The following is a 57,671-nucleotide window of genomic DNA, read 5'->3' as shown; positions in this document are numbered from 1 at the left end:
CACGCGAGCAGATTTTACGACTTGCGGCAAAAACATCTTACCAGCACCAAATAGATCACCGACGATATTCATACCGTCCATGAGTGGCCCTTCGATGACTTCGAGTGGTTTGGGATATTTCTCCCACGCTTCTTTGGTATCCGCTTCGATAAAAGTTGTTACGCCTTTGACGAGTGCGTGGGCGATACGCTCTTCTACCGTACCCTCACGCCAGCTCATATCGACCGTGCTGTCTTTTTTCTTACCGCCATCTTGGTAGTTTTCAGCGACCGTCATCAGGCGTTCAGTCGCATCCTGACCAGTTTCACCTTGATTGCGGTTGAGCATGACGTCTTCGATAGCGTCACGCGCTTCCTTTGGAATATCATCATACAGCTCAAGCATGGCTGGGTTGACAATACCCATGGTTAGGCCGTTTTTGATTGCATGGTAGAGGAATACAGAGTTAATCGCTTCACGGATGGGGTTACCACGGAAACTAAACGAGACGTTTGATACACCACCTGAGACCATGGCATTTGGCAGGTTTTCAGTGATCCAGCGTGTGGCATTGATAAAGTCCGCGCCGTAGTTGTTGTGCTCAGTGATGCCCGTGGCGACGGCAAAGATATTCGGGTCAAAGATAATGTCTTCTGATGGGAAGCCCACTTCATTGACCAATACGTCATAGCTGCGTTTAGATATTTCAATCTTGCGCTCGTAGGTATCGGCCTGACCGTCTTCATCAAATGCCATGACGATAACGGCTGCCCCATAACGCATGCATAACTTGGCACGCTCAACGAACTCAGCATGCCCTTCTTTTAGGGAGATGGAGTTAACAACAGATTTACCCTGCGTACGTTTGAGGCCTTCTTCGATGATGTCCCATTTAGATGAGTCAATCATGAGTGGCACACGGCTGATGTCTGGCTCGCCTGATACGAGGTTGACGAAGTGAATCATGGCTTGCTTGGAGTCGAGCATGCCTTCGTCCATATTAATATCAACGATTTGTGCGCCGCCTTCGACCTGATCGCGAGCGACATCAAGTGCTTCGGTATAGGCTTCGGTCTTAATCAGCCTTAGGAATTTTTTGGAGCCTGTGACGTTGGTACGCTCACCGACATTGACAAACAAGCTGTCAGCATTGATCGTAAATGGCTCTAGACCTGATAAGCGGCAGGCAGGTGCGATTTCAGGAATCACGCGTGGCGCATAGTTTGCCACCATTTTAGAGATTTGACGGATATGCTCAGGCGTTGTACCACAGCAGCCGCCAACGATATTTAAGATACCCGCTTTGGCAAAACCTTCGAGTAGGGCAGCAGTTTCTTCAGCCGTTTCGTCATATTCACCAAATTCATTGGGTAGGCCAGCGTTTGGATGCGCTGACACATAGGTATCAGCGATGTTCGATAGCGTTTGGATATGCGGACGTAGCGCATCAGCACCAAGCGCACAGTTAAAACCAACGGATAGTGGCTTGGCATGACGAATCGAGTTGTAGAACGCTTCCGCCGTTTGACCAGATAGTGTACGACCTGACGCATCAGTGATCGTACCAGAAATCATAATAGGCAGCTCAAAGCCGATATCTTCAAACACACCCGTGATGGCAAATATTGCCGCTTTGGCATTTAGCGTATCAAAAATCGTCTCAATCAAAATAAGATCGACACCGCCTTCTATCAGGCATAAGGTCGCTTCACGGTAGTTTAGGACCAACTCATCAAAGGTAATATTACGAAACGCAGGATCATTGACATCAGGTGAGAGTGAGCAGGTGCGTGAGGTCGGCCCTACGACACCCGCAACGAATCGTGGTTTATCAGGCGTTTTTGCCGTAAATTCATCAGCGGCGTCGCGCGCAATCTTGGCCGCTGTCTTATTCAGCTCAGGCACCAAATACTGCATGTCATAGTCAGCCATCGACAGACGCGTACCATTAAAGGTATTGGTCTCGATGATATCCGCACCAGCCAATAGATGATCGTGATGAATGTCCTTAATCATATGCGGCTGTGTCAGTACCAGCAGATCATTATTGCCGCGCACATCTTGATCGATATCAGAAAAACGCTCACCACGATAATCTGCTTCTTCCAGTTTATAGGTCTGGATCTGCGTACCCATCGCACCATCTAACATCAAAATTCGTGACGTCATCTGCTCGGTGATACGGGCACGCGCGGTCAGCTGCTGCTCTTTATAAGGAAATACAGAAGGTGGCGTCAAAATAAAGTCATCAGCGGATGACGAGCTAGAAGTAATATCAGAGTGAGAAGAGGTCGGTGAGGTCATCGTTTGAGTCATAGGTGCGCTGCTTATATCGTCAATATTATAAAAGGAAGGAGTAACAAACCAATAGAGTACAAAGTCTTATAAAGGAAATCGTCAAATTTGAATTATTCTAGCATGAAAAATATAGCACACATGGATACTGCCCATTCTACTTTTACCATAGACAAGTAGATACTGATTCACTGAACTGCTGAGCATAGCATTAAATTCTATTTCATAAAGAATATGTGCACAAATGAATATCATTCCGTTTAAAGATTACATAAAGCTTTGTTTCTAGAAATGAAAGCCAACGATTGTGCTTAAAAGTCAGACAGAGTTTACACCGGTACTACAAAAAGTTGCGTAAAGGAGAATTGATAGAGCTTTGTTATATGTTAATTTAATTTCAGAAGGATTAATGTTTCGTAAGCAATACTTACTAGTAAGTGCTAATGATTTTATTCAATAATACCTAGCATTCATTACGATCATTAAAACAAGTATTTGCCATAAGGAAAGACGGTCTAATCTGCAAGACAGTTATAGAATAGTCAATAAATACTCAATCATTAAGGATAATGTTATGAAACTTACTAAAATTGCTACCATTGGTACATTAGCACTCTCAATCGCTGGTTTAAGCGCTTGTAACAATATGATGCCAACCAAAAGCGCCACAATGAAAGCACCCATGCACGGTCAGTCTATGGCGAAAATGAATGTGGTACAAATTGCCCAAAGTAATCCTGACTTCTCGTTGCTGGTCGAAGCAGTGGTAGCGGCAGATCTAGCGGGTGCGCTATCTAACCCTAATGCTCACTATACGGTGTTTGCGCCAACCAATGCCGCCTTTGTACAAGTGCTGCAAGAAACTGGCATGAGCAAAGCGCAATTGTTTGCCAACAAGCCACTATTGACTAAGATTTTAGGCTACCACGTGATTAACGGTGCTGCGCCAGTATATGCGAAAGACGTTAAACCAGGCAATATTACTATGCTCAGTAAAGATACCTTGATGGTCACCGATCAAGGAAAATTGATGGATGAGAATGGTCGTACTATTGATATTATAAAAACGGATATTGTTGCTAATAACGGCGTAGTACATGTTATCGATAGAGTCTTGCTACCCAAATAAGCTGCATCTAAAAATATTAGTTAAAGAATTATATTCCTATTACTTTGTATGATGAAGCTGGTCTGAGTATTAGCTGTCGTCTTTGATGACACGATTATTGAATACGCGATATTTTAACTACCAGTTGTTTAAGATGAATCTGTTGGTATTTAGAGTTTTTACGTATTTTTTAAATGTGTCATCATTATTGTTTAACAATACGACAATAAACGACAGTCATCTTTGTTTTTTGTTTAAAGCGTTAATTAATTATTTAATAGCTTCAAGCATTCAACGGATTCTACTGACAAAGTAGATGGTCCATCTGGACTCATACATAAGGATATAATCATGTTAAAAAGAACTCTACTATCGTTGGCGCTGGCCATGAGCGTTTTACCGTTAGCCGCTTGTAATGACGATGACGATGATCTTTCAGTTGTTGTAGAAGCACCAACGCAAAATATTGCAGAAATTGCTGCTGAGAATAAAGATCTAAGCATTCTTAACGCCGCGTTAAAGGCCACTGGTCTCGACGAAACATTGATGTCCTCAGGCAGTGAATTTACCGTCTTTGCACCCACTGATGAAGCATTTTCTGAATTATTGGAAGACCTTGGTGTGACGTCAGAAGAATTATTGGCTAACAAAGAGCTACTAACGATGGTCTTAACCTATCATGTCATTCCTAATATGACTCTCAACGCTGCTGATGTTCCTTATGGCGATAGTATTGAGACAGTCAACGGTCAAGCGTTGTCTATTAGTGATGCCAATGTCATCATGGATGCAAGTGGCGATACCTCTGAAATCATTAAGACGGATGTATTGGCTACTAATGGTGTCATTCACCTCATCGATGACGTACTGTTACCTACTGATAAATCCATAGTCGATTTAGCCGTTGCCACAGAAGATCTCAGTATTCTCAAAGAAGCGGTGGTAGCAGCAGGACTGGCTGACGTGCTCGCCGATGAAGCCGCTGATCTTACCGTCTTTGCACCCAACAATACCGCTTTTGCTAAGTTGCTAGCTGAACTTGACATAAGTAAAGAGCAGCTCTTACAGGATAAGATGTTATTGACGAAAGTGCTCACTTATCATGTGATTGAAGACGATCGCATCTTCGCCTCTGAAATTATGGCAGGCAGTCAAGAGATGCTTGAAGGCAGTAGCATCACGTTTAATGACAAAAAACAAATCATCGATGCAAGAGATCGTACTTCTAATATTTTGACGGCAAATATACAAGCGAACAATGGTGTTGTACACGTGATCGATACAGTGTTGCTACCTAAGTAAGCATCAATTCGAAATTAATCAGTTAAAATTATAGTTATTGGTATAGCAGCGGCAACACTATCACAACGGTTTGGTTGCTATCGTTTGCAACAGACAAGCTGTTCGCTGTTATATTCATTATTTGGGTTAAGTGATTTGTTGTACAAATAACTTAATAGATTATCATTCTATAAGGAAATAATTATGTTGAAGAAGAACTTACTATCTATCGCTGTCGTTACAGCTGCCATGTCATTAGCCGCTTGTAATGATAAAGAAGCAACTACTGATCCTGTTGAGCCTGAAGTCACTACTGAAGAAGTGGTTGTAGAACCAGTTGCTGAAGTTGAGCCTATGACTGAAGCTGATCCAATGACAGATACTGCTGCGACGCAATCTATTGCTGAAATAGCAGCTGGCAACGAAAATCTAACTATTCTAACCGCTGCATTACAAGCCGCTGGCCTAGATACAATGATGATGGATGCTGGAACTTATACTGTATTTGCACCAACTGATGATGCATTTGCTCCTGTGTTAGAAAAGCTAGGCGTTACTAAAGAAGAGCTATTAGCAGATACAGATCTACTGAAAAAAGTACTTCCGTATCACGTAGTACCTAAGGTTGTTATGGCAGCTGATATCCCTTATGGGACTGACATAGAAACAGCCAATGGCAAAACAATTTCTATCAGCGATGCGAACGTTATCACTGATGCGACTGGTAACACGGCCAATATTACTAGTACAGATATCATGGCAACGAATGGTGTGGTCCACACTATCGATGCAGTATTGATGCCTGAGTAAGTTATTTTTATAGTCGCTTCTCTATTTATGATTACTTAATTAGTTAAATAACGACATTGAAGAAGCCTAGCCATTGAGCTGGGCTTTTTTGCGTTTCGGGGCTACTCATATTTACCATACCATTGAAATAAGTCAGTCGCATGAAAACTGTTGAGTATGGTGGGGAGTGAGAAGAATAGACTCTCATTGGTTCGCATTAACGCAGCTTTAAAGATTAATATCGACTTATGCAAGACATTGACTGAAGGTTTATGAATGCAAAAATTCGAAATAAAAAAGCCCGAAACGATTGTTTCGGGCTTTTGCTTGAGAAGTTCAAATAATGGCTACGTTAAATAATGTTACTTATGCTCTTTACGTAGTGGATCTGCTGCCATTCTTTGTTGCTCTTTTAGATGACGCTCTTCCCAATAAGGGGCGTTTTTGATGCCGAATTTTGCAGGATCAAAACTGTAGCGCTCAACACCTGCTTTACGCTGTGCTTCATAGTCTTTCAGCATCGTAAGTGTTGGACGAGCCACAATGAAGATGACCAAAATACCAACGATGTTTAACCAAGCCATAAGCCCAACACCAATATCACCGATAGCCCAAATGTAGCCAGCTGAGTTTAGGCCACCGTAGGCAACCATCACCATGATTAAGATTTTGACTAAGAATAGACCAGTCTTGTTGGCACCGCGACCGACAAAGCGAGTTAGATAAGCAACGTTCACTTCAGCGATGTAGTAGTAAGCCAAGATAGTGGTAAAAGCAAAGAAGAAGACAGCAATCGCAATAAAGGTGTTACCAAAACCACCATAAACAGATTCCATTGCCATTTGCGTAAATGCTGGGGCGTTGATTTCAGTGGTAGCGGCTACATTCTGTACGATAAATTGACCGTCTGGTAATGTCCCTTGGATGTTATAAGTACCCATTGTTAGGATCATGAAGGCAGTAGCAGAACAAACTAGCAATGTATCAACATATACTGAGAATGCCTGAACGAGACCTTGCTGTGATGGATGCTCAACTTCGGCAGCAGCAGCAGCATGAGGACCTGTACCTTGACCTGCTTCATTTGAGTAAATACCACGTTTTACACCCCAACCAATCGCTGCACCAAAACCCGCTTGTGCTGTAAAGGCATCGCTAATGATGAGACCGAATACTTGTGGAATCATATCAAAGTTAGTGAACATGATGATCAGCGCTAAAGCGATATAGCCTAATGCCATAAAAGGAACGGCATATTCGGTAAACGTTGCGATACGCTTGATACCACCAAAAATGATAATACCTAATACCACAAGGATAATGGCTAAGGCTACTAGACGCATTGAGCCAACTTCTAAGGCGCCAATGTTTATGACAGACCCTTCGCCCATTACCTGTGCGAAAGCATTGATAACGCCGTTTGCCTGTACACCTGGTAAAAACATACCACAAGCGAGGATAGATGAGATTGCAAAGAGGATGCCATACCATTTTTGGCCAAGTGCGCGCTCAAAATAGTAAGCTGGACCACCGCGATATTCGCCAGTGACGACGTCTTTTTCTTTATAAATCTGTGCGAGTGTAGACTCAACATAAGCAGTAGATGCGCCTAAGAAGGCTACGACCCACATCCAAAATACGGCACCTGGGCCACCGAAGCCGATAGCCGCAGCTACCCCAGCGATGTTACCCATACCCACGCGTCCTGCGAGTGATACGGCAAGTGCCTGAAATGATGAAATACCTTGATCACTAGATTTACCAGTGAATAGTAACTTGATCATTTCACCGAACAGGCGCACTTGTACGAAGCGCGTCATAATGGAATAAAATAGGCCCGCGCCCAAACACAGGTAGATCAGTGCGGGGCTCCAGATAATTCCGTTTACTAAGTTAACTAAACCTTCCATATGTATATTCCTAGTACTGTCTCAAAGTGGCTCTGTATGCTAGGAGTAAGCTAACTGGTTAACTTACTTATTTAAGTTAAGCAGTTAAATTATCTACATTGACTCATGTATATCAGTTAAGTCTCATACGCGCTTAGCCACTAAGAATGGACTGTAGTTGTCTGTAATTATCCAACTGGCTTATCAGCATCGTTGCAAGGTTTTTGCTGTCTCAATTACTGCGGCATCCTATCATCACCTAATACATGAGATGAAGGTGCAGTAGACCAGTGGATAAAACAGGCGGTTATAATATTAAATACTTATCCTGCCGATAGCATTCAACTTGCTATGAGCAGTATCGATTCACTACACGGCTGGTGTGGCTGATTGAAATGATTGAGCAAGTATTTAATAATTGAATAATATTTTCACATAGAAATCAATGACTCGCTAATACTAATCAAACTATAAGTCCACTACCAAATGTATTCAAACCGTACGGCTACGTAACTGCAATTTGCCATATTTTTGTAGCAATTACTAGAATTTTCTTTGTACAGAAGCATATATATTCGTATTTAGTCAGGGAGATACAGCCATAAATAACGATAGAATATCGCATGTTTTGCCCTTTCTTAGATATCAAACCAATATATAAAGGCACATCGAATATGCACAAATAGAATGGTTATTCGTTGCTAATCTATCAGTACTCTATGCTGGATAAGCTATGCGCTAAAAGTAATACCAGTGGTGCGATGATATTTGCAATATGAATTTTGCTAATAGCAGGGGATAAAGGGGAGTAATGGTAATGGAATAGCAGTGTGGTTTTGCGGTTGTGTTTTGGTAACGGTCAATTGTAAAAACGTTGAGATAGCGCCATCATTGTCAAGATATCCTATTATCTGTGATACGAGATCATATAGCGGAAGACGATTGCTATCGTACTCATTAACTGCTGTTTTTATATTCGATGCCCATGTATTTCCATGTACATGTATATTGCTTCAATATAAACAGACATATATTTGCATGACCTCATATATCAGCTTCAAAATACAAGCATTCAAAAATTATTAAAAAAGTGTCACTGACTATTTGTTATTTACCATTATTAGGAGAAACAATGATGACGCGTCAATCAATTGTAAAACCCATATTGCTGGCAGCTGTGTTAGCGACTTCTACCGTTGGTCTAAGCGGTTGTGGTTACAATAACCTGCAAGCGCAAGATGAGCAGGTTACTGCATCGTGGTCAGAAGTGGTTAACCAATATCAACGCCGCGCTGATTTGGTGCCAAACTTAGTCAAAGTTGTGCAGCAGTATGCTGAGCAAGAACAAGAAGTGTTTACTCAAGTCGCCGAAGCGCGCTCTCGCGCTGGCAGCATTACTGTGACGCCAGAGGTACTCAATGATCCAGAAGCGATGGAGCGTTATGCGGCCGCACAGGAACAGATGACAGGTGCATTGTCACGTTTGATGGCTGTCTCTGAACGTTATCCTGAGCTAAAGTCAGATGCCTTGTTCCAAGATTTACAAGCCCAGCTCGAAGGCACTGAAAACCGTATTGCCGTCGCTCGTAACCGTTATATTCAAGAAGTGCAAAGCTATAATACGACGGTGCGCCAGTTCCCAACCAACATTACAGCAAAAGTATTTGGTATGGATGCCAAACCAAACTTTAGCGTGGCGAATGAAGAGGCTATTTCAACTGCACCAAGTGTTGATTTCGGTGATGATAAGTCAGCGGCAGCTGAGTAACGGTGATTGAATAGAGACAGAAACAGAGTGAGGTTTACCGCTCTGTTTGTTTAGATTTTTATCGTTTAGCTTAGTTAGCTACTGGTTTACTTAGCCATATTTTTAAAGGTATTGATGGATATGACTGCCTATAAACTTAATACCAAATCCAAAAAGTACGATTAGCTATGTCAAATTTGGTTTCTTTGCTATGCTAATTTTTGTGAATGGTATCACGTAGATTCACTCAGTACAGATGTCACTTGAGGTGGTATAGATTAGATGAACAATTCAAAAGCAATCTTATCAGTATTACTATTCACACTCAGCGTCAGTAGTGCGTCTGTGTTGTATGCTGCGCCCAATGAAGCAATTGATAGCACATCAGGCATGCAAAGTCGTAGTGTTGAGGATTTGGTAGCGATTGCCAAAGCGGGCGAGTCTAATGACGCAATCAATGATGCCGTATTGGGTAATGACGCAATCAATGATGCCATTTTAGGCAATGAGGCGATTAATCCTAATGCGGCTGATAATGAAGCCACAGTTGGGTCAACAGCAGAGAATCGCCCTCCTGTACAGTCAAATGCGACCAGTGTCGATGCCGATAAACTCATATTAAATAATCCTGTCGTTGATCAGGCCAATATTCTAAATCCGCAAGAGAAACAGCGTTTAGAGGCGCAGCTTAGAAGTATTTATCAGCAAGGTCTTGCCCAAGCAGCAGTGGTTATCGTTCCTACGACCAATGGCGTTCCTATATTTGACTATGCTCTACAAGTAGCTGAGAAGTGGCAGCTGGGTAATAAAGACATTGATGATGGCTTACTCATGGTAGTCGCCGTCAATGACCGTGATATGTACATTTTGACAGGTTATGGACTAGAGGGTGTGTTGCCAGATGCCGCGGTCAGTCGTATTATTCGTGAAGATATCACGCCGTTATTTAAGCAAAATAACTATGGTGCTGGAATAATAGCTGGCGTTGACGCACTCAAAACGAGGCTGACTGCTGATCCTGAGGTATTGGCTCGTGCTGATGCGCAAGCTGAGGAGCGTAGTGCGCAACAAGGTTCAGACGAGCTACCATCGCCCATATTTTTATTCATTATGGCAATGATATTTGGAAGCTTTATTACCAGTATTTTTGGTCGTGTATTTGGTTCTGTTATTACTGCTGGTGGCTTTTTTGCGGGATCTTTAGCTTTAGGCGGTGGTTTTTTTATGACCGTGATCATGGCTATATTCTTATGGCTATTTTTGATTTCACGCGGTGGCGGTGGTGGTAAAGGTGGCTCTGGCGGTGGTCGTAGAGGCGGCGGCATGATATTCCTGCCTGGTATGGGCGGTGGTGGTGGATCTGGCGGTGGTGGTTTCGGAGGTGGCGGCTTTGGTGGGGGCGGCGGCGGTTTTGGCGGTGGTGGTGCTGGTGGCTCGTGGTAGATGCTTGATGGATGCTTAAGTAAGAACGGATACTAAACGACCGTCAGCAATGACGTATTTGAGGAACTAGTAAAATGTCAGAAAACAACGCGTCAAATCCCAGTTTTGCCCGCTGGTGGCGTCAAGTCTTATTTATCCCTATATTGCATAGTAAGTGGTTAACAGCAGCAGCCAAAGCGCGTCTAACAGATGAGGTTACACGCGCAGAGCGAGGGCATCGCGGTGAGGTGTTTTTGATTGTAGAAAATCACTTGCCTATTCAAGACGCCTATTATACTGGCTGTCGCGAACGTGCAATTGAGCTGTTTAGCGAATATCGCGTGTGGGATACTGAAGAGAATACGGGCGTCTTGGTGTATGTCAATATTTGCGAGCATCAGTTAGAGATTGTAGCTGATCGTGGTATCAGTGCTCATGTCAGCCCCACCGTTTGGCGCGCTATGTGTGACAAGGCTGTGTCAGGTATTACCAATCAAAAAACCGAAGAAAGCCTTGCTGAATTGTTAGATGAAGTTGGGCAAGTGCTGCGTCAGTATTATCATCTGGAGCAGGATCCAGCGGGTAATGAGTTGTCTGATACTGTGGTGTTTTTGAAGTAACGTTGATCAGGGAACTTGATGGCTTGTTATTTTGCTCGCATCGTCGTGTTCTTTTATAGGGTTTTGGCATGAATTACAATATAATAGCGACTCTAGAAAGAGAGGGCGACCGATATATTGCTCAAGCATATATATAGGCTTTGCATTTATAAAGGCACTTCTCGAAAGCACTCTACTACAAAAAGCCGTCACTGGAACCCTATGATTGATTTAATAAAGAAACTACCAAAAGCTGAGCTGCACTTACATATTGAAGGCTCACTAGAACCTGAGCTGATGTTTAGATTGGCTAAAAAGAACCAGATAGAGATTCCCTATAAAGACATAGAAGATGTACGCAATGCCTACAACTTTACCAACCTGCAAACTTTTTTAGATATTTATTATGCAGGTGCAAATGTCCTTATCACAAAAGATGATTTCTATGATTTAACGTGGGAATACATACTTAAGTGTGTTGAAGACAACGTCATCCACACGGAGATATTTTTTGACCCGCAGACGCATACCGAACGAGGTGTACCTTTCGAAGCAGCAATCACAGGCATCAAAGAAGCGCTCGCAGATGCCAAAGAAAAGTATGGCATCACCTCTTGTATCATCATGTGTTTCTTAAGACATTTATCACAAGAAGCCGCGTTTGAGACTTTAGAGCAAGCACTGGCATTCAAAGATGACATCATCGGTGTTGGTCTTGATTCGTCAGAGCTAGGCAATCCACCATCGAAATTTAAAGAAGTTTTCAAAAAAGCTAAAGAAGCAGGGTTCAAGCTGGTCGCTCATGCTGGTGAAGAGGCTGATTTTTCGTATATTTATGAAGCATTGGACTTATTAAATATCCATAGAATTGATCATGGTGTGCAATCGATAACAAGCCCAGAGTTGATGCAACGACTTAAAGATGAGCAAATGCCGCTGACCGTTTGTCCAAACTCAAACATCGAACTAAAAGTCTTTGATAATTACAAAGAACACAATATCAAAGAGCTGCTAGATTATGGTCTAAATATCACCGTAAACTCTGATGATCCAGCCTATTTCAAAGGTTACATGAATCAGAACTTTATAAATATATGCGAAAACTTACCGTTAACAGCAGATGATGTTGTTACTTTGGTAAAAAACTCCTTTAATGCCTCATTTATTAGTGATGAGTTAAAAAAAGAGTATTTAGCAAAGGTGGATCTGGCTCTACAATAAGCAATGACCGAAAAGATTTTTATTCGTTAAGGCTTAACGGTTGATATCAATCGTTAAGCCTTTTCTCTTTTACACGGTATGCTTTTTAGGTTCAAGCGACTACAGCGCAGTGATTTTCTGGATTAATAACGGCATAATCACACCAGCTTTTTCCGCTAAGGTGATATCCACAATAGTATTGGGCGTTGGATTGGGGTTTATCTCAATGATTTTGGCACCATTTTGCTTCGCCAACTGTGCAAGTCCAGCGGCAGGATAGACGAGACTAGATGTACCAATACTGATAAACACCTCGCAATTCGCCGCCGCATCTTCTGCTGTTTGCCATGCGTGTACTGGTAATGCTTCGCCAAACCAAACGATATCTGGTCTGATATAACTGTCGCAATGTGGACAGGTGATCAGCGTGTCATCAAAATTAATTGTATCCTTACTATGATACGAACCTCTCGATTGATCTTGGTAGGCTGTCTTGCATTGACTACAGCGGTTGCGCCATAGATTACCATGCAGATGAGTCACCGTACTGCCTGCTTGCTCATGTAAATCATCGACATTTTGGGTGATCAGCGTCAATGATTGATGAGATGACTGAGTATGGTATTGCCACTGCGCTAAGGCAGTATGTGCAGGATTCGGTGTTTTATCTGCGACCAATTGCCTGCGCCATTGATACCATGACCATACTAGCTTTGGATCACGAGTGAAAGCCTCGGGTGTGGCCAAGTCTTCCACAGCATAGTTTTCCCACAAGCCCGTTTGCTTATCTCGGAAAGTCGGAATGCCGCTTTCTGCTGAAATCCCTGCACCCGTTAAGATGCAAATATGCTGTTTGGATGTCAATAATTTAGCAGCAAGTTCTACTTCTGCTATTAACGCTGGTGATAATTCTGCTAACATGAGCCAACCCTTGCTAATAATGGATATCTCTTCTAATGATAGATGGAATTTGGTGGCTTGTCATATTGTTTGCCGTTATTGCTGCCTTATGGTTGTTGGCAAAGTCACGCGGCGTAAAAGTGGGTGAGACAATTCATAATAAATCGTCTAAAAGCTCGAAAAAGCTTATTAATGACGACCTACAAAAAACCTCCGCGCTGATTAAACAGTATTTCCCTGGTTACCGAGTCACACGCAAGACGAATCATTTATTGCTCAGTAAACAAGACAAAAAAATTGCTATGATTACGATGGATAAGAAAATTGCCTCAGGTCAGCGCCTGTTGGGTAACGTGCCCGTGATTAATTATCATCGTGTACCTAGCCGTGCCCAGCTAGCGGCTAACTTGCAGGAAGCAGAGTAGGCGAGTGCTATAAGCAAAATATCTATCATATAAGAAAAGTGTCTATCAATAGACGAGCACGCATGGCGAAATCCACAAATATTGTTAAGCGCAGAGTTGATGGGTATTCAAGATTTAGGGTAATACTAGAAAAGGAATAAATACGATTATTGGTGCGCTCGGCGGGAATCGAACCCACGACCCTCGGCTTCGGAGACCGATACTCTATCCAACTGAGCTACGAGCGCATAACAACAACAGCGTACGGTATTATCAACATCATGCCTAAACGAGCGTTATGAGCAGTAAAGATGTCGAAAAATAAAGACCGCTTAGTCTAACAAATAAAAGTCATAAAGCCAATGAATGAAGGCAGTGATTGATGTTTTTTAAGAAAAAACAGGATAGTCATTAAACAGGCATGGCAATTTACCTGCCTTTTCCCTTATAATGTTAGGGAGAATTCATATTTATAATCACCGATTACAAGTGTGCTGGTACGCGGGATGGCTGTTTGCTATTGATAACTGTTTGGTTGTCAAAGGAGGACAAGCAGAATGTCTGAGCCGTATAAGCCTTTGTATATGTAATAAGAGAACGTGACGAATGAGAAAAGTAGTTATGTTATCGGCAGCTGCCATTCTAGGAATCGCTAGTATCGCGGTGAGCCAAGCTGAAAGTGTTGTAGACACTCCTGTAACTGTCTCTGATGTAGCAAAAGCGCAGAAAGTCGTAGCAAATGCGCCTGAGCAGTTGGGTAATGACACCCAAGCTGCTGCAGAAACTGCTGCTGCCGCACCTGCGGTTGATAAAGAGCCTATTCCGCAAGATACGCCGCAAGTGCAAAAGCTGATTGCTTTGTATCCTAACCTAATTGCTCGCATTCAGCCAGTTGGTAAAGTGTGCTTTGAAGACGATGAAGTTTGTGATGTGACGGCACGCGCCGCTGGCCCAGCAGCGGGTGATGGTCCTCGTGAGGGCAAGGCAGTATACAATGCTGTATGTCATACTTGTCATGCTGCAGGTCTACTTGGCTCACCGATCTTAGGGGACGCTGGTGCATGGGGCCCACGTATCTCTAAGGGTAAAGAAACGTTATATACTCATGCTATCAATGGTTTTAACGCCATGCCTGCTAAAGGTGGTGCTGATATCCCTGATGAAGAAGTTCAAAATGCTGTTGATTATATGGTTGGTGAAGCAAGCTAATTTATATTGAAAATCTGGCTAAGCCTTTCACGATATATATCAATGGAGCGCCTATTTCATTAAATGAGATAGGCGCTTTTTTAATGATGAGTATTATCAATACGGTACTTCTAAGGCATAGCAGTTGAAATTCACCGACACTAGCCTCACTTTATGACATTACACCATCTCTTCTGTCTATTCATATTCTAAAAACGTTTTTACATAAATTTATAACCAATAAAGAGGTTGTCATGTCTGAGGTACCAGCACTTGCTATCCAGAATTTATCCAAAACCTATAGCAATGGGTTTTCAGCACTCAAAGATGTCAGTTTAACTGTCCCGCAAGGGGGGTTTTTTGCGTTACTGGGGCCAAATGGTGCTGGTAAATCAACCATGATCGGTATTATTAGCTCGTTGTTTAAACCAACAACTGGCAGTGTAAAGATCTTTGGCACAGACTTACTAGAGAACCCGTCTGTCGCTAAACAGTATCTTGGTATCGTCCCACAAGAGTTTAATTTTAATATGTTCGAAAAAGTCGAAGATATTTTAATTACACAGGCAGGTTACTTTGGTATTCCTGCCAAAGAAGCACGCCCACGGGCAAAACGATTATTAATGGCGCTAGGTCTGTGGGACAAACGCAATAGCAAGTCACGTGAGCTATCAGGTGGTATGAAGCGCCGTTTAATGATCGCGCGAGCATTAATTCATAAGCCAAAGCTATTGATTCTCGATGAGCCAACCGCTGGTGTCGATATTGAGTTACGCCGCTCTATGTGGGAGTTTATGCAGCAGATTAATATCGAAGAAAACACTACGATTATTCTGACCACGCACTATTTGGAAGAAGCGGAGCAGCTGTGTAAACGCATTGCGATTTTGGATCATGGTGAGATTCGTATTAATACCGAGATGAAGGACTTGCTAGCGCAGCTATCGGTTGAGACCTTTGTTTTTGATTTGGAGACACCGTTTAAGCGTCAACTGGTTTTGGCAGGAGTGACAGACACATCACAACCTGATGATCAGACGCTAGAAGTCACGCTGACTGAAGGTGAGTCATTGAATGGTGTTTTTGATCAGTTATCGGAACAAGGTATCACGGTAGCTAGTATGCGTAATAAAGCCAATCGACTAGAAGAGCTGTTTATGCGCTTAGTAGACAAAAATATCCAAAGTACAGACAGCATGAAGGAGGCGGGATTGTGAGTCAAGAAATGATAGATCCTAATAAAACAATGTCATGGAATAAAAAGTGGATCGCTTTTCGCACCATTTTGTTAAAAGAAGTTCGCCGAATTTTGCGTATTTGGCCACAGACCTTGCTGCCACCAGTCATTACGATGAGTCTTTATTTTGTCATCTTTGGTAAGATGATTGGCTCGCGTGTGGGTGAAATGGGCGGCGTGCCATATATGCAGTTTATCGTGCCTGGCCTCATTATGATGTCGATTATTACCAACAGTTACTCCAATGTGGTATCGAGCTTTTTTAGCGCCAAATTCACGTCCAGTATCGAAGAGCTTTTGGTTTCACCAGTATCCAAACATGCGATTTTGATGGGCTATATTAGTGGTGGTATCTTTCGTGGACTGGCCATTGGTATCATCGTCTCAATAGTCGCGCTATTTTTTACCGACTTGGGTATTGAGCATTTATTTGTGACGGTATTTACGGTACTGGGTACATCTATCTTGTTTTCACTTGGCGGCTTTATTAATGCTGTCTTTGCTCGCTCATTTGATGATATCTCTATCATTCCAAGTTTTGTGCTTACGCCATTGACTTATCTAGGCGGGGTATTTTATTCGATGGAAAACTTGTCACCATTTTGGCAAAATATCTCGCTATTAAATCCTATCGTTTATATGGTGAACTCGTTCCGTTACGGTATTCTGGGTTATTCTGATGTGAATGTTTGGTATTCGATGGCGGCTATTTTTGTCTTCTGTGCAATATTCTATACCATTGCCTACCGCTTACTAAGTAATGGTTCGCGCGTACGTTTGTAGATTAGTTTGTAAAATGTAGCTTGTCACCTTATTATGAGAGTCCAACATTGTTGGGCTTTTTTTATGTAAAGATCATGGCAAAAAATACTGGGGTAGTGGTCGGCATGCATTGGGGTTGGCAAGTGTGACCCCAATGCATGCCGCGCCGCGAGCAGCAATGGCAGGTTTTGTTTTGTTTGAAATTATTAATAGCAAATAGCATTTTTTCATACAATACTACAATAATGTTAGCTTTACCTTTAGTTTGCCAGCTGTGTTTGTCTATCGTCAGTCCTGCATAAAATATGTGCAAATATTGCAAAGTACCACGGAGACAGTTTTCTTTCCTTTTCTTTAGCGCAATTTGGTATCGTTCTTTTTCGAATAGGTGCGTATCGGTCGTGGCAATTTCTTGGTGGTGAAAGAACAGGCTAGTCTTATCATGTCTTTTTTCAAATGGAATAGCACTTATTATGTGAATTCAAAGGGTTAATAAGGGGAAAGATAAGACTATTAATTGCGAATGTTCCTCATTAACACTATAATTCTCATCTTTAAGACAAAAGGTAGCTTAAGTCTGCCTTAGCAATTGAGATACAAGATGACCCAATCCGTCAGCGAACAAATCATTCGACAACAACGTCGCATAGAGTCAAAACGCCGAGTGGTATTATTGGCGCTGGCGGCAGCGTGTTTATTGGGTCTGGTGCTTGATGTGATGACAGGGCCTTCCATGCTACCGATGGGAGAGGTCGTTAGAACATTACTACAGCTCAGCGGTGTGGATGATACCTCGCATACCATTGTTTATGATCTGCGGTTGCCTATTGCGTTTATGGCTTTGCTAGTGGGGGCGTCGCTCGGTGCCGGTGGTGCTGAGATGCAGACATTACTTAATAATCCGATGGCAAGCCCTTATACGCTAGGGCTTGCAGCGGCAGCAGGGTTTGGAGCGTCACTGGTCATTGCGTTTGGTAGTTTCGGCATGCCACTGCAATATGCCGTGCCTATTGGGGCATTTTCGATGACGATGCTCGCTTCTGCGGTGCTGTTTTTGTTTGCATCATTGCGACAGTTTGGTGCTTCTACGCTGATATTAGTAGGCATTGCGCTGTTATTTATTTTTCAGTCACTATTGTCATTGGTACAATTTACTGCATCATCTGAGGTCTCGCAGCAGATTTTGTTTTGGTTATTTGGTAGTTTAACCAAATCCACTTGGACCAATGTGGTGGTGGTCGCCGTCGTGAGTAGTATTTGTATTACCCTACTGATGCGAGACAATTGGAAATTAACCGCGCTAAGACTGGGTGAAGAGAGAGCCTCGGCACTTGGTGTCAATATTACGCGTTTACGCATCAAAACCTTGATTTTAGTGGCGATGATGACGGCAACAGCGATTAGCTTTGTCGGGGTGATTGGCTTTATTGGTTTGGTGGCACCGCACGTTGCAAGGCTGCTCGTTGGCGAAGACCAACGTTATTTTTTACCCGCGACCATGCTCGCTGGCGCGGCGTTTTTATCATTCTCATCGGTATTATCGAAAGTGATTATCCCAGGAGCATTGTTTCCGGTTGGGATTGTCACGTCGTTTGTGGGCGTGCCTTTTTTATTCTGGATTATTTGGACTAAGCGATGAAAAACTGGATTTGCGGGACAGTGGCAGTAGGTTTAATGTTAACGACGTTAACTGCCCAAGCAGAAGTCAAAACCATCAATGATGTACTAGGACGTGACGTAAAAGTCGATGTACCTGCCAAGCGCGTGGTGTTGGGATTCTATTATCCTGATTATATTGCCGCGACAGGGGCGGAAAACTTTGGGCAGGTGGTGGGTATTTCTCGAGAGTTTTGGGAAAAATTCAACCCTGGTAGCTGGGATTTGTATAATCAAAAATTGCCTAATTTGCAAAGCATTGGCGATATTGGCAATATCGATAGGGGCACGTTCTCGTTTGAAAAAACCTTGGCAATGAAACCTGATGTGGTGATACTGGCAAAGCAGCAATACGATACGCTAAAAGCCGAAATACCTCGTTTTGAAGCGGCTAACATTCCAGTGGTGGTAGTTGATTACAACGATCAAACGGTGAAAAATCATGTCAAAAGCACTCAAATATTTGGGCAACTGACGGGCAGCGAGCAACGTGCCAGCCAAGTGGCGCAAGAATATGCTGATGGTATAGCGGACATCCAAAAAAGAGTACAAGCGGCACAAAGTCCTAAGCCCAAAATCTACATCGAATTTGGTGATAAAGGACCAAAAGAGCACAGCTTTACCTTTGGTAAAAATATGTGGGGAGCGATTGCCGATATTGTGGGCGGTGATAACATCAGTAAACCCTTTATCGAAGACTGGGGCGTCATTAACCCTGAGCAAGTTTTGGTGAGTAAACCTGACGTTATTATGATCTCAGGCACCGAAGTGGGTATGAAACAGCCTAATGCGATGGCAATGGGCATTGATATCAGTGCCGATGAAGCCCAGCGCCGTCTAAAAGGCTTTACTACCCGCAATGGTTGGGAAAATCTGCCCGCAGTGAAGAACAACCGTGTATATGGCATTTATCACACGACTTCTCGCTCGTTGTCTGACTTGGCAGCCGCACAATTTATGGCAAAAGCGTTATACCCTAAAGCCTTTACCGATGTCGACCCTGAAAAAACCTACATGAATTTTCACGAAAAATACTTGCCAGTCAAGCCAAACGGTACGTTTTTTATCCAGCTAGGCTGTGGAGAAATTGTTTGTGATGACAGTGCTAAAGACGATGCTAAAGACCAAGCCAATAATAATGTAGACTCATCGACAGCTGTGACTCAAGCCGATCCTGCTGCCAATACGTCTGAAAATGTGTCGTGGTTTACTAAGCTCATGAATTGGTTCAGCGGTTTGTTTGCTTAAGTAGAGACATGCCCTAGTTTTTGACAATTTGATAGAAGAAGTCGCTATGCTCAAGCTTGACCGTTTAACCATCCAATATGGCTCGCACACCGTGGCTCACGCTATGGATACCCAGTTTGAATCAGGCAAAATTTATACCATTTTGGGAGCGAATGGAGCAGGTAAGTCAAGTTTGCTTAAGGCGATTTTTGGCGAGTTGGCATTTTCTGGCACTATCGTCTATCAGGGCGCTACGCAGAGCAAAGCCAATCTCAATGCATGGCGAAAACCCATTGCTTATATGCCGCAAGACAGTCACACCGACGCCGAGCTGACTACCCTCGAAGTAGTACTGCTCGGGCGCATGAATGCCTTGAGCCGCCATATCAGTGATGAGTTATTAACAGAAGCCGTTGAACTATTGGCAGAGTTAAATATTTCCCATTTGGCACATCGCTCTATCCGATCATTGAGTGGTGGCCAGCGGCAACTGGCGATGTTTGCCCAAGCCTTACTGCGCCGTCCCAAGATTTTATTGCTTGATGAACCCGTCTCAGCACTGGACATGGCCCATCAAATCAATCTATTGGACAAAGTGAGCCATTACACCAAGCAGCACCAGTTAATTTGTATCATGGTCTTGCATGATCTGAGCCTAGCCGCGCAATTTTCGGATGAAGTTTTACTGTTAGCTGATGGTCATATTCACGCCCAAGGTACGCCAAGCGCTGTATTACAATCCGAGATTTTACGCCAAGTGTATCACGTGGATATTGAGATTCTGACGAGTCATCAAGGCTTACCTGTGATTCATCCGTATAAAAAGCGAAAAACTATAGTTTAACGGTTTTTTTGTCAGGCACGCTGCTGACAATCCCTGCCAAAATGACCGCCACAATACCAAGAATCTCTACCCAGCCAATGTGTTCACCTGCAAAAATGACCCCATAAGCCGCCGCAAACACGACCGTTAAATAGGACAATGCCGCGACCGTGAATTTTTGCCCCACGTGATAGGCATGCGTCATCGCCAATTGAGCGAGCAATCCTGTCACACCAATGCCGATGATGTAAGGCAAACTTGCGCTCGTGAAAGCGTTCCAACCAAACCATGTTGCGGCTATGGCTGAGACAATGGTCGCCACTGCCGAAAAGTAAAACACAATCCGCCATGCAGGTTCACCCATCAAGGATAGCTCTCGCACTTGCAGCAGCGCAAAAGCCGTAAAAATACCGCCGCTTAAGGTAATTAAAGTCTCCAATAATCTATCGGAGGCGAAGGCAGGTTTTAGCATCAGACAAATACCCGCTAATCCCATCAGCAGCGCGACCCACGTTTTGAGTGACGGTTTGTCTTTTAGCCAAAAAATAGATAGCAAGGCAATAAAAACGACAGAGGTGTAGTTCAGCGTCACAGACGTTGCTAGTGGTAAATGACCCAAGCCATAAAATGCCAGTAACAATGCTGTCGTGCCTGCGAGACTACGCTGCATATGACCCCAAAAAAACGGTGTTTTAAGGGTTTTTTTTCGCGCAAGTGTGGTGCCAAAAATGACTAGGGCAGGCAACAAGGAGCGCCAAAAGGCCAATTCATATTCATTCATGTGCAATTGAGTGGCGGCATTTTTGACCAAGATACTCATCATGGCAAACAAGAAGGCTGCAATAACCATCCAGCCTGAGCCTAAAGGAATTCTTTTTATCATAGGTAGTGTTAAGCAAAAAGAGGCAATTGTAACATTCTAAGCAGTAGCTTTTTGGCTAATTTAAGGAACGAATGATTATAATATTTGAAGGTGATTTGACGATATGGCTTACGTTTTAATGATGCCAAAGTAGACCTTGATGGTAAGTAGTAAATTATTCCTGTAAGGTAGCCCCTTACTGTAAAATAGCGTGTTTTCGTTTCATTATATTTAAGCATGAAAGGTAAGTAACTTATGAGTATTCACGGTATCTTGGGTGAGCAAACCACTGACTATCCAACTGAGTATAGTCCAGAAACCTTGTATCCTATTGCCCGCAGTATGGGGCGTGATGTCATTGGCTGGCAAGACGATAAGTTAATGGTTGGCATCGATTGGTGGCAGGCATTTGAGATGTCTTGGTTGAATCCGCAAGGACTCTCGCAAGTTGCTATCGCACGTTTTGGCATTCCGGCCAGCTCGCCATTTATCGTTGAGTCAAAGTCACTTAAGCTCTATCTAAACAGTATCAACTTTACTGAATTCGCTAGTTGGGCAGAGGTGCAAACGCTGATTGCTAAAGACTTATCAGCCTGCGTACAAGCAGACGTACAAGTTGAGTTGTTTGGCTTAAATGACGACCTGCATGATAAGGCATCAGGGTTATTGGTAGCTCAACCTGAGGGTATTTGTATCGATGACGCGCTTGCCAATAGTAGTGAAAAAGTCGCATTGTGCGAACATCCTGACGCGTCGTTATTGAATGATGACAAAACGGGTACTCATTCAGAAATCGACAGCGCTCAGCCTTATACTTTTTATTCTAATTTGCTACGTAGTAATTGTCCGGTGACCAATCAGCCAGATTGGGGTACATTAGCAGTTTCGATTACCAGTAATAAAACAGTCGATGAGGCTGGAATGCTGCGTTATATCTTAAGTTTTCGTCAGCACAATGGTTTTCATGAGCAGTGTGTGGAGCAAATATTTGCTGATTTGAGTCAATACTATGAGCCAAGTGAGCTGATGGTTCGCGCTTGGTATACACGCCGTGGTGGTATCGATATCAATCCTTGTCGCGTCAGTGATATCCGCTTAATGCCGCAGCCAAGCCGCTTGATTCGTCAGTAGATATGGCTCAAATAGATAGCTAATAAAAAAGCGCCTATCTCATTTATGAGCTAGGCGCTTTTTATTACGTAAGTTTTATTAAAAAAACTATTTGCTGCTTACTTTTGCCAGTACTTCTTCCCGGCTTAGCATTTGTTTTTCTGCTTCACGGCGATTGACGTATTCGTATTTGCCTTCAGCCAAGTTGCGGTCTGAAACCACGATACGATGTGGAATACCAATCAATTCAAGATCAGCAAATTTGACACCCGGACGCTCGTTACGATCATCAAGAAGCACATTGATGCCTTGTGCTTTTAACTCTTCATAGAGTGCCGTCGCTGTCTGCATGACGGTCTCTTCTTTTGACTTCATCGGTATGATGGCGACTTCAAAAGGTGCAATCGAATCATTAACCGTCGGCGTTTGTGGCCACATAATGCCGTTTTCGTCGTTGTTCTGCTCGATGGCAGCAGCGATAATACGGCTAACACCAATACCATAGCAACCCATCATTAGGGTCACAGGCTTACCATCTTCACCAGATACGGTAGCATTTAATGCTTGCGAGTACTTATCACCCAACTGGAAGATATGACCGACTTCGATACCGCGTTTGATTTTTAGCGTACCTTTACCATCAGGAGAAGGGTCGCCCTCTTGCACATTGCGCACATCAACGACGCGAGTAATGCTCGCATCACGTGCCCAGTTCATACCAATGGTGTGTTTATTGACTTCATTGGCACCGCACACAAAGTCTGACAAAGTTGCCGCAGAACGATCAACGAATACAGGCATATCTAAATTAACACCAATATAGCCTTTATGCAAGCCAGCTGCTTTTAGCTCTTCATCAGAAGCCAATGTCAGTGGCACGTTAGCCTCTTCGATTTTTTCAGCTTTGATAGTGTTTAGCTGATGATCGCCACGTAAGACGATAGCAATCAGTTGTGGCTCATCATTTTCGGTATGACCGTGGACGATCAAGGTTTTTACGGTCGTTTCTAGTGGCACACCTAGGTGCTCAGAAACCATCTTACAAGTGGTCATATTTTCCGTTAAGACGTCTTCGCGCTCCATCTTCGGCGGCTGACGCTCAGCAGTGCTCACCGATTCAGCCAGTTCAACGTTGGCTGCATAATCAGAAGAGTCAGAGAAGGCGATATCATCTTCGCCGCTATCTGCCAAGACGTGAAATTCATGTGAAGCAAAACCACCAATAGAACCAGTGTCTGCTTGTACCGCACGGAAATCTAAGCCCAAACGGGTAAAGATACGCGTATAAGCATCATACATATCATGGTAAGTCTTGGCCAATGACGCTTGGTCAACGTGGAATGAGTAGGCGTCTTTCATGGTGAATTCACGTGCGCGCATCACCCCAAAACGTGGACGAATCTCATCACGGAATTTGTTCTGAATTTGAAAGAAAGTAATCGGTAGTTGTTTATAACTACGCAGCTCGCCTTGCGCCAGATTGGTGATGACTTCTTCATGCGTCGGACCTAATACAAAATCGCGATCATGACGGTCTTTGAAGCGCAATAGCTCAGGACCATAATCGTTAAAGCGTCCGGTCGTTTGCCAAAGCTCGGCAGGCTGGGTCATGGGCATAAGCACTTCTTGAGCACCAACCTCTTGCATCTCTTCACGAACAATGCGCTCGACTTTTTGTAAGACACGCAGCCCCATGGGCAACCAAATATATAACCCAGAAGCAATTTTACGAATAAGACCGGCACGCACCATCAATTGGCTTGAGGCGATATCGGCATCATTTGGGGTTTCTTTTAGAGTGGCAAATAAAAATTGACTGGCTTTCATAAATAAAGCATAACCTTATCAACGATAAAATAAATAAGAAATAGTAGGATATTGAGCGTGTGCTTTGATGGCCGACGCAAGCTTACCTTTTATCACTTGGTAATAGTCTAGGACATACCTAGCTAAAAAGTACTGCGACAAACAGTACATGAGTAGAAAGTGCATTCATAAAACGCTTTGCAAAAAGGCTGAAACTTTTCATTTTGCATTACAACGTTTATGTTGGCAGCGTCATATTTTAAGCATAAAAACCAGAAAAATAGATGTACGCCAACATTTTGCTTATACAATCTGACTATGTTAGGTAAAGTTAGCCTAAGACGCAATGACTTTTTGTTTTTTCAGACAGAACCAGACTTAAAGGAGCAAATGAGGTCGCTATAACTCGATTATTTACCAGTTTTAAGCGTATTTATAGTAAATGGAGCCGCGATTTTAGAAAAGGGTAACGCTAGTCATTATGTAGCGTATTGGTAGTTATTACTTGAAGTTGCTACTCAAAAATAGCATTAATCCTATTAGTGCATGATTTTTCGTGTAGCTCCAATATAGCTCCAATCTTTGAACGTTGAACAGACTCTAGGGCGTGTCCTCATTTAAAAAACGGTGATAAAAATGAGATAAATGGGCGTTAAACAAGGAAAGTAGCGCAAATAATATCAAGATATTGATAAGCTATTTGACGATGTTTGGCAAAATTTAGTCATTTTTATCACCGTTTAAAAGATATTCGATTGAATTGAGGACACGTCCTAATATGTAGTTATAAAAATAAACGATAAAACTATGAAGGTGCATATATGAACCGTCCTGACAATCGCTCTCCTCTTGATAATAGTGCGACTAAGCCACAAGTGAAAAAACCCGTCGCGATGATGTCGTGGTTAGTACTACTCATTGGTCTTGCCGCACTCGTTTTTGCGATTTATAGCGTGCAAAATATGACCAAAGAGGAACCGATAGAAACCATTACTCGTGAAGGCGTTGTCACACAAATCCAAAAGTTAAATCGTTTGGAAACGGTGGCGTTCAGTGTCGATACCGTCATTACTAGCCAGCGCCCTGGCAGTTGGATGAAGCTGTGGCAAGACGAGCAAAAGGGTTTGTTTATCGCACGTGGGCGTGTAGAGGCTGGGATTGATTTAAGTGCAATAACCCCTGAGATGGTACAAGTGGTGCAGCCTGATAGTAATATGGATGAGATACAGCAAGCCGACGCTCGTACGCCAGTCCCAACGATGCCACAAATTAATATTACCTTACCACCGTCAGAGATATTTTCTGTCTATCTAGATGATATCGAGATTTATGACTGGCAGACAGGCGCTTTTGGCATGATGCAAGTCGATCCGAAAATCTTGCAACAAGCGCAAAGTATGGCAAAAAAAGAAGTGCTCGAACGTGCTTGTCGCGGTGATGTGATGAATATGGCACTAGAGAATGCGCAAACCCAACTGCAACAGCTATTTTCATTAACTGGTGCCGTAGTGACGGTAACCACGCAGGGTGCAGGGGCGTGTCAATTGCCAACCACAAGCTCGTAGGGTTGGCAGTGATTGATAAATAATTGAGTTTTGGCGAACTGGGCTTTATATTGAGCGAAAATATCTAATCAAATCGTATAAAGCCCTTTTTGATGCTTATTTTTTAAATTCAGCAATCGCCAATTGGCGAGCCGCTTTATGTTCGACCATCGGTAGCGGGTAATCAATGTCAGCAAACTTACCGCCCTTTGCCAGTGCTTGACGCATTTTATCCTCGCTATGCAAGATAGTAGTAGGGATATCTTTTAATTCAGGCAGCCACGTCTTGATAAACTCGCCATCGGTATCGTGGGTTTTGGCTTGGCTAAAAGGGTTCATAATACGGAAGTAAGGCGCAGAGTCGGTGCCAGTCGACGCGCTCCATTGCCAACCGCCATTATTGGACGCAAAGTCACCATCTATAAGCTGCTGCATAAAATAACGCTCACCCAAGCGCCAATCAATCAATAAATCCTTAGTCAAAAACATTGCCGTTACCATGCGCAAGCGATTGTGCATAAAGCCTGTTGTATTCAGGCAGCGCATTGCTGCATCTACTAACGGCACGCCAGTTTTACCAGTACACCACGATTTGAAATTATCTTCATCGTATGACCAACTAACTTTGGTGTCTGTCTCTTCTTTATAAGCTTTATGATGAATCAGCTCGGGCTTATAGTCTAAAACATGACGATAAAAATCTCGCCAAGCCAGCTCACTTATCCAGCGGTTAATATCGTTGTTATCGCTATCATTACCATGTAATTTTTCTAACGCCTTGTCTAATTGTAGGGTGGCTTGCAAATAGCACAGTCTAGGACTGATAGTCCCTATAGTGAGGTAGGCGGATAGCTGACTGGTCGCGTGTAAGCTCGGCACATCGCGACTCATATCGTAGTTATCAATATCATCAGTGATGAAATCCTCTAAACGCTGGCAAGCAGCATCTTCGCCAGCAGGGTAGGCTGCCCGAGCGTGCTCAAGCTGAGTGTCTATATTTATGTGTTCTAATAAGCCAGTATTTTGCAGTGTCTTTTGATAATCTTCGACTACTTCTTTACTTAACCTTTCTAAGTCTTTGATAGTAGCGCTGGCGTGTGATATTTCTAGTTTGACTTTAGTATTGCCACTTATGGCGGATGCCTCATGCATTTGCATGGTGCTAACGTCCAAGGTATGCCGCCATTTTTTATAAAACGGGGTAAATACCTGATACATGCTGTCATCGTTCGTGGTGATGGTTTGTGGTGGTAAGATACATTGATCATGCCAGCGGATAAATTCTATATCGTTGTGCGCCAGTTGCTTGGTTAGTTGTTGATCGCGCTTAATCTCATTGCCTTCATACTCGTGATTGGCCATGACAGTGCTGATCTGGTTCGCGCTACAGATATCTAGCAGTGCCTCAACACAGTCAGAAAAGCTTGAGCAGACCTGTACTGTTAAGTGGATGTTTAATTGTGTTTGCAGGGATTTGGCTAGGATAGGCAAGGTGCGAGCGATGTGGTCGAGCTGTGTCAGCGACATATCATGTGCTTGCCATTGTTCAGGCGTCACGAAGTAAATAGCGCTTACGGAGGCGTTATCCGCATTTGCCCGCTCGCAAAGCGCTGCCAATGCGGTATTATCATGAACTCGCAGGTCACGACGAAACCACATTAAATAATGCGGTGGATTTACGCTAGTGGCATCGTCATTATTGTTGACATTGCTCGTTTCGGTGCTATCGGTACCATCAGTGTTATGAGACGTTTCCGCCGCCGTTTTAGACATTCAACTATTCCTCTATTAATCAATCGCAATCATAAACAAAACTGGTAATAAAAGTATGCTAGGATAAGTTTTTGGATGCAATGGATTTACCATTCAATTAACAAATCCTCATATTTACGCTTTAGCGTTGGCAATTGACGTTTACCTTCTGTCAAGTTAGCCAAGACAGTCTAATAATGTCGTACTGAGTGTTATATCTAAGGTCACATCATGCACGTTAAGTTTTGCGGGTTTACCCAGCCTAATGATATTAAAACTGCCGCCCAGTTGGGTGTTGATGCGGTTGGCTTGGTATTTTATCCGCCCAGTCCACGCGCTGTCACTATCGAGCAGGCGCAGTCGTTAAGTGCTTCTTTGCCAGCGTTTATAAGTATAGTGGCTCTAGTGGTGAATATGCCGCGCGCAGAGCTGACAGAATTAGCGAACCGAGTCTCTTTTGATATCATTCAATTTCATGGGGATGAAACACCGGAGCAATGTGCGCAGTTGGCCAGTGCGGTCAATAAACGCTGGATAAAAGCACTGCGTATCAATGCTGAACAACACACTGCTGCTAGCGTAAGCGCCGAGATTAATGCGTTTGCCGCCGCTGGCGCGAACAGTATCTTATTGGATGCTTACCATCCTCATAAATATGGTGGCACAGGGGCACGCTTCGATTGGAGTCTGTTACCGCAAAACAGCTCGCTACCCATTATTTTAGCGGGCGGGCTTGATGCCGATAATGTCGCTGCCACTTTAGATTTGCCTATTTATGCGGTCGATGTCAGTGGTGGGATTGAGTCTGACAAAGGCAAAAAAGACGCTGCCAAAATGCGTGCCTTTATGAAAGCGGTAAAACGCGACCGATGGCAAAATGAGACGCTTGGCGAACCTTCGAATATCGGTAACTAGTTTTTTAGCCGTGTAGTTTTTATCCGTTAAATAGCTAATTATTTGAAAATTTTTCCCCTTATTTATCTTAAAAAATACCACTTATTATAGTAGGAATTATCATGAGTCATGTCGCTAACAAAGATGTATCGGCTACTGCCAACGCTATCAATACCTTTACCAATCCTGAAAACGTACAGGACTTTAACCAATATCCTGATGCCCGTGGACATTTTGGTGTCCATGGTGGTCGCTTTGTCTCTGAAACCTTGATGGCAGCACTAGAAGAGCTAGAGGCGCTATACACTAAGGTTAAAGCGGATCCAGCGTTCTGGGAAGAGTATCACAATGATTTGGTTAATTATGTCGGTCGTCCAACGCCACTCTATCATGCCAAACGTTTGAGTGATGAGATCGGCGGCGCACAAATTTATTTCAAACGTGAAGACCTGAACCATACAGGTGCACATAAGGTCAATAATACCATCGGACAAGCATTGCTTGCCAAAATGTGTGGTAAAAAACGCATTATTGCTGAGACTGGCGCAGGGCAACATGGTGTCGCGACGGCGACGATTGCCGCGCGTTTAGGGCTTGAGTGTATCGTTTATATGGGCGCGGACGATGTCGAGCGTCAAAAGATGAACGTTTATCGTATGCGCTTACTTGGTGCAACGGTCGTACCAGTGACTTCTGGCTCACGTACCCTTAAAGACGCGATGAATGAAGCCATGCGAGATTGGGTTACCAATGTGGATAGCACGTATTACATCATTGGTACAGTTGCTGGTCCGCATCCTTATCCTCTCTTAGTACGCGATTTCCAAGCGATTATTGGTAAAGAGGCACGTATCCAGCATTTAGAAAAAACGGGTAAATTACCAGATGCCTTGGTCGCTTGCGTTGGCGGTGGCTCGAATGCTATTGGTCTATTCTTTGACTTCTTAAATGATACTGAAGTCAAAATGTATGGCGTTGAAGCAACGGGTGACGGTATCGAAACAGGTCGCCATTCAGCGCCACTGGCTGCTGGTCGTATTGGTGTATTACACGGTAACCGTACCTACTTGATGGCCGATGATGAAGGTCAAATTCAAGAAACGCATTCTATTTCAGCTGGACTTGATTATCCTGGTGTTGGTCCTGAGCATAGCTTTTTAAAAGACATGAAGCGTGTTGAATACGTTGGTTGTACCGATAAAGAGTCGCTAGAAGGCTTCCATGAAGTCACGCGTAAAGAAGGCATCATCCCTGCACTCGAATCTGCTCATGCGGTCGCTTATGCACTGAAGCTCGCTAAGACAATGACGCCTGATCAAACCATTATCGTCAACATGTCAGGTCGCGGCGATAAAGATTTGCATTCAGTGATGAAGGCAGAAGGGATTGAGTTGTAGTAGCCTCTATTTTGATAAGCTATTTTACAAGTTATTGAATTATCCATTATAAGAAAAACTGCTTAGCACCCTTTGTTTAATATGGATTATTAAATCAAGGGTTAACCAAGCCAGTTTATAATAATTAAGAGACTACTATGACCAGAATTGAAAGCACTTTTGAAACCTTAAAAGCACAAAACAAAAAAGCCTTGATTCCTTATGTAATGGCAGGTGACCCCAATCCAAGCAACTTCGTTGGTTTGCTTCATGATTTGGTTAAGCATGGCGCGGATATGATTGAAGTCGGCTTGCCGTTCTCTGACCCAATGGCAGATGGCCCAACCGTCGCGTTGGCTGGCGAGCGTGCATTAGCCGCAGGTACGAGTACGCGTGATGCACTGAAAATGGTTGCAGAGTTCCGTCAGCAAGACACGCAGACGCCCATTATTTTGATGGGCTATCTCAATCCCGTTGAAATCATCGGCTATGACAACTTTGTCGCGCTATGTGAGCAGTCAGGTGTCGATGGTATTTTGATGGTTGATTTGCCGCCAAGCGAGGCGGGCAGCTTTACCCAGCATTTGACTGAACATTCGATGAATGAGATTTTCTTATTATCACCAACGACTTTGCCTGAGCGCCGTGAGCAAGTATTGACCCATTGCGGTGGTTATATTTATTATGTGTCACTAAAAGGCGTTACTGGTTCGGCAACGCTTGATACTGATGATGTTGCGACTCAAGTGCAAGCGATTAAAGCAGCAACGGATCTGCCAGTATGTGTGGGTTTTGGTATTCGCGATGCAACGTCTGCCAAAGCGATTGGAGCGCATGCCGATGGTATTATCGTCGGTAGTGCCTTAGTTCAAAATTTTGCTGACATAGATGCAAATGATAGCACTGCGGTTGCCGCCGCTCAGCAAAAAATCATGGCAAAAATGGATGAGCTACGCGGTGCACTTGATAGTTTAAGTGTCTGAGTTAAATAAAGTTAAATTATCGTCACTTAAATCGTCATGGCAATACGAATAACAATGTTTATAAAGACAAGGTTAAATGACTTTGCTAAAGTTAGTTTACGTGTGTAAACTAACATCACATATAAATTGTTACAGTTTCACGTAAGCGTGCCTTATAACTGCTAAAGTTATGGGGATATGTGACGATTAAACTGACTCTTATAAATGGATTCTTAGGGACAAGCGAATGAGCCGGCTTGTCGATAAGCCTTTGATAATGGCGAATAATATGACTGATACGATAATAAAACCTGATATGACGACTCCGAACCATACTGAAAAAAGCAACGCTGAGCCAAACGGTAATACTGCTGGGCAATCATGGTTTAATCGCCCGATACCGGGTATTAAGCAGCAACTGACCGCACCTTTAACGGCAGTAGAGACTGAACCGTCAACGAAATGCAGCAGCTGCCACTCGATGATTACCAATACGGCACTGATTTTTAACTGCTATGTTTGCCCGCATTGTGATCATCATTTACCGATGAGTGCTCGTGAGCGCTTAAACTGGTTGCTCGATCAAGTAGAAGGTGAGCTAGGGCAACAGTTTACTGCCAAAGATCCGCTAAGCTTTGTGGATAGTAAGCCGTATCCGCAGCGTATGACAGAAGCACAAGATAAGACAGGCGAGTCTGAGGCGCTGATTGTGCTGTATGGCAAGCTGCGCAATCTTGATGTGGTTGCTTGTGCCTTTGACTTCCGCTTTATGGGCGGTTCTATGGGTTCTGTCGTTGGTGACCGTTTTGTCCAAGCAGCTGAAAAAGCGCTTGAAGATAAAGTACCCTTAGTATGCTTTGCCGCTTCTGGTGGAGCGCGTATGCAAGAAGGTTTGCTGTCTTTGATGCAGATGGCTCGTACTGCCGCAGCGATTGAGCGTTTGAGAATTGCTGGCGTGCCGTATATCGTGATATTGACCAATCCTGTTTATGGTGGTGTGACTGCATCACTCGCTATGTTAGGTGATATTCATTTAGCAGAACCAAAAGCGATGATTGGTTTTGCTGGTAAACGGGTCATTGAACAAACGGTCCGTGAGACGCTAGAAGAGCCGTTCCAGCGTGCCGAGTTCTTATTAGAGCATGGTGTGGTTGATGAAGTTGTACATCGTCATCAAATGATTGATACCATTTATCGTTTGCTGGCAAAGTTAAGTCACATGCCTAATGTTGATGCTTAACTTGCTCAGCGGCTTGACTAACGGATAATTGAGTCTAACACTGCATATTATGTAGCAGAATGCTAAATTTTGCTGACAGAGTAAAACCAATCAATAGCATTTATCGTCAACAGCGGTAAATGCTATTTTTGCTTTTTGAGCAGGTAGTTATATACTGTCTCTACTTTCTTAATGACTGCTTTCTAATCCTCTATTTTTTATTCGAAAAATTATATATAGGTTCTGTCCATGTCCGACTCTCTACTTTCTAACCCTAACACTCCCAACAATCACTCTAGCTTGACCGAATGGCTCGATTATATGCAGCAGATTCATGTATCAGCAATAGATATGGGGTTGTCGCGAGTTTTGCCAGTTGCTGAGGCGTTAGGCGTGGTACAGTCAGCCAAAGATGATGCTTATGTATTCACGGTGGCGGGCACCAATGGCAAAGGCTCAACGACAGCTGTCATCGCGCAGATGTGCCAAGCAGCAGGGTATAAGACGGCTCTGTATCAATCACCGCATCTAAGTGTATTTAACGAGCGCGTGCGTATCAATGGCGAGATGGTCAGTGACGAGACGTTAATTGATGCCTTTAGCAAGGTAGAAGCAGCGCGATTAGCGTGTGAGCTGACCTTGTCATTTTTTGAGATGACCACACTTGCCGCGTTATTAATATTTGCCGAAGCGGACTGCGATGTCTGGGTACTAGAAGTCGGGCTGGGAGGGCGCTTAGATGTGGTCAATATCATCGATCCTGATATGGCAGTGATTACCAATATCGCTATCGATCATGTTGACTGGCTGGGTGACAATGTCGAAGATATTGGGCGTGAGAAAGCAGGTATCTTACGTGATGGTATCAGCTTGATTTATGGCGCTACTGTGATGCCAGTCAGTGTGCAGCAAGCCATTGATAAGCATCAGGCGACCTGTTATCGAGTTGGGCAAGATTTTGATTATCGTGAAGTGGATGCAAGCGCTTGGCAATACAGCAATGCCGCGGTCACCATGCAGTTACCACGCCCAGCATTGTCATTGACCAATACTGCCAATGCGTTATCAGCAGTGCTTGCAAGTTCGTTAAATGTCGATAGCACTGCTATTGAGCAAGCATTACAAGCGGTAAAGCTCGCCGGTCGCTTCGATTATCGCAAGATGCATAATCGCCATTGGTTGTTTGATGTCGCGCATAACGAGCAAGGCGTTGAGTTTTTATTGGCGCAATTATTACCGCTTTGGCAGCAGCATTTAGCCAATCAAAAGAGCTTTGATGCTCTTAATCAAAGCAGTAGTCAAAACAGCAGCCAAAAAAATCAAGCTCACAGCAAACCTGCCAGCATTAAAATGCTGTTTTCTATGTTGGGCGATAAAGATATCAATAAAGTCGTGCAGCGTTTGACCGAAGCGGGATTACCGATTAGCGATTGGTTTGTCGCTGAGATTGATTATCCACGCGCAGCGAGCACTGAGCACTTGCAAGGTATCTTATCAAGCTATGTCGATGATGCTCAAATACACGATTTTGCTAGATTGAAAGATGCGACGCAGGCCGTGATAAATGCCAGTCAGCCGCAAGACCTCATTGTGGTATGTGGCTCCTTTCATACGATCGGCGAGGCACTGGCAGCACTTGTGGCTGATAATTTAAATTAAAATCATGCTTATTTAATGTTAATCTTAGCAGTAGCATGATGGCAGACAGTATGAAAAATATGCTTTATAATCAAAGTGATTTAGCATACTGCAATACAATGTTATAAAAAGCTCGACATAACTTTTAAAAATGGATGGACGCAACTGGTGGCACTTGCACCTATCAAAGCTATTAGGTCTATCTAAACATAGTTTTGAGATGACAGTTTTTGAACAAGAGTTGCGCCGCTCAATCAACCTTATTACCAACTAAGAGACGTAAACGGATGAATTTTTCGAGACAAGCCTTATTGGGCATTGGGATGATTATCGGCGGTAGCGTGATGCTATACGCCATGGTGCAACAGATTGGTGATAGTAATGAACCACAACCAGCGTCAGCAATGGTAGATAAGCCAAGCCCTGAGCAAGAATCTCCTCAGCCACTGACGACGGATATCGAGACTGAAAAACGTATCTTGGCACAAAAACAAAAAGAGCGCGCTGCTCGTGTTGCTGAACAAGAAAAACGTGCCCAGCAGTTCTTAACCGAACAAGAAGCCGCTGAAGCGGAAGCATTGGCAAAAGCCCGTGCAGAAAGTCAGCAGTATATGGACAGTAGCGCACCAGCTGTTGAAGAGAGTGATAAATCCGACGCGGAAAAAAATGACGCTACAACGCCAATAAAAAAGACTAGCGCTGCTGCGTCAGCTGAAAGTGAGACAAACACTGGTGACCAGCAAAAAGCGGCTCAAGCGCAACAAGAGGCTCAAAGGCAAGCGGCGATTAAAGAGCAGGCTACCGCAAAGAAATTAGCAGAAAGTAAAAAAGAAGCGGAAGCAAAAAGACAAGCGGATGCTAAGCAACAAGCACAAGCTGCGGCTGAGAAAAAACGAGAGGCAGCAGAAGCGGCTAAAAATGAGCCACCAAAATCACCTTCTGATTATCAAGTCAAAAGAGGGGATGGATTAATTAAACTGGCGCGGCAATACAATATGCCAGTAGAAGTGTTGGCGCAAGCGAATAATCTGTCACCGTCGACATCGCTACAATTGGGTCAAAACATCACCATTCCATCACGTAAGCAGGTGGAGCGTTTAGCGCGTGAAGCGGCAGCGGCTGAGCAGGCACGTGAAGACAAGCGGAAGAAAGAAGAGGCTTTAGCCAAAAAATCAGCGGATGCTAAGCGTGAAGCACAGCAGAAACTCAGCGAAGCCCGTAAAGAAGTCAAAGAAACTGACGCCAAAGGCAGCTTTGGGGTGCAAGTAGCATTGGCTAACGACCAAGCCAAAGCTGATGAATTAGCAAAGAAATTTCAATCAGCTGGCTACCAAGTTAAGACCAGCCCGACCAGTCGTGGGGTTCGCGTCATCGTCGGTCCTGAGCGAGGTAAATTAGCGGCATTAGCGTTAAAAGATAAAATCAATAGCGATCCCAAGGTCAATACGACCAGTGCTTGGGTTTTATACTGGCGCTAAAATAGTGTGAAAATCACTATCATCAGATGACTATTATTGCTAAGTAAATAGCAAGTTCTTGTGAATATTTCATTGTCTTATCTAAGTTTCATTCAAACACGACATTCATTGTCGTGTTTTTTGTTTTAATGTTTGCTGATTGGCGCAAGCTTAGCTACGATGTGCGCCGATTGCTCCTGATTTTTTCTGTATAACCTGTCAGCCTATAAGGGCTGACCTGTTGCAGTTGAGTATGTAGTTCACTTTATTGAAGTTGTCATACATATTTGGCTGCCTTAATCATGTATAAGGTAAAACCATGTCATTTGGTGTTATATTTTTAATATTAGCCGTTGGATTTTTAGGGCTGATTACAGTACCAAAGCTGTTAGCAAAACGTCCAGTCACTGAGCCTGATCCAAAGCCTGTGCGCGGTGATGAGCTGGCCATCTGGCCCTTTGCACCGATGCCGATTATGACGGATACTGAGGTCATTTTCTTTAATAAGCTAAAAAGCGCTTTGCCGGAATATCATATTTTTGTTCAAGTTCAGCTGTCACGCATCATCGAAGCAAATAGCAGTGAGGCCTCTGAGCGTAGCTTTTGGTTCAATCGTATCTGTCGTCAAAGTGTCGATTATGTGATTGTGGATATTGATGCTCAGACCACACTGGTTGCTATCGAGCTTGATGATTGGACACACACCAGTAAAGCACGTCAAAAGGCGGATGACAAAAAAGACAAAGCCCTTGCGAGTGCTGGTATTGCTATTGTGCGCTTTCACGCTGAGCGCATGCCAAGCGCAGATATGCTCAGGTATGAGCTGATGCAAGTGATTGAAAATTATTGATAAAGTATCTTTGGTAGACAATTAAAAGTTATTAAGATAGCCGCATTTATTTTTCTTAGAATTTTTGGATGATTAGAGTGCTTCTTTGGATATAGATTATTACTATGATGAACCAGCCTTGGGGGTGGAAAATCTAAACTGGAACCCCGAGAAACCTTCGGGATATGGTCATTCGCTCGATTTGCAGCTCACGGGTCAGTTGTCTCTGCGCGGCTACGATATTCTTGAATACATGCGCTGAAAAGATATGCCAAGCACTCGCTATGCTTGGTAGCTTGATTCATGGTTCAATTACAGTGGATATTACTAAAATTTATCATGCGTTCTGTCGCGCTGTTCAGGATAAATGACGATCGGACTATCACCTTCGAAATATAGTCCCGTCGTAGGCAGTGCGTCGTTTGACCAAGCTACCTGTGGCTGTCGTCCATCATAGCAGTCGCGCCTAGTAAACCATTCGATATAATGGGCGGCTCGTAATGCTCTTATATCAATCGTCGCAAGACTAGTCATGTCATTGCTATCACACCATTTATGTATAGGAAAGCTTGGTGCTAACCAAGATGGATAAGTAAAACTGTGGGTATTGATTGGCAAAAAGAATCGCCCTTTTATCACGCCATAACGCTTATCAATTTTAATCTTACCATGGTTTTTAGTATCTATCCATACGGTGCGAAACTGCTTGGTTTGCATATGGGTCATTTTACGTTGTAGATTGTCATTGGAGTTGATGCCAACCCAGTTCTCAGGAGCAAACGGCGCTGAGCCCATAAAAAACTTAATAGCCAGTTCCCAATGCTCGACCAGATTTTCTGCATGATTATATAAAATTAAATCCAGCTCACCAGTCGTCTGCTTGCCATTGTACAGCTGCACATTGTTCGCTAGGGTCTCATACGGATGTAGCTTGCGCGTAAACCCATCTTCTAACCAAAACGATAGCAATCCTTCAAAATGAAATCCTAATCGATTAGGACTAGGACGCTTGAGTAAATAGCGAGTCAGCGCCTGATAAGCATTGGTGCTATCTAGCTCTTCCAAACGCTGCTGATACGCCTCAAACTGCTGTTGCCAAAAGTGTGCGCTATGTACCGATACGGTATGTGTATTCTGATGCAGCGCAAAGTCCAACCATTCCGTTAAGACGTTAGGGCAGGCAAGCACATACGCCAAATCACGCACATAAGGTCGCTGGTATGCTTCCCAAGGTGCGTTATTTGTGACATAGGGAGATAAGGGCTGGGCTATAATTTCGGACATATAATAGGCCATCATAACGGTGTAGTATTTACCCTAGCTGCTCACTTGCCAAAAGTCTATAGATGACAAGTATCCGCTAGGGTAGTGCTTGACTGTCCTATTACTAAAGCATGATATTCATCATATAAAAATTAAGCTGGATAGCGTTTCTCGATAATGCCTTACTATTAAAACTAAGGTAATAATCTATGATAAATAACCATCTATACCATATTTCATGCATGATAAGTCCACTACTTGTCGCTGCCTGTGCGTCTATGGTAATAACTTTGGCTATGATACAAAACTCTACTTTGCCATAAGAAACTATTTTAAAAGGTATTCAACAAGCAATTAATAGTGCATGGCTTCTATCAAGTTAAGAAAATAAACGGTAGTGATGAAGCATCAAGTTCTGAGAAAAAAGGCAATTATACATATGATAAAATCAAGGAACAGTTCGAATTGTTTGAAGAGATAAAAATGATGGTTATGAGAGGTAGTATATTATGAACAAATGGCTAGTCGCAGTTATATCAATGGGAATAACAGTTAATGCTAATGCTGAAGTATTCAGTATGATGGATCAGTTTTTTGAAGATTTTGAGGTCGTAGATGAGGACTACCATTATGTAGACTTAGACACTGCGTCTATTTTCTTTGATTCAATGGATCGAGTAGCTAATGAAAAAATCAATAACGAGCAACCTGAGTTTAAACTGGGAGATAAAAATTACCTGATGAGCTGGAAAATGAATTTATATTCAAGCTCAATAGCATTTAAGAATATGGAGCCTAGCCTTCAAGAGTTAGGTGTTGATGAACTTTGTCAGAGTTTTTATAGTGCAAAGTATCAAGCAGCTAATAATGTTGTGGTTAAGCTATCGAGTTATGACAATCAAGATAATCTAGTAGAAACAGTGGTTTTGAACAAAGAAGTCTGTTCGTAGTATAGCAGTCTGTAGGTTTTATGAAGCGTACAAATAATAGGGTTGGAAGGAAGTGGGAAGTTTATTAAGAAGGGTTAATCTTTTGTTGAATTACTAAAACGGATATCCTTTTAAGTCACTTTATCATCCTCCAAAATTACTCTATAAAAAAAAGCCAACCATTGAAAACAATGATTGGCTTTTCTCTATTACTACTATGTTTGGTCGGAACGGCAGGATTTGAACCTGCGACCACTACACCCCCAGTGTAGTGCGCTACCAGACTGCGCTACGCCCCGAATGACTGACTATTTTACGCAAAATTATGCATATTGCAAGAGCTATTTGTTTTAGCCAAAATCTATAACCCCAATTTACGTATCACAGTCAGTATAACCAATCAGCAACTACCCTTAACCTAGTAGCTCTTTTAGGATTTGGTTGACTTGCTGCGGGTTAGCACTACCACGACTGGCTTTCATGACTTGTCCAACTAGACCGTTAAAGGCTTTTTCTTTACCGCCGCGATACTCATCAACCATCGCTTGGTTTTTCGCAATGACGTCTTCAACGATGGCTTTGATAGCGCCTGTATCGGTTTCTTGCTTAAGACCTTTTTCTTCAATGATTTTGTCAGCGGCATCATCAGCATCGCCGCCTTCACGCTCATAGAGCGCGCTAAAGACTTTCTTAGCCAGTTTGCCAGATAGCGTATCGTCTTTAATACGTGCTAGCATGCCAGCCAACTGCTTGGCGCTGATAGGGGAGTCGATGATGTCTTTGTCGTCTTTGTTCAGTGCGCCGAGTAAGTCGCCCATGACCCAGTTGCCAGCCATTTTGGCATCTTGCTGACCAATTTCTGCGACCACAGCTTCGAAATAATCGGCAATTTGACGACTACCAGTCAAGATGCGAGCATCGTACTCTGACAGACCAAGCACTTCTTCAAAACGGGTGCGACGAGCAACCGGTAGCTCGGGCATAGCCGCACGAATGCTATCAACGGTATGCTGCTCGATACGCACTGGTAGCAAGTCAGGATCAGGGAAGTAGCGGTAGTCGTTGGCGTCTTCTTTGGTACGCATGGTGCGAGTTTCATCGCGCTCTGGATCATAGAGCATCGTTGCTTGGACAACTTTTCCACCGTCCTCTAAAATATCAATTTGACGCTCAATCTCACGATTGATAGCACGTTCGATAAAGCGGAACGAGTTTAAGTTTTTTAGCTCAGTACGGGTACCAAGCTCAGCACCAGGCTTACGAATAGAGACGTTACAATCACAGCGGAATGAGCCTTCTGCCATGACCGCATCAGAGATACCAAGCCAAGTAACCAACTGATGAATGGCTTTAATATAGGCCAGTGCTTCATGAGCCGAGCGCATATCAGGCTCAGAGACGATTTCGATTAATGGCGTACCAGCACGGTTCAAGTCAACGCCAGTCATACCATCGACGGCATCATGTACTGACTTGCCAGCATCTTCTTCTAAATGCGCGCGGGTGATGCCCATACGTTTTGGATATTCGTTTTTCTCGCCTTCATTGACCACGACATCGATATAGCCTTCGCCAACGATAGGATTGGCCATTTGGGTAATTTGATAGCCTTTAGGCAAATCTGGATAGAAGTAGTTTTTACGGTCAAAGGTATTGAACAAACCTAGCTCAGCGTTGACGCCGATGCCGAATTTTAAGGCACGATCGACCACGCCAGCATTGAGAACTGGTAATACACCAGGCAGACCTAAGTCTACAATGCTCGCTTGGCTGTTTGGCTCATGACCAAAGTCAGTGGGCGCACTTGAGAATATCTTACTTTCAGTATTGAGCTGGCAGTGAATCTCGATACCGATGACCACTTCATAGCCATCGACGAATAGCTCTTTACGCACATCATGTTTGCGGTCGGCATTGTTATCGGTAGTAGTTGCTGTGTTCATTATACCGTCTCCTTCGCGATGGCAGAGTGTTGCAAATGGTGATCCGTATGCTGCTGGAATAAATGCGCTGTCGTGAGCAATTGACTTTCTTGCCAGTGCTTCCCGATTAATTGTAAGCCAATAGGTAAGCCTTCTGATGTCAAGCCAACAGGCTGACTGAGTGCTGGTAGACCGGCTAAATTAACACCGATGGTATAGACATCGCCCAAATACATCGTCGCAGGATCAAGGTTGTCAGTAAGCTTATAGGCAGCGGTTGGTGCGGTTGGGCTAGCAATCACATCACAGCTAGTAAAGGCTTCATCAAAGTCTTTGACGATTAAGCGGCGTATTTTTTGTGCTTTCGTATAATAAGCATCGAAGTAGCCAGCCGAGAGCGCATAAGTTCCGGTTAAGATACGGCGCTGTACTTCAGGGCCAAAGCCTTCAGAACGTGAGCGCGTATATAGATCAATAAGGTCGGTTGGGTTTTCACAACGATAGCCAAAACGTACGCCATCAAAGCGTGAAAGGTTTGATGACGCTTCGGCAGGCGCTAGCATGTAGTAAGTCGCAAGTGTGATTTCAGGATCAGTGATGTTCACTTCTACAATCGTCGCGCCTAGCTCTTCATATTTTTTCAAAGCGGCACGTACGGCCGTTTCTACCTCAGCGTCTAGTCCAGCACTAAAGTATTCTTTCGCAACACCAATGCGAAGGCCAGCAAATGGCTTATCACCAGCAGCAGCTTGGGCATCATTGATATCCTGTATGTAGTCAGGCATGTCGTATTTGATAGAAGTGGCATCGCGTGGGTCGTGACCAATCATTGGCTGGAGTAGGTAAGCACAATCTTTCGCGCTGCGTCCCATGCTACCAGCTTGGTCTAAACTTGAGGCGTAGGCAATCATACCAAAGCGTGACACACGGCCATAAGTAGGTTTGATACCCGTTAGTCCGCAGAATGAAGCAGGCTGGCGAATAGAGCCACCCGTATCACTACCTGTAGCAACAGGGACAAAACCTGCGGCAACAGCAGCAGCACTACCACCTGACGAACCACCAGGAACGCGTTCTAGATTCCAAGGGTTTTGCACCGTGCCATAGTATGAGCTGCTATTGTCTGAGCCCATCGCAAACTCATCCATGTTGAGCTTACCTAAGCTAATCATACCCGCTTTATCGATATTAGAGACGATGGTCGCGTCATAAGGTGAGACAAAGTTATGCAGCATCTTAGAGCCGCAAGTGGTTAGTACGCCTTGGGTACAAAAGATATCTTTGTGCGCCATCGGTACGCCAAGTAGTGGACGCTGATCGCCTTGTGCCCGCATTTCGTCTGCTGCTTTTGCTTGTGCACGTGCTGTCTCGGAGGTATGCGTGATAAAGCTGTTAATCTTACCGTCTAGCGCGTCTATACGCTTGATGTAGTGTTCGGTCAGCTCAAGGCTGCTAAATTGTTTGTCTTGCAAGCCAGTAATCAGCTGCTGAGTACTTAATAGATGAAGTTCAGACATAAGGTGTCGTCCGTCAAAGTGTTAATAACATAAAATAAATTGAGATAAAGGTAACAATAGCATCAACAGGCTATTCAATTACTTGCGGCACCAGATATAAGCCATCTTCAACAGCTGGGGCGACTGATTGATTACGTTCACGATTGATATCGTGTTTGGCCACGTCAGCCCGCAATTCTTGGCAAGCTTCATGAATGTTTGCTAGTGGTTTGATGTCAGTTGTATCAACGTTGGATAGCGTATTCATAAGTTTTAACACTTTACTGATATCGTCAGCATAGCTATCGGCTGTGCTTTCATCGACACCCAAACGTGCAAGGTTGGCAACTTCTAGAATTTCTTCACGGCTGACGTTGCTGTCAGACGTTGCTGGTTGCTGTGACATAGTTTCTCCAGTAAAGGACAGTTTTTGTTAGAGTAGAATGCGGCTAAAATAGGCAAGCATTAGAATAGATAATTATTAGCACAAACTAAAATAAGGGGTTTATCTTAAGATATATACAGTGGCTTTATTATAAAGCATCTGGCTTAAGTTTACAGAGCATGACGCTTGATTGATGCACAATATCAACCAAGATGGCGCGATTTGCAAAATTGACCGTATAATTCACGATTGATTCTCAATTGCTTACCCATTACGTTCTGAAATACGTTACAGTATGCACCTGTGCTGCTAAGCAAAATTATCATCTGCCTGTAGTCCCTTGTTAGTTATTGAATTAAATGATGTTTCATTAAGTCGAATGGTGTTCACTGCTATTTTAAACTTTGTAACAACTTTTAGCGTTTAAGACCAAAATCCTAACTTACTGATGCAAATATCTGTGTTTTTTTTGAGCCAAATCGGTATAATTTAGCTCAGTTTTTTCATTTCATCATTATTGCTTAGGTTTGACTTGTTGCGAGGTTCAAATTTCGCCATAAGTAATGTCTAACGACGACCTGCTCAACACTGACGAGTAACGCCTCAGTCAATCTCATTCGCCTCATTCGTAAGACGCTGGATATATTAGTCATGAACCTGTTTGGATTTTTATCAAATAATATCGCTATCGACCTCGGTACTGCGAACACCCTCATTTTTATTCCTAATAAAGGCGTCGTACTTGACGAGCCTACGGTGGTTGCGTTACGAAGTAATCGTACACAAAATCCTACCGTTGCGGCTGTTGGTATTGATGCCAAGCAGATGCTTGGTCGTACACCTGCCAACATTACGGCGATTCGGCCATTAAAAGACGGCGTGATTGCTGACTTTGAGGTGACGCAAAAAATGCTCAAGCATTTTATCATGAAGGTGAAAGCCAAGCGTTTTATGGCGCAGCCTAACGTGGTGGTTTGTGTGCCTTGTAAGTCTACTCTGGTTGAGCGTAAAGCAATTCGTGAAGCGGTATCGTCTGCAGGTGCGAGTAAAGTACTATTGCTAGAAGAGCCAATGGCTGCTGCAATTGGTGCAGGCTTGCCGGTTCATGAAGCCAGTGGTTCTATGGTGGTTGATATTGGTGGTGGTACGACAGAGATTGCGGTTATCGCCTTATCTGGTTGCGTTTATGCTGAGTCAATTCGTATCGGTGGCGATATTTTTGATGAAGCGATTATTACTCACGTACGCCGTACCCATGGCTGCGTGATTGGTGAGACGACGGCTGAGCGTATCAAGCAAGAAGTTGGCTCGGCACTCAATGAGGACAGTCAGCTAGAAGTCGAAGTTCGCGGTCGTAGCATGGCAGAAGGCGTGCCAAAAACCTTCACTGTCAACTCAGAAGAAGTACAAAAAGCCCTGAGTGACCCATTAAGCGGTATCGTGAGCGCGGTAAAAGCGGCACTTGAACAGACGCCACCTGAGCTGTCATCAGATATCGCAGAGCGTGGTATTGTCTTGACGGGTGGCGGTGCGCTATTACGTGATTTGGATAAGTTGATTTCAAGAGAGACAGGTCTGCCTGTGACCGTTGCCGAGGATCCACTGACTTGTGTCAGCCGTGGTGGTGGTATTGCGCTTGATTTTATCAATAACAAAAGTCTGAATATGATTTTTGTTTAGATTGCTTGAGTTGAGCACTGCGGTATTGTGATGATCACATTGGTAGTGCTTGATGATAGTGAGCGCAAAAATAGTGGGCTAAAACAGTATAAAATTAAAGGTAGCCAGTTGTGCTGCCTTTAATTGCATTAATCAACTAGAACCCAGTACTGGCTACTGCTTATTTTTATAACTCCTGAGTTAGACGACTTATGACCCCAAGTATTTTTGTGCGCCAGCCGTTATCACTTCGTAAGACTGCCATTGTATTAATAGCAGCCTTAATACTGATGTGGTTCGATAGCAAAAATTCAGAATGGTTTAAACCCGTACGTAGTACCAGTCATGCCGCTATGCAGCCTATTTATGAGCTGTCACTGTTACCGAGTTATGCCAAGCATTGGGCAAGTGGCAGTTTACAGTCTAAAGAAGCACTGCGCCGCGAAAATATACAGTTGAAGTCGCAGCTTATCCACGCGCAAGCCAAATTGCAGCAGCAAGATTATATTTTGGCACAAAATGCGCGCCTGCAAGGTATTTTATCAACGACCAAGCCTGAGCAATTTGATCTTAATTTGGCACAGGTAATCGGTACAGACACCAACTTACTCAGACAAATCGTGGTACTCAATAAGGGCGTGCAAGATGGCGTGCAAGTTGGACAAACAGTGATTGATGAAGACGGTGTTTTAGGGCAAGTTATTAATGTCTATCCTAACACCAGTCGCCTGCTATTGATTACCGATGAGCAGCAATCGGTTGCGGTTACAGTTAAGCGCACAGGTCAACGTGCTATCGTGACAGGGCAGGGCATACCAACCTCATTAAGCCTTGATTATGTATTTAAAACCTCAGACGTGCGTGTGGGTGATGAGCTAGTGTCATCAGGATTAGGTGGACGTATTCCAGCAGGGTATCGTGTTGGGCGTATTGCTCATATTGAAGACGTTCAATCTGATAATTTCAGAAGCATAGAGGTGACACCAGCGGCAAACTTTATCGATAATGCGTATGTATTAGTCTTGCAAGATAAGTTGGTGAATAGAAATAATGTTGTTCTCAGTGAGCGCTAAGACGTTAGGTGCGAAACATGTAAGCCCCAATCAGATAATGGCTGGCTCCTATTTATTAACTGGTCTGTTTGTCGATACATTTTTAGCCATCGCTTTCATCTTATCAATGCTCACTCATGCTTTAACAGCTGCCGCCAATACATTCGTTAAGGTAAGTACCCATGCCGTATCCTGATTCTGAGAATGCAACGGTACTAGTGATTGCTACCATTATTCTAAGTTTTGTCATTGCATCATCGCTTAATGTCTATCCGTTAAGTCCTAGTATGGCCGCATTGCGCCCTATGGTTATGATCATGGTGCTGATTTTTTGGTTGTTATTTAAACCACGCTATGTTGGTATTTTTACGGCATTTACCATCGGTCTCATTGCTGACTTACTCATGGATACCCATTTGGGGCAGCAAGCCTTTGCCGCGGTGACCGTCGCCCTTGTCATCAAAATAACCAGTATCTATATTAGGCAACTAAATACCATCAGTGCATGGTTGTTAGCAAGCTTAGGATTGGTTGTCTTTCAATTAAGTTTATGGATATTGCAGATGTTTATCCAAAATGTCTTTGTCGCCCAATCTGCCTTGTCACTGTTGATGAGCATCATCAGCTGGCCATTGGTGCTACTGGCTTTGCGTAAATTTGTGTAATAATAATTTTCGCTGACAACTAATAATATTGTAGCGCTAGCGGTTATTAATCATCATGAACTAATGCTAATACACTAACATAACAGACAACCATTTTGGGTAGTAGGTATATAGATAAATTCGTATATAAAGAGAATAGCGATGGATATTATTTTAGCCTCTGGTTCGCCGCGCCGTCGTGAGCTATTAGAAAGAGCACAACTAGCATTTAGCACATTGAGTGTGGATATCGATGAAAAAAAGCATGAAGATGAGTCGCCCACAGACTATATCGAGCGCATGGTTGCCACTAAATCTGAGGGTGCAATACAACAACTAACATCACGCTTGCAAACCGATAAAGGCTGTTTTTCTGAATCACTTATCATTCTAACTTCTGATACCATCGGTGTGCTGGCAGATGGCCAAACAGTGCTGGTCAAGCCAGTCGATCGTGAGCACGCGTATAGCATGTGGCAACAGATGTCTGATAATGTCCATGAAGTATGGACAGCGGTTCAAGTAACCAAAGTATCATTGTCATCAGAGTTGTCTGATACATCGAGTCATGAGCCGGTGCTGCGTATCGTTAATCAACAAAAAATCACTGAGTGCACAGAGGTAAGCTTTATTCCACTGACGACCGAGATGATGAGTCATTACTGGGACAGTGGTGAACCTGCTGATAAAGCGGGTGGTTATGGTATACAAGGTTTGGGTGCTATTTGGGTCAGCCGTATCAATGGTAGCTATACCAATGTCGTGGGTTTGCCACTGCCACAAACGCTGGCGTTAATTAAAGACATGACAGAAGGCAGTGTGGACATTGTTAACCCATCATAATTGCATATGCACATAATGACACGGTAGGGTAATGGGCAAGAGCAAGTTGCATTTGTTACACTGTCACTCTAATAGACGATGACCGTCTAACAAGAAAGCTGAGAGATAAGAGAAAAAACTATGTCCGAAGAGCTGCTGATTAATATTAGTCCAATGGAATCCCGTGTTGCGGTTTTAGACAATGGCATCTTGGGTGAGATTTATATTGAGCGACATCACAAATTGGGTTTGGTCGGCAATATCTATCTGGGTACGGTCGTACGTGTCCTTCCGGGTATGCAGGCAGCCTTCGTCGATATCGGTCAATCGCGGACAGCATTTTTACATGTCAATGATATGCAGCGTGAGCCGCGTTCAGTCGCAGAAAATAAAAACAAAGCGGCTGACGATATTAATAAAATGGATACCAATATAGACAATACTGTAGTAGCAAACAGTACTGATAACTTGGCTGTCACGCCAACAGTAATTAGCACACAAAGTACTGAAGTCATACCGGTCTCTAAAACGTTGATTCAACATCGTTTGCACGAAAGCCAACGTATTTTAGTGCAAGTGACCAAAGATCAGTTAGGCAGTAAAGGCGCTCGCTTGACCACCAATATTTCGTTACCGTCTCGCTATTTGGTGTATCTGCCCTCAAGCGAACACATTGGTATATCGCAGCGCATTGATGGCGAAGAAGAGCGCACAAGATTAAAGACTGAGCTGTCTAGCTTGATGCAAACGGTCAATCTTAAAGGTGGTCTTATTGCTCGTACCGCTGCTGAGCGCGTTCCTGTCGCTAAGCTTGAAGAAGACATTTATTACCTATTGCAGCTTTGGCGTACCATTTGTGCGCGTCGCCAAGAAATAAATCATCACCAAAGCTCAGAGTTGATTTATCAAGAGTTATCACTGCCACTTCGCTCTATCCGTGATTTGGTACACGCTGACACCGAAAAAGTCATCATTGACAATACACAGGTTTATGAGCAAGTCAGATCCTTTGCCAAAGAGTTTGTGCCTTTCGTCTATGATCGCATTGTGCATTATACCGCTGAGCAATCATTATTTGATGTACACCGTGTCGAAGATGACTTGCGTGACGCCTTAAAACGTCGTGTTGACTTAAAGTCTGGCGGCTATCTTATTATCGACCAAACAGAAGCGATGACCACAATTGATGTCAATACAGGATCATTTGTAGGCGGGCGTTCGTTAGAAGACACGGTTTATAAGACCAATCTTGAGGCCACCCATGCCATTGCACGTCAGCTACGTCTGCGTAATTTGGGCGGTATTATCATCTTAGACTTTATTGATATGCTAGAACAGCAACATAAAGATGATGTGTTAGATAGCCTACAGTCGCAACTGACCCAAGACTATGCAAAAACCAAAATTACTCAGGTCAGTGAGCTTGGGTTAGTAGAGATGACACGTAAGCGTACTCGTGAATCATTGGGGCAGCAGCTCTGTGAGCCTTGCTCAACCTGTCAGGGGCGTGGTTTTGTTAAAACAGCAGAAACCGTTTGTTTTGAAATATTCCGTGAAATCATGCGCTGTGCTCGTACTTATAATTCTCCCAAAAAGTTTACTGTTGTGGCTCATGCTGCAGTCATCGATTTGTTGCTAACATCAGAATCAGACACAGTAGCAGACCTAGAATACCTATTAGGTAGAGTGATCACTTTTGATGTCGAAAATCTCTATACCCAAGAGCAATATGATATTGTTTTGGACTGATGTTTTTACTATCATTGATGTATACAAGCGTGATTGTTACCAGCAGATATTATTGTTTATAAAGGGTAAAATCTAGGATGGCGTAGATATTACCCTTGCAATGAATGAAATTCTATGTATAATATACACCACTGAATTATATATGCGCAGCCAATTAAACAGCTGGCGCTATGACAGCTAGAGCATCGTTTCTAGCACTATTTCATTATGCCTTTGCTGACATCCTATAATGGAAGGGTCGGCGGGGCTTTAAACTATTTTGCTTTTGGCACGCTATAAGTTCCGAAAAAGAACTCATTCTGGTTAAGAACAGAAGGCCGCTTTAAGTGAATATTTAACCAAACGTCTTTTGCTCATATCCTTGCAAAGCAAGAATGACAAAAGCACATATTAGGAGCTTGCTGGCATGGCTAACCAGAGAATCCGTATCCGTCTTAAGTCTTTTGATCATCGTCTGATTGATCAATCTGCACAAGAGATTGTTGATACTGCAAAGCGCACCGGTGCGCAAGTTTGTGGTCCTGTACCGTTGCCGACTCGCATTGAGCGCTTCAACGTTCTAACTTCACCACACGTAAACAAAGACGCTCGTGATCAGTACGAAATCCGTACTCATAAGCGTATGGTTGACATCGTTCAACCTACCGACAAAACTGTGGATGCGCTAATGAAGCTTGACTTGGCGGCGGGTGTTGACGTTCAAATTGCTTTGGGTTAATGCACATTACACACCCAACCCATTAATATAAGATATAAAGAGGTCTAAAATGGCGATCGGTTTAGTCGGTAAAAAATGCGGCATGACCCGTGTCTTCACTGAAGCAGGCGCATCTATCCCTGTAACAGTGGTTGAGATCAGTGCTAACCGCATTACTCAAGTAAAAAATACTGATGTAGATGGCTATCAAGCCATCCAAGTTACCACAGGTACCCGTCGTGACAGCCGCGTAACAGCAGCTCAAAAAGGTCACTTCGCTAAAGCTGGCGTTGCCGCTGGTCGTGGTGTTTGGGAATTTCGTGCCAATGACAGCGATCTTGAAGGTCGTGAGATTGGTGGTGAGATCCTAGCTGACTTGTTCGAACAAGGTCAGATGGTTGATGTCACAGGAAACAGTAAAGGTAAAGGCTTTCAAGGCGGCGTGAAGCGTCACAACTTCAGCATGCAAGATGCCACTCATGGTAACTCAGTATCTCACCGTGCCATTGGTTCAACTGGTCAAAACCAGTCACCAGGTAAAGTCTTCAAAGGCAAAAAAATGCCAGGTCAGATGGGTAACAAACGCGTTACCGTTCAGGGCCTAGAAGTGATATCGGTTGATGTTGAAAAAGGGTTACTTGTCATCAAGGGTGCTATCCCAGGTGCCACCGGTGGCGATGTCATCGTACGTCCGTCAGTCAAAGCCTAAGCAAGGGGATTAACGTGGATTTAAAAACAGTTACAGGGGCGGCAGTTGAGCTTTCTGATACGGCTTTCGGTCGTGAATTCAACGAAGCACTAGTGCATCAAGTCGTCACCGCATATCTTGCTGGTGCTCGCCAAGGTACACGCGCTCAGAAAACCCGTGCCGAAGTTTCTGGTGGTGGCATTAAGCCATGGCGCCAAAAAGGTACTGGTCGCGCTCGTGCAGGTTCTATTCGTAGCCCAATCTGGCGTGGGGGCGGTCGTGCATTTGCGGCTAAGCCACAAGATTGGTCACAGAAAGTAAACCGTAAGATGTATCGCGGTGCGATGCAGTGCATCCTAGCCGAATTGATTCGCCAAGAGCGTTTGATTTTGGTTGAAGAGATAAGCGTTTCTGGTCCTAAGACCAAAGAGCTGATCGCAAAGTTAAGTGAGCTTAACGCACCTCGTGCACTAATCGTCACTAAAGATGTTGACGAAAACTTATACTTAGCCGCTCGCAACATTCCACATGTCAATGTACTTGGTACAAATGAAGTGGATCCAGTGAGTTTGATCGCATTTGATAAAGTGATCATGTCAGTTGAAGCTGCGAAACAATTTGAGGAAGCACTAGCATGAATAACGCAAGACTTTATCAGGTCTTAAGAGGGCCTGTATTCTCAGAAAAATCTCAAATGCTTGGCGACTCACTTGGTGTGCAGGTATTTAAAATTGACTCTAACGCTACTAAGCTTGAAGTCAAAAAAGCGGTTGAGATGATGTTTGAAGGTGTTGAAGTTTTAAAAGTAAACACTTTGAATGTTAAAGGTAAGACAAAGCGTTTTGGTAAAAGTATCGGCCGTCGTAATGACTACAAAAAAGCCTACGTTACCTTAAAAGCTGGTCAAGATGTACAAATGGCTGATGCTGGTGAAGAGGTCGCGAATACGACTGCTTCTACTAGTGAAACAGCGAACAACGAATAAGGATTACACTCATGCCTATCGTAAAAGCAAAGCCAACATCACCAGGCCGTCGTTTTGTTGAAAAAGTGGTGCATCCACACCTTTATAAAGGTCGTCCGTTTGCAGCGCTTCTCGAATCAAAAAGTAAAACTGGTGGTCGTAACAATAATGGTCGCATAACGACTCGTCACATTGGCGGTGGTCATAAGCAGCATTATCGTATTATCGATTTCAAACGTACTAAAGACAATATCCCAGCAACGGTAGAGCGTATTGAATACGATCCTAACCGTACTGCGCACATTGCTTTACTTAAGTACGCTGATGGCGAACGTCGCTATATCATTGCTGCTAAAAAACAAGCAGTTGGCGATACAGTAATGTCAGGTGAGCTATCACCAATTCGTCCAGGTAACTGTTTACCGCTGAAAAACATCCCATTGGGTACTGTGATCCATAATATCGAACTTAAAATCGGTAAAGGCGCACAGATGGCTCGTTCTGCGGGTGCTAGCGTTCAGTTGTTAGGTCGTGAAGGTATTTATGCTATTCTACGTATGCGCTCTGGCGAAACACGCCGTGTACACGTGAACTGCCGTGCCGTTATTGGTGAAGTTTCTAACACTGAAAACAACTTGAAATCACTTGGTAAAGCGGGTGCTTCACGTTGGCGTGGTGTTCGTCCTTCTGTTCGTGGTGTTGCTATGAACCCGGTTGATCACCCACATGGTGGTGGTGAAGGTCGTAATAAAGGTCGCCATCCAACCAGCCCTTGGGGTCAGAAGTCTAAAGGACTTAAAACGCGTAGTAATAAGCGTACTGACAATATGATCATCCGCCGTCGCGCCAAGAAGAAATAAAGGAAGAATTTCATGCCTCGTTCATTGAAAAAAGGTCCATTCATAGACGCGCATTTGTTTGCCAAAGTTGAGAATGCATTAGACACCAACTCACGCAAGCCAATTAAGACTTGGTCGCGCCGCTCGATGATCCTACCACAAATGGTTGGCTTAACTTTGTCTGTTCACAATGGCCGTACTCATGTACCGGTTATTGTGAGTGAGCAGATGGTTGGTCATAAACTAGGTGAATTTGCCCCGACTCGTACGTATCGTGGTCATGGCATTGACAAAAAAGCTAAGAGATAAGGTGCTTACCATGGAAGTAACTGCAAAATTACGCGGTGCCGCCATATCGGCACAAAAAGTTAGACTCGTTGCTGATGAAGTTCGTGGCAAATCTATCGAGCGTGCTTTGGATATCCTAACGTATAGTAATAAAAAAGGCGCTGTGTTTGTTAAGAAATGTCTTAACTCAGCCATCGCCAATGCCGAACACAACAACGGTTTAGATATTGATACGCTTAAAGTATCAACTATTTACGTTGATGAAGGCATTACGCTAAAACGTATCCTACCACGTGCCAAAGGTCGCGCTGATCGTATCAGTAAGCGTACCTGTCACATCACTATAAAGGTAGGAGAATAAGTTATGGGTCAAAAAGTACATCCAATCGGAATTCGTCTTGGTGTTGTAAAAAAGCATAATGCAAATTGGTATGCTAACCCTAAACAATACTCAGAATACCTCATCAACGACATTCAAGTTCGTGAGTATCTACGCAAAAAGCTAGATAACGCTATGATCAGTAACATTATGATCGAGCGTCCTACTGGCGCTGCTAAGATTACCATCGCCACTGCGCGTCCTGGTATTGTTATCGGTAAGAAAGGCGAAGATATTGAAAGACTTCAGAAAGAATTGACCAAAATTATGGGCGTACCTGCTCAGGTCAATATTGAAGAAATCACGTCACCTGATCTTGATGCACGTTTGGTCGCTGATGGTATCAGCAGCCAGCTTGAGCGTCGTGTTATGTTCCGTCGTGCGATGAAGCGCGCGGTACAAAACAGCATGCGCTCTGGTGCTAAAGGTATTAAAGTTGAGTTGTCTGGCCGTCTTGGCGGTGCTGAGATTGCTCGTACTGAATGGTATCGTGAAGGTCGTGTGCCATTGCATACACTCCGCGCTGATATTGACTATGCGTCAGTACGTGCAGAAACCACTTACGGCACTATCGGTGTAAAAGTTTGGATTTTCCGTGGCGAAATCCTTGACGGTATGAACAGTGTATATAATCCCGTCAAAGAAGAGCAGACTCGTGCGCCAAAACGCCGTGGTCGTGGAAACGGAAACCGTCGAAACACAGACAGAGGTTAAACTATGTTACAGCCAAAACGTACCAAGTTTCGTAAAATGCACAAAGGTCGTAACACTGGGCTAGCTCATCGTGGAAGCACCGTTGCATTCGGACAAATTGGTCTAAAATCGTTGACTCGTGGTCGTATGACTGCCCGTCAAATTGAAGCAGCACGTCGTACCATCACTCGTAAAATTAAGCGTGGCGGTAAGATTTGGATTCGTGTATTCCCAGACAAACCAATTACCAATAAACCACTAGAAGTGCGTATGGGTAAAGGTAAAGGTCCTGTAGAATATTGGGTATGCGAAATCAAACCTGGTAAAGTGCTATATGAACTCGAAGGGGTTTCAGAAGAACTTGCTCGCGAAGCGTTAACGCTTGCTGCAGCAAAACTGCCCTTTAAAACTACCATTGTTAAGCGGACGATAATGTAATGAAGATCAGTGAATTACGTGATAAATCATTAGAAGAACTGACTCAGTTACTTGATGAAAAGCAACTTGATGCTTTCCGTATTCGTATGGCTAAAGCAACCGGTCAGTTGGGGAATACCCATGAAGTACGTGTCAATCGTCGTGCGATTGCTCAGCTTCAGACTTTGATTAACGAGAAACAACGAGGCGACTCATGAGCGATAACAATCAAACAGCTAATGCTAGCGTACTGACAGGACGAGTTGTCAGCGACAAGATGGACAAGTCCATCACAGTTTTGATTGAGCGTCTGGTTCGTCATCCTTTGTATGGCAAACAGCTTCGTCGTTCTACAAAAATCAAAGCCCATGATGAGAATAATGTTTGCCAACAAGGCGACCTTGTCCGCATCAAAGAAACGCGTCCAATCTCAAAAACCAAGTCTTGGACTTTGGTTGAAGTGGTTGAAAAAGTAGAAAAAATCTAAGTAAATTGCATTAAAAGCCAGAAGCTGTTAAAATAGCCGCCTTTTTAAGGATACTGATTGCGCCGAGCGTATATCACTCACATTAAGAGTAGAAGCGGTTATTATTATTAAAATGCCGACTACTCATACTGTGCTAGCGGCAGCAACTGGTTTTTATTGCTCATACGTGTGGAGTAACGCTATGATTCAGGTTGAATCGATGCTGGAAGTTGCAGATAATAGCGGTGCAAGACGAGTTCAGTGCATTAAAGTACTGGGTGGCTCTCATCGTCGTTATGCATCAGTTGGCGACATTATTAAAGTAACGGTTAAAGAAGCCATTCCTCGTGGTCGTGTTAAAAAAGGCGACGTGATGAATGCTGTAGTTGTACGTACCAAAAAAGGCGTTCGTCGTCCTGATGGTTCTGTTCTGCGTTTTGACGACAATGCTGCGGTATTGTTGAACCAAAATAAAGCACCGATTGCAACTCGTATTTTTGGACCGGTAACTCGTGAACTACGTGGTGATCAGTTTATGAAAATTGTATCACTAGCACCAGAAGTATTGTGAGGTAATCCATGTCAAAATTACGTAAAGGCGATACAGTTATCGTGATTGCTGGGAAAGACAAAGGCAAGCAAGGTACTGTACAAGCTGTAAAAAATGATCGTATTAAAGTTGAAGGCATTAACATTGTCACTAAACATCAGAAGCCAAATCAGGCGACTGGCGTTGAAGGCGGCATTCTCAAGCAAGAAGCTTTTCTACATATCTCAAATGTCGCAATATTAAATGCGCAAACCCAAAAAGCTGATCGTATTACTTATCAGTTCGGCGAAGACGGCAAGAAACAACGCGTCTATCGTTCGAACGGTGAAGTAGTGGCGACTGCGTAAGACACTAAGGGTGTAATGGTAATGGCAAGATTAAAATCTTTATATAACGAAGAATTAAAGCAGCAAATCAAAGAAGAGCTTGGTTTAGCGAATGTGATGCAAGTGCCTAAAATCACTAAAATCACACTTAACATGGGTGTAGGCGGCGCGTCTCAAGACAAGAAATTGCTTGAAGGTGCAGTAGCTGACATGACCGCTATCGCTGGTCAAAAACCTGTCGTCACCAAAGCGCGTAAATCAGTTGCTGGCTTTAAGATTCGTGAAGAATGGCCAATTGGCTGTAAAGTAACGCTACGCGGTGAGCAAATGTACGAATTTTTAGATCGTCTCATTGCCATTGCAATTCCTCGTATTCGTGATTTCCGCGGTTTTTCACCTAAAGCCTTTGACGGACGTGGTAACTACTCATTGGGTATCAAAGAACAAATTGTATTCCCAGAAGTAGATTTTGACAAGATTGATCGTATCCGCGGTATGGATGTGACGATCACCACGTCAGCTGGTAATGATGAAGAAGGTCGTGCGTTGCTTAAAGCATTCGGCTTCCCATTTAAATAAGGTAAAGACGTTATGGCAAAGAAGAGCATGATCAACCGCGAATTAAAGCGCGAAAAAATGGTTGCTAAGTACGCTGATAAGCGTATCAAGCTAAAAGAAACTATCAGTGATATGACTGCAAGTGACGAAACTCGTATGGAAGCGATGCTAGAGCTACAAGCCCTACCACGCAACTCATCACCAGTACGTCTGCGCAATCGTTGTGCTATCACCGGTCGTCCTCACGGTTACTTCCGCAAGTTTGGCTTATCACGCAATATGCTGCGTGAGCGTGTCATGCAAGGCGATGTGCCTGGTGTTCGTAAAGCAAGCTGGTAAGGGGTAACTATATGAGTATGCAAGATACCGTTGGGGATATGCTAACCCGTATTCGTAACGCACAAATGGCTAACAAAGTATCGGTAGCAATGCCGAGCTCTAAATTACGTAAATCAATTGCTGATTTACTAGTTAGCGAAGGTTATGTGGCGAGCGCTGTTGTTACTGAAGAAGCAAACAACAAAGCAACCCTATCTATCGAATTAAAATACTTCGAAGGCAAAGCTGTCATCGAAACGATTCAACGTTTTAGCCGTCCTGGTTTACGCCAGCATCGCGGTAAAGACGCTATCCCTACTGTTAAGCAAGGTATGGGTGTTGCTATCGTATCAACTAGCCAAGGTATCATGAGTGATCGTGCTGCACGTGCTGCTGGTATCGGTGGTGAAATCGTCGCATTTGTAGCGTAAGCTATACGACGATGAAGTCTATTTGATGGTTGTTAGACCTCTATTGATGATGAATTATTTCAAATTGATAGGTGTCTAACGCGGTCAACTATGCTAAACTAACACGCTTTTTAGCCTGTTAGTTTTTTCGCTAATATAAAGAAGTTAATTTTTTAAGGAATATTCCTATGTCTCGTGTGGCTAAAGCCCCAGTGACACTGCCAAACGGCGTAAGTGTTACTTTGAACGATCGGCAGGTCGAAGTGAAAGGCAAGAACGGCAATTTGTCTTTACGCCTGCATGAATTGGTCGAGCTGAAACAGGAAGATGATGCGATCATTTTCTCACCTACAGTCGATTCAAAAGAAGCTATGATGCACACTGGCACCATGCGCGCTCTGCTAAACAACTATGTTACAGGCGTAAATGAAGGCTTCGAAAGACGTCTTCAGTTAATTGGTGTTGGTTATCGCGCACAAGTTGCTGGTAACAAGGTAACTTTGAACGTTGGTTACTCTCATCCAGTAGAATATACGTTGCCTGAAGGTGTGTCAGCTGAAACCCCAACGCAGACTGAAATTGTTTTGAAATCAAACAATAAACAGCAGCTTGGTCAAGCAGCGGCTAATATCCGCGGTTTCCGCCCACCTGAGCCTTATAAAGGTAAAGGTATTCGTTATAGTGACGAGCATGTGATTCGCAAAGAAGCCAAGAAAAAATAAGGTGAGTTGAAATGTTTGATAAAAAAGCAGCTCGTCTGCGTCGAGCTAAGAAAACCCGCGCGCATATCCGTTTCTTAGGCGTTCATCGCTTAACGGTTACTCGCACGCCAAAACATATTTATGCCCAGATTATCTCTCCTACTGGTGGTGAAGTGATTGCTCAGGCATCTACCTTAGACAGCAGCTTGCGCTCAGGCGCGACTGGCAATGCTGATGCAGCAACGTCTGTGGGCCAAATGATCGCAGAACGCGCAAAAGCAGCTGGTATTACTAAAGTTGCCTTTGACCGTAGTGGTTTTAAATATCATGGTCGAGTTAAAGCTTTAGCAGAAGCAGCTCGCGAAAACGGATTGGAGTTTTAATCATGGCTAGAAATGATAAAAATGATAAAAATGAACAGACTGACGGTCTAGTAGAACGCTTAGTTACCGTTGATCGCGTTGCAAAAGTTGTTAAAGGTGGTCGTATTTTCTCTTTCACTGCGTTAACCGTAGTGGGCGATGGCAATGGTCGTGTTGGTTTTGGTCGCGGTAAAGCACGTGAAGTGCCAGCTGCTATTCAAAAAGCACTAGAAGCTGCCAAACGTAATATGATTACTGTTGAGCTAAATGATGCAACTTTGTATCATCCGATCAAAGCACGTCATGGTGCTAGTAAAGTTTATATGCAGCCTGCATCTGAAGGTACTGGCGTAATCGCTGGTGGCGCAATGCGTGCTGTATTAGAAGTTGCTGGTGTCAAAGATGTTTTGACTAAATGTTATGGTTCTACCAATACTGCTAACGTTGTTCGCGCAACGTTTAACGGTTTACGTGATATGTCAACTCCAGAGAAGATGGCAGCTAAACGTGGTAAATCTGTAGACGAAATCTTGGGTTAACTTAGACTAGGTGAGTTACGATGAAAAAAATGAAAGTCACTCAATTTAAATCGGGTGCCCATCGCCTAAAGAGCCACAAAGCGAGCTTGAAAGGATTGGGTTTACGCCGTATTAATCATACTGTTGAAGTAGAAGATACTCCTTCAACCCGTGGTATGGTCAATCGCGTTAACTACATGGTAAAAGTGGAGGAAGCGTAATGGGTCTTAGATTAAATGAATTATCACCAGGTGTTGGCGCAAAGAAAACTGCCCAACGTCGTGGTCGTGGTATCGGTTCAGGTCTTGGTAAGACTGGTGGTCGTGGTGTAAAAGGTCAGAAATCTCGTTCAGGTTCTAGCATTCGCTCAGGATTTGAAGGTGGTCAAATGCCTTTATACCGTCGTTTACCAAAATTTGGTTTTACCAGTAAAATGGCAATGAAGACGGCTGAAGTACGTCTTTCTGAACTAAATCAAATTGAAGGTGATGTGGTTAGCCTTGAAACACTTAAAGCTGCCAACCTTATCCGTCATGACATGAAGCGTGCTCGTATCATGTTGTCAGGCGAAGTCACTAAGGCTTATACTTTTAAAGGTATCAAAGTGACTAAAGGCGCTAA

The 57,671-nt window shown here is 43.6% G+C and carries 59 protein-coding genes, 2 tRNA genes and 1 pseudogene (2 of these 62 cut by a window edge); 50 read left to right on the top strand and 12 right to left on the bottom strand.

The features are described from left to right. Positions 1-2,295: the 5' portion of a methionine synthase gene (metH, locus tag JMX93_RS11865; protein WP_499204829.1), read on the bottom strand. The gene continues 1,509 nt to the left of window position 1, outside the view; the window shows 2,295 of its 3,804 coding nt (coding positions 1-2,295); its start codon is at positions 2,293-2,295; its stop codon lies off the left edge, out of view. Positions 2,296-2,848: 553 nt separating this feature from the next. On the opposite strand from metH, the gene JMX93_RS11860 reads away from it, so the two are divergent. From JMX93_RS11860 to JMX93_RS11850, 3 genes are all read left to right on the top strand, one after another. Then, a complete protein-coding gene (locus JMX93_RS11860) occupies positions 2,849-3,403 on the top strand; it encodes a fasciclin domain-containing protein (protein WP_193013302.1) in 555 nt (184 codons plus the stop codon). 330 nt (positions 3,404-3,733) lie between these two features. Continuing rightward, positions 3,734-4,684, top strand: a complete 951-nt coding sequence (locus tag JMX93_RS11855; RefSeq protein ID WP_499204828.1) for a fasciclin domain-containing protein — start codon at positions 3,734-3,736, stop codon at positions 4,682-4,684. Positions 4,685-4,867: 183 nt separating this feature from the next. Next, positions 4,868-5,473 (top strand): fasciclin domain-containing protein, encoded by a 606-nt coding sequence (locus JMX93_RS11850; RefSeq protein WP_193013300.1) that lies wholly within the window; start codon positions 4,868-4,870, stop codon positions 5,471-5,473. 341 nt (positions 5,474-5,814) lie between these two features. Here JMX93_RS11850 and JMX93_RS11845 read toward each other — a convergent pair whose 3' ends face one another. Next, positions 5,815-7,362, bottom strand: a complete 1,548-nt coding sequence (locus JMX93_RS11845) for an alanine/glycine:cation symporter family protein (RefSeq protein ID WP_193013299.1) — start codon at positions 7,360-7,362, stop codon at positions 5,815-5,817. Between the two features lie 1,114 nt (positions 7,363-8,476). Here JMX93_RS11845 and JMX93_RS11840 point away from each other — a divergent pair. The 4 genes from JMX93_RS11840 (at position 8,477) to JMX93_RS11825 (ending at position 12,330) form a co-directional block, all read left to right on the top strand. After that, positions 8,477-9,109 (top strand): LemA family protein, encoded by a 633-nt coding sequence (locus JMX93_RS11840; protein WP_193013316.1) that lies wholly within the window; start codon positions 8,477-8,479, stop codon positions 9,107-9,109. A 261-nt stretch (positions 9,110-9,370) separates the two neighbouring features. Further along, positions 9,371-10,531: a TPM domain-containing protein gene (locus JMX93_RS11835; RefSeq protein WP_499204827.1), complete on the top strand. Its 1,161-nt coding sequence runs from the start codon at positions 9,371-9,373 to the stop codon at positions 10,529-10,531. Positions 10,532-10,605: 74 nt separating this feature from the next. Continuing rightward, complete coding sequence (locus JMX93_RS11830; protein ID WP_443215813.1) at positions 10,606-11,130, top strand: TPM domain-containing protein; 525 nt, start codon at positions 10,606-10,608, stop codon at positions 11,128-11,130. A gap of 201 nt (positions 11,131-11,331) precedes the next feature. Beyond that, on the top strand, positions 11,332-12,330 hold the full coding sequence (locus JMX93_RS11825) for an adenosine deaminase (RefSeq protein ID WP_499204826.1): 999 nt from the start codon (positions 11,332-11,334) through the stop codon (positions 12,328-12,330). A gap of 99 nt (positions 12,331-12,429) precedes the next feature. Here the strand turns inward: JMX93_RS11825 and JMX93_RS11820 are convergent, their stop codons facing one another. Next, on the bottom strand, positions 12,430-13,230 hold the full coding sequence (locus tag JMX93_RS11820; protein WP_499204825.1) for an NAD-dependent deacylase: 801 nt from the start codon (positions 13,228-13,230) through the stop codon (positions 12,430-12,432). A gap of 35 nt (positions 13,231-13,265) precedes the next feature. Between JMX93_RS11820 and JMX93_RS11815 the strand changes: the two genes are divergently transcribed. Then, on the top strand, positions 13,266-13,634 hold the full coding sequence (locus JMX93_RS11815; protein ID WP_193013294.1) for a hypothetical protein: 369 nt from the start codon (positions 13,266-13,268) through the stop codon (positions 13,632-13,634). 150 nt (positions 13,635-13,784) lie between these two features. Here JMX93_RS11815 and JMX93_RS11810 read toward each other — a convergent pair. Next, positions 13,785-13,861: transfer RNA gene (locus JMX93_RS11810), tRNA-Arg, on the bottom strand. A gap of 358 nt (positions 13,862-14,219) precedes the next feature. On the opposite strand from JMX93_RS11810, the gene JMX93_RS11805 reads away from it, so the two are divergent. The 6 genes from JMX93_RS11805 (at position 14,220) to JMX93_RS11780 (ending at position 20,527) form a co-directional block, all read left to right on the top strand. After that, positions 14,220-14,822, top strand: coding sequence for a c-type cytochrome (locus tag JMX93_RS11805; protein ID WP_193013293.1), 603 nt, complete (start codon positions 14,220-14,222; stop codon positions 14,820-14,822). Positions 14,823-15,055: 233 nt separating this feature from the next. Continuing rightward, positions 15,056-16,018 (top strand): ABC transporter ATP-binding protein, encoded by a 963-nt coding sequence (locus JMX93_RS11800; RefSeq protein WP_443215598.1) that lies wholly within the window; start codon positions 15,056-15,058, stop codon positions 16,016-16,018. A gap of 29 nt (positions 16,019-16,047) precedes the next feature. Next, positions 16,048-16,821, top strand: a complete 774-nt coding sequence (locus JMX93_RS11795; protein ID WP_193013315.1) for an ABC transporter permease — start codon at positions 16,048-16,050, stop codon at positions 16,819-16,821. A 580-nt stretch (positions 16,822-17,401) separates the two neighbouring features. Next, a complete protein-coding gene (locus JMX93_RS11790; protein WP_193013291.1) occupies positions 17,402-18,439 on the top strand; it encodes a FecCD family ABC transporter permease in 1,038 nt (345 codons plus the stop codon). Continuing rightward, entirely contained in the window at positions 18,436-19,704 is a 1,269-nt protein-coding gene (locus JMX93_RS11785) for an ABC transporter substrate-binding protein (protein ID WP_499204824.1), read from the top strand. The genes JMX93_RS11790 and JMX93_RS11785 overlap by 4 nt, the downstream gene beginning before the upstream one ends. A 46-nt stretch (positions 19,705-19,750) precedes the next feature. Next, a complete protein-coding gene (locus JMX93_RS11780) occupies positions 19,751-20,527 on the top strand; it encodes an ABC transporter ATP-binding protein (RefSeq protein WP_499204823.1) in 777 nt (258 codons plus the stop codon). Here JMX93_RS11780 and JMX93_RS11775 read toward each other — a convergent pair. After that, on the bottom strand, positions 20,517-21,389 hold the full coding sequence (locus JMX93_RS11775) for a DMT family transporter (protein ID WP_499204822.1): 873 nt from the start codon (positions 21,387-21,389) through the stop codon (positions 20,517-20,519). The two genes, JMX93_RS11780 and JMX93_RS11775, sit on opposite strands and share 11 nt — an antisense overlap. 234 nt (positions 21,390-21,623) lie before the next feature. On the opposite strand from JMX93_RS11775, the gene queF reads away from it, so the two are divergent. Next, positions 21,624-22,499, top strand: coding sequence for an NADPH-dependent 7-cyano-7-deazaguanine reductase QueF (queF, locus tag JMX93_RS11770; RefSeq protein ID WP_499204821.1), 876 nt, complete (start codon positions 21,624-21,626; stop codon positions 22,497-22,499). Positions 22,500-22,586: 87 nt separating this feature from the next. Here the strand turns inward: queF and JMX93_RS11765 are convergent, their stop codons facing one another. Beyond that, entirely contained in the window at positions 22,587-24,305 is a 1,719-nt protein-coding gene (locus tag JMX93_RS11765) for a proline--tRNA ligase (protein ID WP_443559468.1), read from the bottom strand. Positions 24,306-25,105: 800 nt separating this feature from the next. On the opposite strand from JMX93_RS11765, the gene JMX93_RS11760 reads away from it, so the two are divergent. Further along, the gene (locus tag JMX93_RS11760) at positions 25,106-25,849 is read left to right on the top strand and encodes a DUF4230 domain-containing protein (protein WP_443559466.1); all 744 of its coding nucleotides are present in this window, start codon (positions 25,106-25,108) and stop codon (positions 25,847-25,849) included. Between the two features lie 96 nt (positions 25,850-25,945). On the opposite strand, the gene JMX93_RS11755 is transcribed toward JMX93_RS11760, so the two are convergent. After that, a complete protein-coding gene (locus JMX93_RS11755; protein ID WP_499204836.1) occupies positions 25,946-27,487 on the bottom strand; it encodes a cryptochrome/photolyase family protein in 1,542 nt (513 codons plus the stop codon). 324 nt (positions 27,488-27,811) lie between these two features. Here JMX93_RS11755 and JMX93_RS11750 point away from each other — a divergent pair, with 324 nt between their 5' ends. The 7 genes from JMX93_RS11750 (at position 27,812) to JMX93_RS11720 (ending at position 35,976) form a co-directional block, all read left to right on the top strand. Then, entirely contained in the window at positions 27,812-28,495 is a 684-nt protein-coding gene (locus JMX93_RS11750) for a phosphoribosylanthranilate isomerase (RefSeq protein ID WP_198333190.1), read from the top strand. 101 nt (positions 28,496-28,596) lie between these two features. Next, complete coding sequence (gene trpB / locus JMX93_RS11745; protein WP_443559460.1) at positions 28,597-29,871, top strand: tryptophan synthase subunit beta; 1,275 nt, start codon at positions 28,597-28,599, stop codon at positions 29,869-29,871. A 137-nt stretch (positions 29,872-30,008) separates the two neighbouring features. Then, positions 30,009-30,833 carry a tryptophan synthase subunit alpha gene (gene trpA, locus JMX93_RS11740; RefSeq protein WP_193013279.1) on the top strand — a complete coding sequence of 275 codons (825 nt, stop codon included), beginning with the start codon at positions 30,009-30,011 and terminating at the stop codon, positions 30,831-30,833. 256 nt (positions 30,834-31,089) lie between these two features. Further along, complete coding sequence (gene accD, locus JMX93_RS11735; protein ID WP_499204835.1) at positions 31,090-32,052, top strand: acetyl-CoA carboxylase, carboxyltransferase subunit beta; 963 nt, start codon at positions 31,090-31,092, stop codon at positions 32,050-32,052. A 228-nt stretch (positions 32,053-32,280) separates the two neighbouring features. Then, a complete protein-coding gene (locus JMX93_RS11730; protein WP_499204820.1) occupies positions 32,281-33,690 on the top strand; it encodes a bifunctional folylpolyglutamate synthase/dihydrofolate synthase in 1,410 nt (469 codons plus the stop codon). Between the two features lie 266 nt (positions 33,691-33,956). After that, positions 33,957-35,147, top strand: coding sequence for an SPOR and LysM peptidoglycan-binding domain-containing protein (locus tag JMX93_RS11725; protein WP_499204819.1), 1,191 nt, complete (start codon positions 33,957-33,959; stop codon positions 35,145-35,147). A 298-nt stretch (positions 35,148-35,445) separates the two neighbouring features. Further along, the gene (locus JMX93_RS11720; protein ID WP_499204818.1) at positions 35,446-35,976 is read left to right on the top strand and encodes a DUF2726 domain-containing protein; all 531 of its coding nucleotides are present in this window, start codon (positions 35,446-35,448) and stop codon (positions 35,974-35,976) included. A gap of 306 nt (positions 35,977-36,282) precedes the next feature. On the opposite strand, the gene JMX93_RS11715 is transcribed toward JMX93_RS11720, so the two are convergent. Next, a complete protein-coding gene (locus JMX93_RS11715; protein ID WP_499204817.1) occupies positions 36,283-37,239 on the bottom strand; it encodes a DUF1853 family protein in 957 nt (318 codons plus the stop codon). Positions 37,240-37,727: 488 nt separating this feature from the next. Here JMX93_RS11715 and JMX93_RS11710 point away from each other — a divergent pair, with 488 nt between their 5' ends. Next, the gene (locus JMX93_RS11710; RefSeq protein ID WP_499204816.1) at positions 37,728-38,168 is read left to right on the top strand and encodes a hypothetical protein; all 441 of its coding nucleotides are present in this window, start codon (positions 37,728-37,730) and stop codon (positions 38,166-38,168) included. 201 nt (positions 38,169-38,369) lie between these two features. On the opposite strand, the gene JMX93_RS11705 is transcribed toward JMX93_RS11710, so the two are convergent. The 4 genes from JMX93_RS11705 to gatC form a co-directional block, all read right to left on the bottom strand. After that, a tRNA-Pro gene (locus JMX93_RS11705) sits at positions 38,370-38,446 on the bottom strand. 114 nt (positions 38,447-38,560) lie between these two features. Next, positions 38,561-40,090: an Asp-tRNA(Asn)/Glu-tRNA(Gln) amidotransferase subunit GatB gene (gene gatB, locus JMX93_RS11700; protein ID WP_499204815.1), complete on the bottom strand. Its 1,530-nt coding sequence runs from the start codon at positions 40,088-40,090 to the stop codon at positions 38,561-38,563. Next, positions 40,090-41,586: an Asp-tRNA(Asn)/Glu-tRNA(Gln) amidotransferase subunit GatA gene (gatA, locus tag JMX93_RS11695; RefSeq protein WP_499204814.1), complete on the bottom strand. Its 1,497-nt coding sequence runs from the start codon at positions 41,584-41,586 to the stop codon at positions 40,090-40,092. Before gatA ends, gatB begins: the two co-directional genes overlap by 1 nt. 70 nt (positions 41,587-41,656) lie before the next feature. Then, positions 41,657-41,971 carry an Asp-tRNA(Asn)/Glu-tRNA(Gln) amidotransferase subunit GatC gene (gene gatC, locus JMX93_RS11690; RefSeq protein ID WP_193216859.1) on the bottom strand — a complete coding sequence of 105 codons (315 nt, stop codon included), beginning with the start codon at positions 41,969-41,971 and terminating at the stop codon, positions 41,657-41,659. Positions 41,972-42,592: 621 nt separating this feature from the next. On the opposite strand from gatC, the gene JMX93_RS11685 reads away from it, so the two are divergent. The 26 genes and pseudogenes from JMX93_RS11685 to rplO all read left to right on the top strand — a co-directional run. Continuing rightward, a complete protein-coding gene (locus JMX93_RS11685; RefSeq protein WP_499204834.1) occupies positions 42,593-43,630 on the top strand; it encodes a rod shape-determining protein in 1,038 nt (345 codons plus the stop codon). Positions 43,631-43,821: 191 nt separating this feature from the next. Further along, positions 43,822-44,682 carry a rod shape-determining protein MreC gene (gene mreC, locus JMX93_RS11680; RefSeq protein WP_499204813.1) on the top strand — a complete coding sequence of 287 codons (861 nt, stop codon included), beginning with the start codon at positions 43,822-43,824 and terminating at the stop codon, positions 44,680-44,682. A 161-nt stretch (positions 44,683-44,843) separates the two neighbouring features. Continuing rightward, on the top strand, positions 44,844-45,326 hold the full coding sequence (gene mreD, locus JMX93_RS11675; RefSeq protein WP_496191544.1) for a rod shape-determining protein MreD: 483 nt from the start codon (positions 44,844-44,846) through the stop codon (positions 45,324-45,326). 141 nt (positions 45,327-45,467) lie between these two features. After that, the gene (locus JMX93_RS11670; RefSeq protein WP_499204812.1) at positions 45,468-46,148 is read left to right on the top strand and encodes a Maf family protein; all 681 of its coding nucleotides are present in this window, start codon (positions 45,468-45,470) and stop codon (positions 46,146-46,148) included. Between the two features lie 120 nt (positions 46,149-46,268). Next, entirely contained in the window at positions 46,269-47,876 is a 1,608-nt protein-coding gene (locus JMX93_RS11665; protein ID WP_443518586.1) for an Rne/Rng family ribonuclease, read from the top strand. Between the two features lie 406 nt (positions 47,877-48,282). Beyond that, complete coding sequence (rpsJ, locus tag JMX93_RS11660) at positions 48,283-48,594, top strand: 30S ribosomal protein S10 (protein WP_010196670.1); 312 nt, start codon at positions 48,283-48,285, stop codon at positions 48,592-48,594. Between the two features lie 49 nt (positions 48,595-48,643). Continuing rightward, complete coding sequence (gene rplC / locus JMX93_RS11655; RefSeq protein ID WP_062533677.1) at positions 48,644-49,282, top strand: 50S ribosomal protein L3; 639 nt, start codon at positions 48,644-48,646, stop codon at positions 49,280-49,282. Between the two features lie 14 nt (positions 49,283-49,296). Next, positions 49,297-49,899, top strand: coding sequence for a 50S ribosomal protein L4 (gene rplD / locus JMX93_RS11650; protein WP_193011066.1), 603 nt, complete (start codon positions 49,297-49,299; stop codon positions 49,897-49,899). Continuing rightward, a complete protein-coding gene (gene rplW / locus JMX93_RS11645; RefSeq protein WP_193011067.1) occupies positions 49,896-50,246 on the top strand; it encodes a 50S ribosomal protein L23 in 351 nt (116 codons plus the stop codon). The genes rplD and rplW overlap by 4 nt, the downstream gene beginning before the upstream one ends. 11 nt (positions 50,247-50,257) lie before the next feature. Next, positions 50,258-51,085 carry a 50S ribosomal protein L2 gene (rplB, locus tag JMX93_RS11640; RefSeq protein WP_055125272.1) on the top strand — a complete coding sequence of 276 codons (828 nt, stop codon included), beginning with the start codon at positions 50,258-50,260 and terminating at the stop codon, positions 51,083-51,085. Between the two features lie 12 nt (positions 51,086-51,097). Continuing rightward, entirely contained in the window at positions 51,098-51,373 is a 276-nt protein-coding gene (gene rpsS, locus JMX93_RS11635; RefSeq protein WP_010196682.1) for a 30S ribosomal protein S19, read from the top strand. Between the two features lie 10 nt (positions 51,374-51,383). Then, positions 51,384-51,713 (top strand): 50S ribosomal protein L22, encoded by a 330-nt coding sequence (gene rplV, locus JMX93_RS11630; RefSeq protein ID WP_045446615.1) that lies wholly within the window; start codon positions 51,384-51,386, stop codon positions 51,711-51,713. A 3-nt stretch (positions 51,714-51,716) separates the two neighbouring features. Continuing rightward, positions 51,717-52,509, top strand: a pseudogene (gene rpsC, locus JMX93_RS11625) (30S ribosomal protein S3). Continuing rightward, on the top strand, positions 52,449-52,862 hold the full coding sequence (gene rplP / locus JMX93_RS11620; RefSeq protein WP_068034608.1) for a 50S ribosomal protein L16: 414 nt from the start codon (positions 52,449-52,451) through the stop codon (positions 52,860-52,862). The pseudogene rpsC and the gene rplP overlap by 61 nt, the downstream one beginning before the upstream one ends. Beyond that, entirely contained in the window at positions 52,862-53,059 is a 198-nt protein-coding gene (gene rpmC / locus JMX93_RS11615; RefSeq protein WP_011279794.1) for a 50S ribosomal protein L29, read from the top strand. Before rplP ends, rpmC begins: the two co-directional genes overlap by 1 nt. Further along, positions 53,056-53,328 (top strand): 30S ribosomal protein S17, encoded by a 273-nt coding sequence (gene rpsQ, locus JMX93_RS11610; RefSeq protein ID WP_045446623.1) that lies wholly within the window; start codon positions 53,056-53,058, stop codon positions 53,326-53,328. The genes rpmC and rpsQ overlap by 4 nt, the downstream gene beginning before the upstream one ends. 181 nt (positions 53,329-53,509) lie before the next feature. Then, a complete protein-coding gene (rplN, locus tag JMX93_RS11605; protein ID WP_010196702.1) occupies positions 53,510-53,878 on the top strand; it encodes a 50S ribosomal protein L14 in 369 nt (122 codons plus the stop codon). Positions 53,879-53,886: 8 nt separating this feature from the next. Continuing rightward, complete coding sequence (gene rplX / locus JMX93_RS11600) at positions 53,887-54,204, top strand: 50S ribosomal protein L24 (RefSeq protein ID WP_011279796.1); 318 nt, start codon at positions 53,887-53,889, stop codon at positions 54,202-54,204. 21 nt (positions 54,205-54,225) lie between these two features. After that, positions 54,226-54,762: a 50S ribosomal protein L5 gene (rplE, locus tag JMX93_RS11595; RefSeq protein WP_068408463.1), complete on the top strand. Its 537-nt coding sequence runs from the start codon at positions 54,226-54,228 to the stop codon at positions 54,760-54,762. A 12-nt stretch (positions 54,763-54,774) separates the two neighbouring features. Next, the gene (rpsN, locus tag JMX93_RS11590; protein ID WP_021813378.1) at positions 54,775-55,080 is read left to right on the top strand and encodes a 30S ribosomal protein S14; all 306 of its coding nucleotides are present in this window, start codon (positions 54,775-54,777) and stop codon (positions 55,078-55,080) included. 11 nt (positions 55,081-55,091) lie between these two features. Then, positions 55,092-55,490, top strand: coding sequence for a 30S ribosomal protein S8 (gene rpsH, locus JMX93_RS11585; RefSeq protein ID WP_193011069.1), 399 nt, complete (start codon positions 55,092-55,094; stop codon positions 55,488-55,490). Positions 55,491-55,657: 167 nt separating this feature from the next. Next, entirely contained in the window at positions 55,658-56,191 is a 534-nt protein-coding gene (gene rplF / locus JMX93_RS11580) for a 50S ribosomal protein L6 (RefSeq protein WP_021813380.1), read from the top strand. An 11-nt stretch (positions 56,192-56,202) separates the two neighbouring features. Beyond that, the gene (gene rplR / locus JMX93_RS11575) at positions 56,203-56,553 is read left to right on the top strand and encodes a 50S ribosomal protein L18 (protein WP_193011070.1); all 351 of its coding nucleotides are present in this window, start codon (positions 56,203-56,205) and stop codon (positions 56,551-56,553) included. 2 nt (positions 56,554-56,555) lie between these two features. Further along, positions 56,556-57,071 (top strand): 30S ribosomal protein S5, encoded by a 516-nt coding sequence (gene rpsE / locus JMX93_RS11570; protein WP_010196711.1) that lies wholly within the window; start codon positions 56,556-56,558, stop codon positions 57,069-57,071. Between the two features lie 20 nt (positions 57,072-57,091). Next, positions 57,092-57,271: a 50S ribosomal protein L30 gene (gene rpmD, locus JMX93_RS11565; RefSeq protein ID WP_010196714.1), complete on the top strand. Its 180-nt coding sequence runs from the start codon at positions 57,092-57,094 to the stop codon at positions 57,269-57,271. Further along, on the top strand, positions 57,271-57,671 hold the 5' portion of the coding sequence (gene rplO, locus JMX93_RS11560) for a 50S ribosomal protein L15 (protein WP_193011071.1). 40 nt of this gene lie beyond the right edge of the window; the window shows 401 of its 441 coding nt (coding positions 1-401); its start codon is at positions 57,271-57,273; its stop codon lies beyond the right edge, outside the window. Before rpmD ends, rplO begins: the two co-directional genes overlap by 1 nt.

Source organism: Psychrobacter muriicola 2pS (assembly GCF_904846535.1).
Lineage (GTDB): Bacteria > Pseudomonadota > Gammaproteobacteria > Pseudomonadales > Moraxellaceae > Psychrobacter > Psychrobacter aquimaris.
The sequence above is the reverse complement of the archived record's forward strand: the minus strand, read 5'-3'. Positions and strand labels throughout refer to the sequence as shown.

Excerpts from the sequence above, each read along its gene's own strand:
- JMX93_RS11720 (WP_499204818.1), top strand. The coding sequence starts at position 35,446 with ATGTCATTTGGTGTTATATTTTTAATATTAGCCGTTGGATTTTTAGGG.
- rpsN (WP_021813378.1), top strand. The coding sequence starts at position 54,775 with ATGGCAAAGAAGAGCATGATCAACCGCGAATTAAAGCGCGAAAAAATG.
- JMX93_RS11765 (WP_443559468.1), bottom strand. The coding sequence starts at position 24,305 with ATGAAAGCCAGTCAATTTTTATTTGCCACTCTAAAAGAAACCCCAAAT.
- JMX93_RS11710 (WP_499204816.1), top strand. The coding sequence starts at position 37,728 with ATGAACAAATGGCTAGTCGCAGTTATATCAATGGGAATAACAGTTAAT.
- rplB (WP_055125272.1), top strand. The coding sequence starts at position 50,258 with ATGCCTATCGTAAAAGCAAAGCCAACATCACCAGGCCGTCGTTTTGTT.
- rplW (WP_193011067.1), top strand. The coding sequence starts at position 49,896 with ATGAATAACGCAAGACTTTATCAGGTCTTAAGAGGGCCTGTATTCTCA.
- rplE (WP_068408463.1), top strand. The coding sequence starts at position 54,226 with ATGGCAAGATTAAAATCTTTATATAACGAAGAATTAAAGCAGCAAATC.
- JMX93_RS11795 (WP_193013315.1), top strand. The coding sequence starts at position 16,048 with ATGTCATGGAATAAAAAGTGGATCGCTTTTCGCACCATTTTGTTAAAA.
- JMX93_RS11825 (WP_499204826.1), top strand. The coding sequence starts at position 11,332 with ATGATTGATTTAATAAAGAAACTACCAAAAGCTGAGCTGCACTTACAT.
- JMX93_RS11820 (WP_499204825.1), bottom strand. The coding sequence starts at position 13,230 with ATGTTAGCAGAATTATCACCAGCGTTAATAGCAGAAGTAGAACTTGCT.
- rplV (WP_045446615.1), top strand. The coding sequence starts at position 51,384 with ATGGAAGTAACTGCAAAATTACGCGGTGCCGCCATATCGGCACAAAAA.
- rplP (WP_068034608.1), top strand. The coding sequence starts at position 52,449 with ATGTTACAGCCAAAACGTACCAAGTTTCGTAAAATGCACAAAGGTCGT.
- rplN (WP_010196702.1), top strand. The coding sequence starts at position 53,510 with ATGATTCAGGTTGAATCGATGCTGGAAGTTGCAGATAATAGCGGTGCA.
- JMX93_RS11815 (WP_193013294.1), top strand. The coding sequence starts at position 13,266 with ATGATAGATGGAATTTGGTGGCTTGTCATATTGTTTGCCGTTATTGCT.
- trpB (WP_443559460.1), top strand. The coding sequence starts at position 28,597 with ATGAGTCATGTCGCTAACAAAGATGTATCGGCTACTGCCAACGCTATC.
- JMX93_RS11780 (WP_499204823.1), top strand. The coding sequence starts at position 19,751 with ATGCTCAAGCTTGACCGTTTAACCATCCAATATGGCTCGCACACCGTG.
- rplF (WP_021813380.1), top strand. The coding sequence starts at position 55,658 with ATGTCTCGTGTGGCTAAAGCCCCAGTGACACTGCCAAACGGCGTAAGT.
- rpsQ (WP_045446623.1), top strand. The coding sequence starts at position 53,056 with ATGAGCGATAACAATCAAACAGCTAATGCTAGCGTACTGACAGGACGA.
- JMX93_RS11835 (WP_499204827.1), top strand. The coding sequence starts at position 9,371 with ATGAACAATTCAAAAGCAATCTTATCAGTATTACTATTCACACTCAGC.
- JMX93_RS11785 (WP_499204824.1), top strand. The coding sequence starts at position 18,436 with ATGAAAAACTGGATTTGCGGGACAGTGGCAGTAGGTTTAATGTTAACG.
- JMX93_RS11775 (WP_499204822.1), bottom strand. The coding sequence starts at position 21,389 with ATGATAAAAAGAATTCCTTTAGGCTCAGGCTGGATGGTTATTGCAGCC.
- JMX93_RS11670 (WP_499204812.1), top strand. The coding sequence starts at position 45,468 with ATGGATATTATTTTAGCCTCTGGTTCGCCGCGCCGTCGTGAGCTATTA.
- gatC (WP_193216859.1), bottom strand. The coding sequence starts at position 41,971 with ATGTCACAGCAACCAGCAACGTCTGACAGCAACGTCAGCCGTGAAGAA.
- JMX93_RS11725 (WP_499204819.1), top strand. The coding sequence starts at position 33,957 with ATGAATTTTTCGAGACAAGCCTTATTGGGCATTGGGATGATTATCGGC.
- rpsJ (WP_010196670.1), top strand. The coding sequence starts at position 48,283 with ATGGCTAACCAGAGAATCCGTATCCGTCTTAAGTCTTTTGATCATCGT.
- mreD (WP_496191544.1), top strand. The coding sequence starts at position 44,844 with ATGCCGTATCCTGATTCTGAGAATGCAACGGTACTAGTGATTGCTACC.
- JMX93_RS11715 (WP_499204817.1), bottom strand. The coding sequence starts at position 37,239 with ATGTCCGAAATTATAGCCCAGCCCTTATCTCCCTATGTCACAAATAAC.
- JMX93_RS11840 (WP_193013316.1), top strand. The coding sequence starts at position 8,477 with ATGACGCGTCAATCAATTGTAAAACCCATATTGCTGGCAGCTGTGTTA.
- JMX93_RS11860 (WP_193013302.1), top strand. The coding sequence starts at position 2,849 with ATGAAACTTACTAAAATTGCTACCATTGGTACATTAGCACTCTCAATC.
- rpsE (WP_010196711.1), top strand. The coding sequence starts at position 56,556 with ATGGCTAGAAATGATAAAAATGATAAAAATGAACAGACTGACGGTCTA.
- trpA (WP_193013279.1), top strand. The coding sequence starts at position 30,009 with ATGACCAGAATTGAAAGCACTTTTGAAACCTTAAAAGCACAAAACAAA.
- rplC (WP_062533677.1), top strand. The coding sequence starts at position 48,644 with ATGGCGATCGGTTTAGTCGGTAAAAAATGCGGCATGACCCGTGTCTTC.
- JMX93_RS11830 (WP_443215813.1), top strand. The coding sequence starts at position 10,606 with ATGTCAGAAAACAACGCGTCAAATCCCAGTTTTGCCCGCTGGTGGCGT.
- JMX93_RS11750 (WP_198333190.1), top strand. The coding sequence starts at position 27,812 with ATGCACGTTAAGTTTTGCGGGTTTACCCAGCCTAATGATATTAAAACT.
- rpmD (WP_010196714.1), top strand. The coding sequence starts at position 57,092 with ATGAAAAAAATGAAAGTCACTCAATTTAAATCGGGTGCCCATCGCCTA.
- gatB (WP_499204815.1), bottom strand. The coding sequence starts at position 40,090 with ATGAACACAGCAACTACTACCGATAACAATGCCGACCGCAAACATGAT.
- rpsH (WP_193011069.1), top strand. The coding sequence starts at position 55,092 with ATGAGTATGCAAGATACCGTTGGGGATATGCTAACCCGTATTCGTAAC.
- rpmC (WP_011279794.1), top strand. The coding sequence starts at position 52,862 with ATGAAGATCAGTGAATTACGTGATAAATCATTAGAAGAACTGACTCAG.
- rplX (WP_011279796.1), top strand. The coding sequence starts at position 53,887 with ATGTCAAAATTACGTAAAGGCGATACAGTTATCGTGATTGCTGGGAAA.
- rplR (WP_193011070.1), top strand. The coding sequence starts at position 56,203 with ATGTTTGATAAAAAAGCAGCTCGTCTGCGTCGAGCTAAGAAAACCCGC.
- mreC (WP_499204813.1), top strand. The coding sequence starts at position 43,822 with ATGACCCCAAGTATTTTTGTGCGCCAGCCGTTATCACTTCGTAAGACT.
- JMX93_RS11755 (WP_499204836.1), bottom strand. The coding sequence starts at position 27,487 with ATGTGGTTTCGTCGTGACCTGCGAGTTCATGATAATACCGCATTGGCA.
- JMX93_RS11805 (WP_193013293.1), top strand. The coding sequence starts at position 14,220 with ATGAGAAAAGTAGTTATGTTATCGGCAGCTGCCATTCTAGGAATCGCT.
- JMX93_RS11850 (WP_193013300.1), top strand. The coding sequence starts at position 4,868 with ATGTTGAAGAAGAACTTACTATCTATCGCTGTCGTTACAGCTGCCATG.
- JMX93_RS11855 (WP_499204828.1), top strand. The coding sequence starts at position 3,734 with ATGTTAAAAAGAACTCTACTATCGTTGGCGCTGGCCATGAGCGTTTTA.
- rpsS (WP_010196682.1), top strand. The coding sequence starts at position 51,098 with ATGCCTCGTTCATTGAAAAAAGGTCCATTCATAGACGCGCATTTGTTT.
- JMX93_RS11800 (WP_443215598.1), top strand. The coding sequence starts at position 15,056 with ATGTCTGAGGTACCAGCACTTGCTATCCAGAATTTATCCAAAACCTAT.
- JMX93_RS11760 (WP_443559466.1), top strand. The coding sequence starts at position 25,106 with ATGAACCGTCCTGACAATCGCTCTCCTCTTGATAATAGTGCGACTAAG.
- queF (WP_499204821.1), top strand. The coding sequence starts at position 21,624 with ATGAGTATTCACGGTATCTTGGGTGAGCAAACCACTGACTATCCAACT.
- JMX93_RS11665 (WP_443518586.1), top strand. The coding sequence starts at position 46,269 with ATGTCCGAAGAGCTGCTGATTAATATTAGTCCAATGGAATCCCGTGTT.
- gatA (WP_499204814.1), bottom strand. The coding sequence starts at position 41,586 with ATGTCTGAACTTCATCTATTAAGTACTCAGCAGCTGATTACTGGCTTG.
- accD (WP_499204835.1), top strand. The coding sequence starts at position 31,090 with ATGGCGAATAATATGACTGATACGATAATAAAACCTGATATGACGACT.
- JMX93_RS11845 (WP_193013299.1), bottom strand. The coding sequence starts at position 7,362 with ATGGAAGGTTTAGTTAACTTAGTAAACGGAATTATCTGGAGCCCCGCA.
- JMX93_RS11790 (WP_193013291.1), top strand. The coding sequence starts at position 17,402 with ATGACCCAATCCGTCAGCGAACAAATCATTCGACAACAACGTCGCATA.
- JMX93_RS11730 (WP_499204820.1), top strand. The coding sequence starts at position 32,281 with ATGTCCGACTCTCTACTTTCTAACCCTAACACTCCCAACAATCACTCT.